The sequence below is a fragment of the Mycolicibacterium anyangense genome, from assembly GCF_010731855.1.
GTDB lineage: Bacteria > Actinomycetota > Actinomycetes > Mycobacteriales > Mycobacteriaceae > Mycobacterium > Mycobacterium anyangense.
In genome coordinates this window covers 2858584-2914634 of the sequence record NZ_AP022620.1, presented here as the reverse complement: position 1 = coordinate 2914634, position 56051 = coordinate 2858584, and the positions used below count along the sequence as shown (strand labels likewise).

59 protein-coding genes (2 of these 59 only partly in view) are annotated in these 56051 nt (G+C 68.2%); 33 read left to right on the top strand and 26 right to left on the bottom strand.

What is annotated here, in order from left to right; all coding sequences use genetic code 11:
• Positions 1-378: the end of a patatin-like phospholipase family protein gene (locus tag G6N35_RS13575; protein WP_246224304.1), read on the top strand. 486 nt of this gene lie to the left of the window's left edge; only the last 378 of its 864 coding nucleotides appear in the window; the start codon falls outside the window, past its left edge; the stop codon is at positions 376-378.
• Here the strand turns inward: G6N35_RS13575 and G6N35_RS13570 are convergent.
• Entirely contained in the window at positions 344-1315 is a 972-nt protein-coding gene (locus tag G6N35_RS13570) for a patatin-like phospholipase family protein (protein WP_163804727.1), read from the bottom strand. The two genes, G6N35_RS13575 and G6N35_RS13570, sit on opposite strands and share 35 nt — an antisense overlap.
• A gap of 79 nt (positions 1316-1394) precedes the next feature.
• Entirely contained in the window at positions 1395-1838 is a 444-nt protein-coding gene (lpqV, locus tag G6N35_RS13565; protein WP_163804726.1) for a lipoprotein LpqV, read from the bottom strand.
• A gap of 113 nt (positions 1839-1951) precedes the next feature.
• Between lpqV and G6N35_RS13560 the strand changes: the two genes are divergently transcribed.
• Together G6N35_RS13560 and G6N35_RS13555 are read left to right on the top strand one after the other, a co-directional pair.
• On the top strand, positions 1952-2512 hold the full coding sequence (locus G6N35_RS13560; protein ID WP_163804725.1) for a cysteine dioxygenase: 561 nt from the start codon (positions 1952-1954) through the stop codon (positions 2510-2512).
• Positions 2509-2889, top strand: coding sequence for a rhodanese-like domain-containing protein (locus G6N35_RS13555; protein WP_163804724.1), 381 nt, complete (start codon positions 2509-2511; stop codon positions 2887-2889). Before G6N35_RS13560 ends, G6N35_RS13555 begins: the two co-directional genes overlap by 4 nt.
• Here G6N35_RS13555 and G6N35_RS13550 read toward each other — a convergent pair.
• Genes G6N35_RS13550 through G6N35_RS13540 form a run of 3 tightly spaced genes read right to left on the bottom strand, consistent with a single transcriptional unit; the run spans position 2873 to position 6394 of the window.
• Positions 2873-4564, bottom strand: a complete 1692-nt coding sequence (locus tag G6N35_RS13550; protein ID WP_246224303.1) for an alpha/beta hydrolase — start codon at positions 4562-4564, stop codon at positions 2873-2875. The two genes, G6N35_RS13555 and G6N35_RS13550, sit on opposite strands and share 17 nt — an antisense overlap.
• A gap of 10 nt (positions 4565-4574) precedes the next feature.
• Complete coding sequence (locus G6N35_RS13545) at positions 4575-5348, bottom strand: enoyl-CoA hydratase (RefSeq protein WP_163804723.1); 774 nt, start codon at positions 5346-5348, stop codon at positions 4575-4577.
• A complete protein-coding gene (locus tag G6N35_RS13540; protein ID WP_163804722.1) occupies positions 5348-6394 on the bottom strand; it encodes an enoyl-CoA hydratase/isomerase family protein in 1047 nt (348 codons plus the stop codon). The genes G6N35_RS13545 and G6N35_RS13540 overlap by 1 nt, the downstream gene beginning before the upstream one ends.
• Positions 6395-6610: 216 nt before the next feature.
• On the opposite strand from G6N35_RS13540, the gene G6N35_RS13535 reads away from it, so the two are divergent.
• Together G6N35_RS13535 and G6N35_RS13530 are read left to right on the top strand one after the other, a co-directional pair.
• Complete coding sequence (locus G6N35_RS13535; protein ID WP_163804721.1) at positions 6611-7459, top strand: Bax inhibitor-1/YccA family protein; 849 nt, start codon at positions 6611-6613, stop codon at positions 7457-7459.
• A 103-nt stretch (positions 7460-7562) separates the two neighbouring features.
• Complete coding sequence (locus G6N35_RS13530) at positions 7563-8465, top strand: endonuclease domain-containing protein (RefSeq protein ID WP_163804720.1); 903 nt, start codon at positions 7563-7565, stop codon at positions 8463-8465.
• Here the strand turns inward: G6N35_RS13530 and G6N35_RS13525 are convergent.
• Together G6N35_RS13525 and G6N35_RS13520 are read right to left on the bottom strand one after the other, a co-directional pair.
• Positions 8462-9679, bottom strand: a complete 1218-nt coding sequence (locus tag G6N35_RS13525; protein WP_163804719.1) for an acetyl-CoA C-acetyltransferase — start codon at positions 9677-9679, stop codon at positions 8462-8464. The two genes, G6N35_RS13530 and G6N35_RS13525, sit on opposite strands and share 4 nt — an antisense overlap.
• A gap of 43 nt (positions 9680-9722) precedes the next feature.
• Positions 9723-10682, bottom strand: a complete 960-nt coding sequence (locus G6N35_RS13520) for an SGNH/GDSL hydrolase family protein (RefSeq protein WP_179967467.1) — start codon at positions 10680-10682, stop codon at positions 9723-9725.
• Between the two features lie 199 nt (positions 10683-10881).
• Here G6N35_RS13520 and G6N35_RS13515 point away from each other — a divergent pair, with 199 nt between their 5' ends.
• From G6N35_RS13515 to G6N35_RS13495, 5 genes are all read left to right on the top strand, one after another.
• Positions 10882-11913, top strand: a complete 1032-nt coding sequence (locus G6N35_RS13515) for an alpha/beta hydrolase (protein WP_163804717.1) — start codon at positions 10882-10884, stop codon at positions 11911-11913.
• A 34-nt stretch (positions 11914-11947) separates the two neighbouring features.
• The gene (locus G6N35_RS13510; RefSeq protein ID WP_163804716.1) at positions 11948-13342 is read left to right on the top strand and encodes a cystathionine beta-synthase; all 1395 of its coding nucleotides are present in this window, start codon (positions 11948-11950) and stop codon (positions 13340-13342) included.
• 112 nt (positions 13343-13454) lie between these two features.
• Positions 13455-14186 carry an Rv1078 family RDD domain-containing protein gene (locus G6N35_RS13505; protein ID WP_163804715.1) on the top strand — a complete coding sequence of 244 codons (732 nt, stop codon included), beginning with the start codon at positions 13455-13457 and terminating at the stop codon, positions 14184-14186.
• Between the two features lie 16 nt (positions 14187-14202).
• Positions 14203-14808, top strand: a complete 606-nt coding sequence (locus G6N35_RS13500) for an Rv1078 family RDD domain-containing protein (RefSeq protein ID WP_163804714.1) — start codon at positions 14203-14205, stop codon at positions 14806-14808.
• Between the two features lie 66 nt (positions 14809-14874).
• Positions 14875-16047 (top strand): cystathionine gamma-synthase, encoded by a 1173-nt coding sequence (locus G6N35_RS13495; protein ID WP_163804713.1) that lies wholly within the window; start codon positions 14875-14877, stop codon positions 16045-16047.
• Here the strand turns inward: G6N35_RS13495 and G6N35_RS13490 are convergent.
• From G6N35_RS13490 to G6N35_RS13480, 3 genes are all read right to left on the bottom strand, one after another.
• A complete protein-coding gene (locus G6N35_RS13490) occupies positions 16039-16698 on the bottom strand; it encodes a GOLPH3/VPS74 family protein (protein WP_163804712.1) in 660 nt (219 codons plus the stop codon). The genes G6N35_RS13495 and G6N35_RS13490 overlap by 9 nt on opposite strands.
• Positions 16699-16709: 11 nt before the next feature.
• The gene (gene greA / locus G6N35_RS13485; protein WP_163804711.1) at positions 16710-17204 is read right to left on the bottom strand and encodes a transcription elongation factor GreA; all 495 of its coding nucleotides are present in this window, start codon (positions 17202-17204) and stop codon (positions 16710-16712) included.
• Between the two features lie 257 nt (positions 17205-17461).
• A complete protein-coding gene (locus tag G6N35_RS13480; RefSeq protein WP_163804710.1) occupies positions 17462-17893 on the bottom strand; it encodes a DUF4307 domain-containing protein in 432 nt (143 codons plus the stop codon).
• 140 nt (positions 17894-18033) lie between these two features.
• On the opposite strand from G6N35_RS13480, the gene mca reads away from it, so the two are divergent.
• The 4 genes from mca to G6N35_RS13460 are packed head-to-tail and all read left to right on the top strand — an operon-like array spanning position 18034 to position 21520.
• On the top strand, positions 18034-18906 hold the full coding sequence (gene mca / locus G6N35_RS13475) for a mycothiol conjugate amidase Mca (protein ID WP_163804709.1): 873 nt from the start codon (positions 18034-18036) through the stop codon (positions 18904-18906).
• The gene (locus tag G6N35_RS13470) at positions 18903-19169 is read left to right on the top strand and encodes a hypothetical protein (RefSeq protein ID WP_163804708.1); all 267 of its coding nucleotides are present in this window, start codon (positions 18903-18905) and stop codon (positions 19167-19169) included. The genes mca and G6N35_RS13470 overlap by 4 nt, the downstream gene beginning before the upstream one ends.
• Positions 19153-21153, top strand: coding sequence for a thioredoxin domain-containing protein (locus tag G6N35_RS13465; protein ID WP_163804707.1), 2001 nt, complete (start codon positions 19153-19155; stop codon positions 21151-21153). Before G6N35_RS13470 ends, G6N35_RS13465 begins: the two co-directional genes overlap by 17 nt.
• A 10-nt stretch (positions 21154-21163) precedes the next feature.
• Complete coding sequence (locus G6N35_RS13460) at positions 21164-21520, top strand: SgcJ/EcaC family oxidoreductase (protein WP_163804706.1); 357 nt, start codon at positions 21164-21166, stop codon at positions 21518-21520.
• 5 nt (positions 21521-21525) lie between these two features.
• Here the strand turns inward: G6N35_RS13460 and trhA are convergent, their stop codons facing one another.
• Positions 21526-22260, bottom strand: coding sequence for a PAQR family membrane homeostasis protein TrhA (trhA, locus tag G6N35_RS13455; protein ID WP_163804705.1), 735 nt, complete (start codon positions 22258-22260; stop codon positions 21526-21528).
• A gap of 53 nt (positions 22261-22313) precedes the next feature.
• Between trhA and G6N35_RS13450 the strand changes: the two genes are divergently transcribed.
• Positions 22314-23108, top strand: a complete 795-nt coding sequence (locus G6N35_RS13450) for a (2Z,6E)-farnesyl diphosphate synthase (RefSeq protein ID WP_163804704.1) — start codon at positions 22314-22316, stop codon at positions 23106-23108.
• 2 nt (positions 23109-23110) lie between these two features.
• Here the strand turns inward: G6N35_RS13450 and G6N35_RS27615 are convergent, their stop codons facing one another.
• Complete coding sequence (locus G6N35_RS27615) at positions 23111-25558, bottom strand: hypothetical protein (RefSeq protein ID WP_163804703.1); 2448 nt, start codon at positions 25556-25558, stop codon at positions 23111-23113.
• 151 nt (positions 25559-25709) lie between these two features.
• Here G6N35_RS27615 and G6N35_RS13440 point away from each other — a divergent pair, with 151 nt between their 5' ends.
• The 4 genes from G6N35_RS13440 (at position 25710) to G6N35_RS13425 (ending at position 28515) form a co-directional block, all read left to right on the top strand.
• The gene (locus G6N35_RS13440) at positions 25710-27080 is read left to right on the top strand and encodes a hypothetical protein (protein ID WP_163804702.1); all 1371 of its coding nucleotides are present in this window, start codon (positions 25710-25712) and stop codon (positions 27078-27080) included.
• 68 nt (positions 27081-27148) lie between these two features.
• Positions 27149-27556: a hypothetical protein gene (locus G6N35_RS13435; RefSeq protein ID WP_163804701.1), complete on the top strand. Its 408-nt coding sequence runs from the start codon at positions 27149-27151 to the stop codon at positions 27554-27556.
• Positions 27557-27655: 99 nt separating this feature from the next.
• Complete coding sequence (locus G6N35_RS13430; protein ID WP_163804700.1) at positions 27656-28057, top strand: hypothetical protein; 402 nt, start codon at positions 27656-27658, stop codon at positions 28055-28057.
• A 41-nt stretch (positions 28058-28098) separates the two neighbouring features.
• Positions 28099-28515: a hypothetical protein gene (locus tag G6N35_RS13425; RefSeq protein ID WP_163804699.1), complete on the top strand. Its 417-nt coding sequence runs from the start codon at positions 28099-28101 to the stop codon at positions 28513-28515.
• Positions 28516-28704: 189 nt separating this feature from the next.
• Here G6N35_RS13425 and coaA read toward each other — a convergent pair whose 3' ends face one another.
• Positions 28705-29643 (bottom strand): type I pantothenate kinase, encoded by a 939-nt coding sequence (gene coaA, locus G6N35_RS13420; RefSeq protein WP_163804698.1) that lies wholly within the window; start codon positions 29641-29643, stop codon positions 28705-28707.
• A gap of 30 nt (positions 29644-29673) precedes the next feature.
• On the opposite strand from coaA, the gene G6N35_RS13415 reads away from it, so the two are divergent.
• The 6 genes from G6N35_RS13415 (at position 29674) to G6N35_RS13390 (ending at position 36966) form a co-directional block, all read left to right on the top strand.
• Positions 29674-30891, top strand: a complete 1218-nt coding sequence (locus tag G6N35_RS13415) for a DUF885 domain-containing protein (protein ID WP_163804697.1) — start codon at positions 29674-29676, stop codon at positions 30889-30891.
• Positions 30892-30922: 31 nt separating this feature from the next.
• Complete coding sequence (locus tag G6N35_RS13410) at positions 30923-32401, top strand: glycine hydroxymethyltransferase (RefSeq protein ID WP_163804696.1); 1479 nt, start codon at positions 30923-30925, stop codon at positions 32399-32401.
• A gap of 63 nt (positions 32402-32464) precedes the next feature.
• Positions 32465-33295, top strand: coding sequence for an acyl-ACP desaturase (locus G6N35_RS13405; protein ID WP_163804695.1), 831 nt, complete (start codon positions 32465-32467; stop codon positions 33293-33295).
• Positions 33296-33498: 203 nt separating this feature from the next.
• Positions 33499-34821, top strand: coding sequence for an RNA 5'-3' helicase PhoH2 (locus tag G6N35_RS13400; RefSeq protein WP_163804694.1), 1323 nt, complete (start codon positions 33499-33501; stop codon positions 34819-34821).
• A 46-nt stretch (positions 34822-34867) separates the two neighbouring features.
• Positions 34868-35749 (top strand): polysaccharide deacetylase family protein, encoded by an 882-nt coding sequence (locus tag G6N35_RS13395; RefSeq protein WP_163804693.1) that lies wholly within the window; start codon positions 34868-34870, stop codon positions 35747-35749.
• An 8-nt stretch (positions 35750-35757) separates the two neighbouring features.
• Positions 35758-36966 (top strand): cation:proton antiporter, encoded by a 1209-nt coding sequence (locus tag G6N35_RS13390; protein WP_163804692.1) that lies wholly within the window; start codon positions 35758-35760, stop codon positions 36964-36966.
• Here the strand turns inward: G6N35_RS13390 and G6N35_RS13385 are convergent.
• Positions 36933-37523 carry a carboxymuconolactone decarboxylase family protein gene (locus G6N35_RS13385; protein ID WP_163804691.1) on the bottom strand — a complete coding sequence of 197 codons (591 nt, stop codon included), beginning with the start codon at positions 37521-37523 and terminating at the stop codon, positions 36933-36935. The genes G6N35_RS13390 and G6N35_RS13385 overlap by 34 nt on opposite strands.
• A gap of 39 nt (positions 37524-37562) precedes the next feature.
• On the opposite strand from G6N35_RS13385, the gene G6N35_RS13380 reads away from it, so the two are divergent.
• Positions 37563-37898 (top strand): winged helix-turn-helix transcriptional regulator, encoded by a 336-nt coding sequence (locus tag G6N35_RS13380; RefSeq protein WP_163804690.1) that lies wholly within the window; start codon positions 37563-37565, stop codon positions 37896-37898.
• Here the strand turns inward: G6N35_RS13380 and G6N35_RS13375 are convergent.
• Both G6N35_RS13375 and glpX read right to left on the bottom strand, forming a co-directional pair.
• Entirely contained in the window at positions 37895-39322 is a 1428-nt protein-coding gene (locus G6N35_RS13375; protein ID WP_163804689.1) for a class II fumarate hydratase, read from the bottom strand. The genes G6N35_RS13380 and G6N35_RS13375 overlap by 4 nt on opposite strands.
• A 12-nt stretch (positions 39323-39334) precedes the next feature.
• On the bottom strand, positions 39335-40366 hold the full coding sequence (gene glpX, locus G6N35_RS13370; protein ID WP_163804688.1) for a class II fructose-bisphosphatase: 1032 nt from the start codon (positions 40364-40366) through the stop codon (positions 39335-39337).
• A gap of 55 nt (positions 40367-40421) precedes the next feature.
• On the opposite strand from glpX, the gene G6N35_RS13365 reads away from it, so the two are divergent.
• Both G6N35_RS13365 and G6N35_RS13360 read left to right on the top strand, forming a co-directional pair.
• Entirely contained in the window at positions 40422-41078 is a 657-nt protein-coding gene (locus G6N35_RS13365) for a DUF4245 domain-containing protein (protein ID WP_246224302.1), read from the top strand.
• 12 nt (positions 41079-41090) lie between these two features.
• Positions 41091-41888 carry a dienelactone hydrolase family protein gene (locus G6N35_RS13360; RefSeq protein WP_163804686.1) on the top strand — a complete coding sequence of 266 codons (798 nt, stop codon included), beginning with the start codon at positions 41091-41093 and terminating at the stop codon, positions 41886-41888.
• Here G6N35_RS13360 and G6N35_RS13355 read toward each other — a convergent pair.
• A complete protein-coding gene (locus tag G6N35_RS13355; RefSeq protein WP_246224592.1) occupies positions 41885-43510 on the bottom strand; it encodes a sensor domain-containing diguanylate cyclase in 1626 nt (541 codons plus the stop codon). The genes G6N35_RS13360 and G6N35_RS13355 overlap by 4 nt on opposite strands.
• A gap of 120 nt (positions 43511-43630) precedes the next feature.
• Between G6N35_RS13355 and G6N35_RS13350 the strand changes: the two genes are divergently transcribed.
• The 4 genes from G6N35_RS13350 to G6N35_RS13335 all read left to right on the top strand — a co-directional run bounded on the left by G6N35_RS13350 (position 43631) and on the right by G6N35_RS13335 (position 47798).
• Positions 43631-45031 carry a 13E12 repeat family protein gene (locus tag G6N35_RS13350; RefSeq protein ID WP_163804684.1) on the top strand — a complete coding sequence of 467 codons (1401 nt, stop codon included), beginning with the start codon at positions 43631-43633 and terminating at the stop codon, positions 45029-45031.
• A 159-nt stretch (positions 45032-45190) separates the two neighbouring features.
• Entirely contained in the window at positions 45191-46183 is a 993-nt protein-coding gene (locus G6N35_RS13345) for a methionine ABC transporter ATP-binding protein (protein WP_163804683.1), read from the top strand.
• Complete coding sequence (locus tag G6N35_RS13340) at positions 46180-46899, top strand: methionine ABC transporter permease (RefSeq protein ID WP_163804682.1); 720 nt, start codon at positions 46180-46182, stop codon at positions 46897-46899. The genes G6N35_RS13345 and G6N35_RS13340 overlap by 4 nt, the downstream gene beginning before the upstream one ends.
• On the top strand, positions 46896-47798 hold the full coding sequence (locus tag G6N35_RS13335; RefSeq protein WP_163804681.1) for a MetQ/NlpA family ABC transporter substrate-binding protein: 903 nt from the start codon (positions 46896-46898) through the stop codon (positions 47796-47798). Before G6N35_RS13340 ends, G6N35_RS13335 begins: the two co-directional genes overlap by 4 nt.
• On the opposite strand, the gene G6N35_RS13330 is transcribed toward G6N35_RS13335, so the two are convergent.
• The 5 genes from G6N35_RS13330 to G6N35_RS13310 form a co-directional block, all read right to left on the bottom strand.
• A complete protein-coding gene (locus tag G6N35_RS13330; RefSeq protein WP_163804680.1) occupies positions 47795-48652 on the bottom strand; it encodes a hypothetical protein in 858 nt (285 codons plus the stop codon). The two genes, G6N35_RS13335 and G6N35_RS13330, sit on opposite strands and share 4 nt — an antisense overlap.
• Positions 48653-48759: 107 nt before the next feature.
• Positions 48760-49905 (bottom strand): AI-2E family transporter, encoded by a 1146-nt coding sequence (locus G6N35_RS13325; RefSeq protein WP_163804679.1) that lies wholly within the window; start codon positions 49903-49905, stop codon positions 48760-48762.
• Positions 49906-49932: 27 nt separating this feature from the next.
• Positions 49933-50709 carry an SDR family NAD(P)-dependent oxidoreductase gene (locus tag G6N35_RS13320; RefSeq protein ID WP_163804678.1) on the bottom strand — a complete coding sequence of 259 codons (777 nt, stop codon included), beginning with the start codon at positions 50707-50709 and terminating at the stop codon, positions 49933-49935.
• Positions 50706-51767, bottom strand: a complete 1062-nt coding sequence (locus G6N35_RS13315; RefSeq protein WP_163804677.1) for an NAD-dependent epimerase/dehydratase family protein — start codon at positions 51765-51767, stop codon at positions 50706-50708. The genes G6N35_RS13320 and G6N35_RS13315 overlap by 4 nt, the downstream gene beginning before the upstream one ends.
• Positions 51768-51807: 40 nt before the next feature.
• On the bottom strand, positions 51808-52827 hold the full coding sequence (locus G6N35_RS13310; RefSeq protein ID WP_163804676.1) for a hypothetical protein: 1020 nt from the start codon (positions 52825-52827) through the stop codon (positions 51808-51810).
• A 57-nt stretch (positions 52828-52884) separates the two neighbouring features.
• On the opposite strand from G6N35_RS13310, the gene G6N35_RS13305 reads away from it, so the two are divergent.
• Complete coding sequence (locus tag G6N35_RS13305; RefSeq protein WP_163804675.1) at positions 52885-53316, top strand: hypothetical protein; 432 nt, start codon at positions 52885-52887, stop codon at positions 53314-53316.
• 1 nt (position 53317) lies between these two features.
• Here the strand turns inward: G6N35_RS13305 and G6N35_RS13300 are convergent, their stop codons facing one another.
• The 4 genes from G6N35_RS13300 to G6N35_RS13285 all read right to left on the bottom strand — a co-directional run.
• Complete coding sequence (locus tag G6N35_RS13300) at positions 53318-54403, bottom strand: 3-beta-hydroxysteroid dehydrogenase (RefSeq protein WP_163804674.1); 1086 nt, start codon at positions 54401-54403, stop codon at positions 53318-53320.
• 63 nt (positions 54404-54466) lie between these two features.
• Positions 54467-54700: an exodeoxyribonuclease VII small subunit gene (locus G6N35_RS13295; RefSeq protein ID WP_163804673.1), complete on the bottom strand. Its 234-nt coding sequence runs from the start codon at positions 54698-54700 to the stop codon at positions 54467-54469.
• The gene (gene xseA / locus G6N35_RS13290; protein ID WP_163804672.1) at positions 54697-55926 is read right to left on the bottom strand and encodes an exodeoxyribonuclease VII large subunit; all 1230 of its coding nucleotides are present in this window, start codon (positions 55924-55926) and stop codon (positions 54697-54699) included. The genes G6N35_RS13295 and xseA overlap by 4 nt, the downstream gene beginning before the upstream one ends.
• Positions 55923-56051, bottom strand: the 3' portion of a protein-coding gene (locus tag G6N35_RS13285) for a lipid droplet-associated protein (protein ID WP_163804671.1). The gene runs 444 nt beyond the window's last position; the window shows 129 of its 573 coding nt (coding positions 445-573); its start codon lies beyond the right edge, outside the window; its stop codon occupies positions 55923-55925. The genes xseA and G6N35_RS13285 overlap by 4 nt, the downstream gene beginning before the upstream one ends.

The following is a 56051-nucleotide window of genomic DNA, read 5'->3' as shown; positions in this document are numbered from 1 at the left end:
CTCGTCGATGCCGTCGCCGCCAGCTGTGCCGTGCCCGGCGCCTGGCCTCCGGTCACCATCGGCGGACGCCGCTACATGGACGGCGGGGTCAGCAGCTCGGTGCACACCGCGGTGGCCGCCGACTGCGATACCGCGGTGGTGCTGGTTCCGGCGGGGGAGTTCGCACCGGCCGCATTCGGGGCCGGCACCGCCTCCGAGATCGCCGACTTCAGCGCCCGCACCTTCGCGGTGTACGCCGACGAGGCGGCACTGGCCGCGTTCGGGCCCAACCCACTGGACCCGGTCTGTCGGGTGCCGTCCGCCACGGCCGGTCGCGAACAGGGCCGCCGGGTGGCGGCCGCCGTCACGGAGTTCCTTGGTCCAGCTTCCGGGCGGTGAGCTCCCGGCCGAGGTCGATCAGCTCGGCGGCGCGGTGGAAGTCCAGGCTCCGGCAAGCTGTCCGGGGCACCTCGATGAACAGGTCGGGCGGGTAGGTGGCCAGCTGATGGCGGGCCAGAGCGGACTGCGCGATGTCGATGGTGCGGTTCATCACCGAGAAGCTGCCGAGCTTGGGGAGCCCGGCATCCCGGGAACTGTCCACGAACTGCTCGGTTCCGTCGTCGGACTCGGCCGCCTCGGCGGAGTCGTCCGCGCTGCCGAACCGGTTGCGCACCGACTTCGCCGGCGCCGTCTCCAGGAGCGCCGACGTGCTGCGCAGCAGCCGGTTGAGCCACTCGGTGGTGGGCTTGGACTCGGCACTGCCGGCCGGCTCAGTGGCTGCGTCGGGGCCGCCGCCGAGACTGACCGCGATGGTCAGATCGGCCTTGACCGCGGCGATCGGCGCCATCGGTACCGGATCGAGGATGCCGCCGTCGGCCAGCAGCCGGCCATCGAGGACGTGCGGCGCGATCACCCCGGGGATGGCGATCGACGCCCGGATCGCGGCGTCGACCGGCCCGCGTTGCAACCACACCGACTTACCGGTGATCAGGTCGGTGGCCACCGCGGTATAGGGGATCGGAAGGTCCTCGATGCAGGCCTCACCCAGGATGTCGCGCACCGCGTCCAGGATCTTCTCCGCCCGCAGCACGCCGGCGGCGGTGATGGACGGGTCGAGTAGGCGCAATACCGCTCGCTGGGTCAAAGTCTTTGCCCAGTCCGCGAATTCGTCCAGCGAGCCGGCGGCGTGCAAACCGCCGACGAGGGCACCCATCGATGAACCTGCGACCCCGACGACCTCATAGCCGCGGTCCCGCAGTTCGTCGATCACGCCGATGTGCGCGTAACCCCGCGCACCTCCGCTGCCGAGTGCCAGCGCAACCTGTCCAGTCGCCATCACACCATTGTGCTGGTCGTGGGTACCCAGGGGTGCACAGCGACTTTTGCTAGCCGTGAATCTTTTCCGGCTGTGACCGTCAACACCCGCCCTGGCTGGCGGCGCGCACCGCGATGATCACCGCGGCCTGCTGTGGGGTGGACAGCTCGGTCCACGTCTTGTTGAACGTCTGCGGGCTGGGCTTGGCACTGGACTGCAGTTCCTTCAGCGCCGCCTCCACCAGCGTGGTGGGATCGCCGCCCCGCGATTCCATCCAGGCCTTGGTGGCCATGCAGGCCTGCGCGTACTGCTCTTCGGTGGATTCGGCTGGAACGTCGACCTTGGTGGTCACGCCGTCCGGCGACACCCCGATCGGCTCAGTGGGCGCGCCCTCCTGGGCGGTCGGTTCGGCCGGGCTGGCCGGTGCCGGGGCCTTGGAGGTGGCATTGCCGCCACCGCCGGACGAGCAGGCCATCAGGGCCGCGGTGAGGGCCGCCACGATCGTCGTGGCAGCGGTCAGCGAACGACATCGGTCACGGCGCATGCCATCAATCTATGCAACACTGGCGGCCATGTCGGAGCGTGCCGGTTCTCGGGAGTGTTGTCGGGTCTAGTACCCGCCCCCGAACCACCCCTGCCATTCCGGAGTCACCCCCCATGCCGTTCTCGAGCACCGCTCGTGCCGTCACCAATTTCCCGCCCGTCCTGCCCGCCGTCTCGGCGCCCACCCGGCTGCGGCTGCCCGACCTGTTGCACACCACCGATCTGTTCGCCGACGGCGTGCTGGGCGGCGAGTTCGACACCCTGCTGCCGGCCGGCGGCCCACCGTCCGACCAGCGCTGGTACACCCGTCTGCACGCCGACGACGAACTCGACGTCTGGCTGATCAGCTGGGTGCCCGGCCACACCACAGAACTGCACGACCACGGCGGATCGCTCGGCGCGTTGACGGTGATCTCCGGTGCCCTGCACGAATTCCGTTGGGACGGGCAAGATCTGCGCCGCCGACGGCTGGACGCGGGGGACCAGGCGGCCTTTCCGCTGGGTTGGGTGCACGACGTGGTGGGTGCGCCGGCCCTTGCCGAGCCCGAATCGATCACGTTGAGCGTGCACGCCTATTCGCCGCCGCTGACAGCGATGTCGTACTACGAAGTGACGCAGCGCAATACGTTGCGGCGCACCCGGACCGAGCTGACCGACGGACCCGAAGGCGGATGAGCCGCGTCGACGATCTGCTGGCGGCGGCCCGGGCCCGGCTACATCGCCTGCAGGCCGATGAGGTGCCCGCCGCGCTGGAGCGCGGGGCGATCCTGGTCGATATCCGGCCCGCCGCCCAGCGCGCCGCCGAAGGCGAGTTCCCTCGCGCGCTGCTGATCGAACGCAACGTGCTGGAGTGGCGCTGCGACCCGACCAGTGACGCCCGGCTGCCCGAGGCCGTCGACGACGACGTCGAGTGGGTGGTGCTCTGCCAGCAGGGCTACACCTCCAGCCTGGCGGCCGCCGCCCTGCAGGACCTCGGCCTGCACCGGGCCACCGACGTCGTCGGCGGATACGAGGCACTGGCCGCCCTCGGGCTGGCTACTCCGGCGCGTTGACGATCCCGCGCAGCTTCTCGGTCTTGCCCGGCGTCCAGCCCGGCGGCTGCAAGATGGCGGCCCACGCGTTGACCACGTCGCGCACATAGCGGTGCCCGTGCCCGTCGGGTACGTCGATGGCCACCGCCATGTCCGCCGACACCTGCAGGAACGTCACCACCGGAATCCAGTTCATATCGGGGGAGACGTCGTAACCGCGCGGTTCGCGCAGCCAATCCGGTTCGGCGAACAGCAGATCGGGGTTCCACCACGTGATCGGATCCGAGGCGTGTTGTAGGTAGACGATGCGGGGATCGCCCCACGGCTTGTCCGGTCGCGCCAGGTTGTCGGGGCGGGCGGCGAATCGGATGTTCGCCCCGTCGTCGAACGTCGGCAGCCACATCGGGGTGCCCTCGTCGCGGTTCTCGGTGACGTACTCCCACATCGTGTTGTTGAAAGTCGGACCGCTGAACAAGGCGCCGTCGGTGCGGGCAATGATGTTGTTGGGGCTCAGGAACGGTGCCTCGCCGCCGAAGGAGCCCAGGCTCTCGCCGAACACCACGATCTTGGGCCGCTGCGCCTCGGGGATGGCGCGCAGTCGCTCGTCGACCGCTTCGAACAGCGCCTGCCCCGCCTGGCGGGCGTTCTCCTTGTCCACCAGGAAGGACAGCCAGCTGGGCAGGAAGGAGTACTGCATCGACACGATCGCGGTGTCGCCGTTGTACATGTATTCCAGCGCGGAGGCCTCGGCCTCGTTGATCCAGCCGGTGCCCGTCGTCGTCGCCACCGCGATGACCTTGCGTGTGAACCCGCCGGTCCGCTCCAGTTCACGGGCCGCCAAATCGGCGGTGGCGCGGATGTCGGGGGCGGAGTTCTTCCCGGCGTAGGCCCGGATGGGTTCGACGGCCGGTGCGCCGTTGAACGTGGTGAGCTGTTCGACGCTGGGGCCGCCGGCCACGAACACGCGGCCCTGATGGCCGAGGCTGTCCCAGGTGACCAGCGAGCCGGGGCCGCCGGAACGCAGTGGGGTGGTCGGCGCCGGGTTGTCCGGATCCAGCTCGTCGTTGACCGAGGCGAATGTCTTGTTGAGGAACGCCATTGTCTGTTTGACGACGACGCCGTTGAGCAGTGAGATGCTCAGGCTGAGTAGCAGCGCCACCACCACGACGGCTGAAACCCGCGGCGGGGCAAAGCGATTGAGCTTGGATACCAGGAACCTGATGAGTTTGCCGATGAGCTGGCCGATTTCGACGAAGGCGAACAGCACGATCACCGCGATGATGGCGGCCTGCGGGTAGTTGAACCACTTCAGCCGTGGCACACCCATCAGGTCGCGGACCTCGTCCTGCCAGACGTGGAACCAGTAGACGGAGAACACCAGGCCGATGACGGCTGCCACCACCAGGATCGGCCACGCCCAGCGCGGCGCCCGCGGGCTGGCCGGGCGCGACAGCATGAACCGCACCAGCCAGACCCCGAACACCCCCAGGCCGTAACCGATGGCGCCGGCCGCGCCGCTGACCAGTCCCTGGAACAGCGGCCCGCGCGGGAGCAGCGACGGTGTCAGCGACAGCCACAGGAACACCATGCCGACAGCGGTACCGGTGAAGGTGTAGCGGCGCTGCCACCAATCCGGCTTGGGCTCTTCGGGGGTGGGCGGGGCAGGCTCTTCGGTTGCGACCTCGGCTTCGCTCACCCGGAGAACTTTATCGGTGCGTGAAGTTCGCAGGGCGCTTCTCGGTGAACGCGGCCATGCCCTCGGTCTGGTCCTCGGTGGCGAACGCGGAGTGGAACAGCCGGCGCTCGTAGAGAAGGCCCTCGGTGAGGGTGGACTCGAAGGACCGGTTGACGGCCTCCTTGGCCATCCGGGCCGCCGAGCGCGACATCTGCGAGATCGTCGTCGCCACCGCCTTGGCCTCGGTCAGGAGATCGGCAGCCGGAACCACCCGCGAGACCAGCCCACTGCGCTCGGCCTCGGCGGCGTCGATGGTGCGTCCGGTGAGGATCAGGTCCATCGCCTTGGCCTTGCCGATCGCGCGGGTCAGCCGCTGCGAGCCGCCCATGCCGGGCAGCACGCCGAGCTTGATCTCGGGCTGGCCGAACTTGGCGGAGTCGGCGGCGATCAGCAAGTCACACATCATGGCGAGCTCGCAACCGCCGCCGAGCGCATAGCCGGCAACCGCGGCAATCGTGGGGGTGCGAACAGCGGCCAGCTTGCCCCAGGCGGCGAAGAAGTCGGCGTCGAACACCTCGGAGAACGACAGCGTCGCCATCTCCTTGATGTCGGCGCCGGCGGCGAAGGCCTTCTCGCTGCCGGTGAGGATGATCGCGCCGATACCGGGATCGGCGTCGAATTCGGCTGCGGCCGTGGTCACTTCATTCATGACCTGGGTGTTGAGGGCATTGAGCGCCTGCGGGCGGTTCAGGGTGATGGTGCCGACTCGCTCGTCGCGGTCCACCAGGATGGTCTCGTAATTCACTAGTCCTCCTCGAAGGTCAGGTCGGGATCGGCCGGCGCGAAGTAGCCCTGCACATCCTCCTCGGTCACCGCGGCCAGTGACGAGGGGGACCACGTCGGGTTGCGATCCTTGTCGATGATCTGGGCGCGGATGCCCTCGACCAGGTCGTGCGAGCGGCTGGCCGCGCACGACACCCGGTACTCCTGCACCAGGACGTCTTCGAGGGTCGGCAGGTCCCCGGCACGCCTGATGGCTTCCAATGTGACCGAGGCGGCGATGGGGGAGCGGGAGGCGATCAGGTCAGCCGCCTCGTTGGCGGCGGGATCTCCGTGCCCGCGCAGGGCGTCGAGGATCCCGGCGAGAGTCGGTGCGGCGTAGCATTCGTCGACCCAGTGTCGTTGGGCCAGAAGATGACTCGGTGGCGGCTCGGTGGCGAAGCTCTCGATCGCGGCTTCGGTGCCGGCGCCGCCGACCGCGGCGGTGAACGCCGCCAGCTTCTCGTGCGGCACGTAGCGGTCGGCGAAGCCCAGCGCGATGGCGTCGGCCCCGGTGAAGGGCGCGCCGCTGAGTGCGGCGTGCAGTCCCAGCAGGCCCGGCGCCCGGGACAGGATGTAGGTGCCGCCGACGTCGGGGATCAGCCCGATGCCGACCTCGGGCATCCCGATCTTGGAGCGGTCGGTGACGACGCGGACGTTGCCGTGCGCCGAGACGCCCACGCCGCCGCCCATGACGATGCCGTCCATGATCGCGACGTAGGGCTTGGGGTAGCGGCCGATCCTGGCGTTGAGGCGGTACTCGTCCCACCAGAACCGGCGGACGTCCTCGCCTCCGGCCTTCGCGCTCTCATAGACGGCGACGACGTCACCGCCGGCGCACAGCCCGCGCTCGCCGGCGCCGTCGAGCACCACGGCGGTGATGGCGGGGTCGCCGGCCCATTCGGTGAGCACCCGGTCGAGGACGGTGACCATGTGGTGGGTCAGCGAGTTGATGGCCTTGGGCCGATTGAGTGTCACGCGGCCGACGTGGCCGTCGACCCGGGTGAGGATGTCGTCGGAATCAGCCGTCACGGCGTTGAGTTCCTTCTCTCGAAAGGTTGGATGTCCTAGTTTTACCACCCGGCCGATCTCGATCGAGACCCCACCACAGAGGTCTCACAGGTAAGGTCGGGCTTTGTACGGTCGGGGACAGCGGGAAGTTCAGGGAAGTTCGTGACTTTTCCGGGAACCCGGCCGCAGGACCGTTCGTTAGCGGTGTGTTGATCGACTTCCAGGAGAGGACCAACGGTGCGGGAGACCAGCAACCCCATATTTCGCTCGCTGCCCAAGCAGCAGGGTGGATATGCGCAGTTCGGCAGCGGCGTAGCCGGTGCACAGCAGGTGGCGTATCAGGCCGACCCTTACACCACGCAGTACCCGCCGCAGACCGGTGTCTCGCGGCCCATGACGATCGACGACGTCGTCACCAAGACCGGCATCACCCTCGGTGTGCTGTCGGTCGTCGCCGTCGTCTCCTACTTCTTGGTCTCGTCCAACCTGGCGCTGGCCATGCCGTTCACCCTGGTCGGATCGCTCGGCGGCCTGGCTCTGGTGCTGATCGCGACGTTCGGGCGTAAGCAGGACAACCCGGCCATCGTGCTGAGCTACGCCGCGCTCGAGGGGCTGTTCCTGGGCGCGATCTCGTTCGTGCTCGCCAATCTGGTGGTGTCCGGCGCCAACGCCGGTGCACTGATCGGGCAGGCGATCCTCGGCACCATCGGTGTGTTCATCGGCATGCTCGTGGTCTACAAGACCGGCGCCATCCGGGTCACCCCGAAGTTCACCCGCATGCTGGTCGCCGGCATGGTCGGTGTCCTGGTGCTGATGCTGGGCAACTTCCTGCTGTCGATGTTCGGCGTCGGCGGCGGTGCGGGCATGGGCCTGCGCTCCGGCGGCACCATCGCGATCGTCTTCTCCCTGGTCTGCATCGCGTTGGCAGCCTTCAGCTTCCTGATCGACTTCGACGCCGCCGACCAGATGATCCGCGCCGGCGCGCCGGAGAAGGCAGCCTGGGGCGTGGCACTCGGCCTGACCGTGACGCTGGTCTGGCTGTACATCGAGATCCTGCGACTGCTGAGCTACTTCCAGCAGCGGTAGTGAATCGCTTCGCAAAGCCCCGGCCCCTTTCGAGAGGCCGGGGCTTTGTCGTTGTCCACAGGGGTGACGTGCCCGAAGAGTCCGGCGGTGCGAACCTGCCGGCGTGCAGACATCCACTGGTCCCTTCATCGGCAGTGAGGCGCTTGCCAGCGGCCAACTGCGCCGCCATCAGCTACGTGCCGGCTTTCGGCCCGTGTTTCCCAACGTGTATGCCCCTAACAGCGTTTCGCTGACGCTGTACGACAAGGCGCTGGCCGCCTGGCTCTGGTCGCATCGGGGTGGCACGGTGATGGGCCTGACGGCTGCCGGTCTGCATGGTGCCAAGTGGCTCGACGACAACTCGCCCGTCGAACTGATCTGGTCCAATGCCCGGCCGCCTGCCGGGCTACGCACACATGACGTGAAGTTCTTTCCCGACGAGAGAACGACGTTCAGGCAGTTGCCCGTGACTACGCCGCAGCGGACCGCGTTCGATATCGGGCGTCGTCGGCCACTTCGGTTAACGGTGGCGCGGATGGACGCGTTGTTTCGCGCGACAGGAGTGAGCGCTGAGGACGTGCGAGCGATCGCCGCCCGGCACGCGGGATCTCCCGGTCTGCGTCGGCTGGAGACGGTTCTTGATCTCGTCGACGCGGGTGCGCAGTCGCCGAAAGAGAGCTGGCTGCGGGTGCTACTCGTCGAGGCTGGACTGCCGCGTCCGCGCACTCAGATTCCGGTACGCAGTCCCGACGGTTGGTCCACCTACTACCTCGACATGGGTTGGGAGGACGTCAAGGTCGCGGTCGAGTACGACGGCGATCACCACCGGACCGATCGCGTGCAATATGCCAAGGATGTCCACCGGCTCGAAGATCTGGCGCGACTGGGTTGGATTGTCATCCGCGTGATCGCGAGCGACACGCCCGCAGACATCCTTCGACGGGTCCGCGGCGCTATCGATTCTGCGGTGAGGGCTGGAAAACAGGGCAAAAGTGCGCCCTCACCGCAGAATCGATTGGGCGGCTAGCTGAGGCGCTCGACGACCATGGCCATGCCCTGGCCGCCGCCGACGCACATCGTCTCGATGCCGAACGTCTTGTCGTGGGTCTGCAGGTTGTTGAGCAGGGTCGCGGTGATGCGTGCGCCCGTCATACCGAACGGATGCCCGAGGGCGATCGCGCCGCCGGAGACGTTGAGCTTCTCCTCGTCCATCCCCAGCGCCCGGGCCGAGCCCAGCACCTGGACCGCGAACGCCTCGTTGATCTCGTACAGGTCGATATCGGAGATCGACAGCTTGGCGTTCGCCAGCGCCTTCTTGACCGCCTCGATCGGACCCAGGCCCATGATCTCCGGCGACAGGCCCGACACACCCGTCGACACGATGCGCGCCAGCGGGGTCAGGCCCAGCTCCTTGGCCTTGGTGTCAGAGACGATCACCAGCGCCGCTGCACCGTCGTTGAGCGGGCAGGCATTACCCGCGGTCACCGTGCCGTTTGGCCGGAATACCGGCTTGAGCTGGCTGAGCGCCTCGTAGGTGGTGCCGGCGCGCGGCCCGTCATCCTTGGAGACGACGGTGCCGTCGGGCAGCGTCACGGGCACGATCTCACGCTCGAAGAAACCGTTCTTGATGGCCTCCTCGGCACGGTTCTGCGAGCGCACACCCCAGTGGTCCTGGTCCTCGCGGCTGATCCCGGTGTACAGCGCCACGTTCTCGGCGGTCTGGCCCATCGCGATGTAGACATCGGGAAGCAGGCCGTCCTCGCGCGGATCGTGCCACTCCTCGGCACCGGCCGACGCGGCCGCCGACCGCTCACCGGCCTCCTTGTACAGCGGGTTGTGGGTGTCCGGCCAGCCGTCCGCGCTGCCCTTACTGAACTGCGACACGGTCTCCACCCCGGCCGAGATGAACGCGTGGCCTTCCCCGGCCTTGATCGCGTGGAACGCCATCCGGGTGGTCTGCAGCGACGACGAGCAGTACCGGTTCACCGTGGTACCGGGCAGGTAGTCGTAGCCCAGCTGTACCGCGACGGTGCGGCCGATGTTGAAACCGGACTCACCGCCCGGCTGGCCGCAGCCCATGATCAGGTCGTCGATCTCGCGGGGGTCCAGGCCGGGCACCTTGTCCAGGGCGGCCTTGACCATCTGAGCGGCCAGGTCGTCGGGGCGGATACTGACCAGCGACCCCTTGTAGGCGCGGCCGATCGGTGAGCGGGCAGTGGAAACGATGACGGCTTCAGCCATGAGAGGGACTCCTCGAGAAGATGTGCGGCAACTGCACACGAACCTAGCCCGCGGTCACCACGATCGGTGCGGGGACCCCGGTTGTCCGGCGGCGCAGCAGCCTGGTGATCGGCGCCAGCCGGGCCGAGACGTTCCAGCTCTGCGACGGAGTGAGCCACGGCAGATCCGGCACGGTGGCCCCGGTCCACTCACCCAGCGCATGGCACAGCGCGGGCAGCAACTGGTTGGCGGCCAGCGCATAGCCCGCGGCCGACGGGTGGTACTTGTCGTCGGAGAACATCAACTCCGGGGTCTCTTCGAAGTTCGGTGCCAGCAGATCCGCCAGCGGCACCGGTACCCCGCCCGCGGCTCTTACCGCGGCGGCCTGCACCCGGGCCAGGTGCAGCCCGCGGGAGCGGGCGGCATAGCGCAGCGGCTGCGGGATCGCGGTGATGACGCCGAAGTCGGGGCAGGTACCGACCACCACCACCGCACCGCTGGCCCGCAGGCGCTGCACCGCCGAACCCAGCCGATGGGCCGACGGCCCGATGCCGTTGAGCGCGGTGATGTCGTTGGCCCCGATCATGATGACCGCGGCGTCCGGCGGGGGACCGGCGACGAACATCGCGTCCACCTGACCGGACAGCCCTTTCGACGTCGCACCCACGATGGCCTTGGTCGAGAGCCGGATCCGTTTGCCGGACTCCTCGGCCAGCCCCCGGGCGATCACCACCCCGGGCACCTCGTCGGCGTCACGGCAGCCGTACCCGGTGGCCGTGGAGTCACCGAAGATCATCAGGTGCAGGTCATAGGGGACGCCGCGCTCCCAGCGCTGCACCGGCCCGCCGCCCGGGGCGTAGACACCGTCGGCGCGCGGCGGCACATCCCAGGACTTCGGGATGACCGTGCGGGCCTGTGCGGCCTGTTCGGAGAGCAGGGTGCGGGCACCCAACACCGCTGTGCCGGTGGAGGCGAGCACTCCCGCCACCCCCAGCACCACCGTCGAACGACGCGGCGCGCGCATGTCCACCCGGCCAGTTTAGGTCGCGCAACCCCGCGGAAGCGGTCGCGACAGTGGCCCCGCGATTACGGACAGGTATCACTTCAGGTAAGAAATCAGATCGTTAGTTGTTGTATCTAATGCAGCTGTCAAGCTAAGTTACCGGGGTTCGCTGGCGGGTCCCGGGGACACGTATCTACATCGGCGTAGGGAGTGTTTGACGATGACCGCACCCAGCAAGGTCCGGGCCTCTTCGCCCCATCACGGCCCGCGCCGATACCCGGTTTCCGATGGCGCACCCGTCGAGGTCGTCGAGGACGGCCCCAGCATCGCCGCCCGCCTGGTGTCCGTCGGCACCCGGGTGACCATGTGGCCCACCCTGGCCGTCCTGAGTCACGTGCCGCACTGGCCGTGGCCGTTCGGCCTCGTCGACTTCGTCGCGCGCGCGATCCTGCCCACCCCGGGCACCGTGCGCGCCACCGTCGGGCTGCCCAACGCCTCGGCGCAACTGGTTCGCGCCCCGGGTGTGCTACCCGCGGACGGTCGCCGTCGCATCGTGCTCTACATGCACGGCGGGGCGTTCCTGACATGTGGCGTCAATTCGCACAGCCGGATTTCAACTGCGCTGTCGAAGTTCGCCGATTCCCCGGTGCTGGTCGTCGACTACCGCCTGATCCCCAAGCACTCCATCGGCCAAGCCCTCGACGACTGCTACGACGCCTACCAGTGGCTCCGGCTGCGCGGTTACCAGCCCGACCAGATCGTGCTTGCCGGCGACTCCGCGGGCGGCTACCTGTCGCTCGCGCTGGCGCAGCGCCTGCAGGCCGAGGGGGAGGAGCCGGCCGCGCTGGTCGCCCTGTCTCCGCTGCTGCAACTCGACCACGGCCCCAAGCTCAACCACCCGAACATCCACACCGATGCGATGTTCCCGCCCAAGGCTTTTGACGCGCTCGTCGCGTTGGTGGCCCGGGCGGCGGCCAAGAACGTCGTCGACGGTGAACCCGAGGGCGCTTACGAACCGCTCGAACACATCGAGCCCGGGCTGCCCCGCACGCTCATCCACGTCTCGGGTTCGGAGGTGCTGCTGCACGACGCCCGGCTGGCGGCCCGCCGGCTGGCCGCGGCGGGGGTTCCGACCGAGGTGCGGGTGTGGCCGGGGCAGATCCACGACTTCCAGCTCGCCGCACCGCTGATCCCGGAGGCCACGCGCTCGCTGCGCCAGATCGGTGAGTACATCCGGGAGGCCACCGGCTGAGCGGACCCCGTTGGGCGCCTGAGAACATGTAGGCATGCGTATCGCGCCGCACATCAGCGAGCTGATCGGGAACACTCCGCTGGTTCGACTCAACTCGGTGGTTCCCGAGGGGTCGGGTTTGGTCGCGGCCAAGGTCGAATACCTCAATCCTGGAGCCAGCTCGAAGGACCGCATCGCGGTCAAGATGATCGACGCCGCCGAAGCCAGTGGAGCGCTCAAGCCCGGCGGGACCATCGTCGAACCCACCTCCGGCAACACCGGCGTGGGTCTGGCGCTGGTGGCCCAGCGGCGCGGATACAAGTGCGTATTTGTTTGCCCGGACAAGGTCAGCGAGGACAAGCGCAACGTCCTGCGGGCCTACGGTGCCGAGGTGGTCGTCTGCCCGACGGCGGTACCCCCGGAGCACCCCGACAGCTACTACAACGTCTCCGACCGGCTGGTCCGCGAGATCGACGGCGCCTGGAAGCCCGACCAGTACTCCAACCCCAACGGGCCGGCCAGCCACTACGAGACCACCGGCCCGGAGATCTGGGCCGACACCGAGGGCAAGATCACCCACTTCGTGGCCGGCGTGGGCACTGGCGGCACGATCACCGGCACCGGCCGCTACCTCAAGGAGGTCTCCGGCGGGCGGGTGAAGATCATCGGCGCCGACCCCGAGGGCTCGGTGTACTCCGGCGGTACCGGGCGGCCTTACCTGGTCGAAGGCGTTGGCGAGGATTTCTGGCCGTCGGCTTACGACCCGACGGTGCCCGACGAGATCATCGCCGTGTCCGACGCCGACTCCTTCGACATGACGCGGCGGCTGGCCCGCGAGGAGGCGCTGCTGGTCGGCGGCTCGTGCGGGATGGCGGTGGTGGCCGCACTGAGGGTGGCCAAGGATGCCGGTCCGGACGCGGTCGTGGTGGTGCTGTTGCCCGACGGTGGGCGCGGCTACCTGTCCAAGATCTTCAACGACGCGTGGATGTCGTCCTACGGATTCCTGCGGACACCACTGGACGAGACGGTTCCCGAGCCCGTCGTCGCCGACGTGCTGCGCGGGAAGTCCGGCGAACTACCCGATCTGGTGCACACCCACCCGTCGGAGACGGTGCGTGACGCGATCGGCATCCTGCGGGAGTACGGGGTGTCCCAGATGCCCGTCGTCGGCGCCGAACCGCCGGTGATGGCAGGCGAAGTCGCGGGCAGCGTGTCCGAGCGCGACCTGCTGTCCGCGGTGTTCGAGGGCCGCGCCAAACTGGCCGACGCGGTGGCCCTGCACATGGGGCCGCCGCTGCCGCTGATCGGCGGCGGTGAACTGGTCAGCGCGGCGGCGAAGTCGCTGCGCGACTCGGACGCGCTGATGGTCGTCGAAGAGGGCAAGCCGGTCGGCGTGATCACCCGCCACGACCTCCTGGGGTTCCTCTCGGAGGGCCCGCGGCGCCGCTGACACGGCCCGTGTATCGGGCAGGTGAACATTGCGCTTTGAACCGATACGCAGCAGGTTCTCAGGTAAATTGTGTGCCGCTTTACCTCAGCTCACTCCTCTGCTGGAAGGCGTCATGACCGAACAACCGCCTGGGCCGCCGCCCGGCAATTACCCGCCACCGTCGCCGCCACCGGGTGGATTCCCGCCGCCGCCCGGTGGCGGATTCCCGCCGCCGCAGGGTAGCTACCCGCCCCCGGGTGGTTACCCACCGCCGCCCCCGCCGGGTGGCGGCTACCCGCCGCCCCCGCCGCCGCAGGGTGGGTACGCGCCGCCGCCTCCCGGCGCCGGATTCGGTGCGCCGGCACTGCCGGGACAGCCCGTCGGCCAGCTGCCGCAGGCCGCCTACACGTCGTGGTTCACCCGCGTGGTGGCGTGGATCATCGACTACATCCCGTACTTCATCATCGTGGGCATCGGGTACGGCATCGAGGCTTCCACCACGGAGAGTGCGTGCATCACCGACAGCTCTGACTACGCGACCGGGTCGTACTGCACGGCCAGTACCTCCACGCTGGGCGTGGTGGCCGCGACCCTGAGCGTCTTGATCGGCCTGGCCTACCTGGTCTGGAACTACGGCTACAAGCAGGGCACCACCGGCTCGAGCATCGGCAAGTCGATCATGAAGTTCAAGGTCGTCAGCGAAAAGACCGGGCAGCCGATCGGATTCGGGCTGTCGATCGTGCGTCAGTTGGCGCACATCATCGACGGCATCATCTGCTACATCGGGTACCTGTTCCCGCTGTGGGACGCCAAGCGCCAGACGCTGGCCGACAAGATCATGACCACGGTCTGCCTACCCCTGTAAGAGAAGGATTGACACCATGACAGTTCCACCTCCTGGCGACTACCCGCCGCCCCCGCCGGGCAATTACCCGCCGCCCCCGCCGGGGAACTACCCCCCGCCGCCGCCCGGGAACTACCCGCCGCCGGGTGCCGGACCGCTGGGCGCGCTGCCCAAGGAGGCCTACACCTCCTGGATCACCCGGGTCCTGGCCTACATCATCGACGCCATCCCGGTTGCCATCCTGTCCGGCGTGGGCCAGGGCCTGATGTACGCGACGGGTGAGAACAACTGCGTCTCGACCAGCGGCGACAACAGCTACGGGGTGGCCTGCACGTCGGAGCCGTCGACGCTGGGGCTGGTGCTGTCGTTCGTGTTCGGTCTGGCCGCACTGGCATTCGTGATCTGGAACTACGGCTACCGGCAGGGCACCACCGGCTCGAGCATCGGCAAGTCGGTGCTCAAGTTCAAGGTGGTCAGCGAGAAGACCGGGCAGCCGATCGGATTCGGGTTGTCGATCGTGCGGCAGTTGGCGCACATCGTCGACGCGATCATCTGCTACATCGGGTACCTGTTCCCGCTGTGGGACGCCAAGCGTCAGACGCTGGCCGACAAGATCATGACCACGGTCTGCCTGCCGATCTGAGACTGGAGGGGAAAGGCGCTCACTCCGAGGGTGGGCGCCTTTTCTCATGCCGATAGGCTCGTCAGAATGAGTGAGCAGCGTAGCGCCGCCGACCGCCACCGGGCGCAGGGGTTCGCGACCAAGGCCATCCACGCCGGATACCGGCCCGACCCGGCGACCGGCGCGGTCAACGCGCCGATCTACGCCAGCAGCACCTTCGCCCAGGACGGCGTCGGCGGACTGCGCGGCGGCTTCGAATACGCCCGGACCGGCAACCCCACCCGCGCCGCACTGGAGGCCGTCCTGGCCGCCGTCGAGGACGGCACCTTCGGGCGGGCGTTCAGTTCCGGGATGGCCGCCACCGACTGTGCGCTACGCGCCGTACTGCGCCCCGGCGATCACCTGGTGATCCCCGACGACGCCTACGGCGGCACCTTCCGGCTGATCGACAAGGTGTTCAGCCAGTGGGGTGTGGAGCACACCCCGGTGCCGCTGTCGGACCTCGACGCGGTGCGCGCGGCGATCACCAGCCGGACCCGACTGATCTGGGTGGAGACCCCAACCAACCCGCTGTTGTCGATCGCCGACATCGCCGGTATCAGCCAGATTGCCGCTGCGGCTGGGGTGAAAGTGTTGGTGGACAACACCTTTGCTTCACCTGCCTTGCAGCAACCGCTGTCGCTGGGCGCCGATATCGTGCTGCACTCGACGACCAAGTACATCGGCGGGCACTCCGACGTGGTCGGCGGTGCGCTGGTGACCAACGACGAGGAGCTCGACGTCAAGTTCGCCTTCCTGCAGAACGGGTCCGGCGGTGTGCCTGGCCCGTTCGACGCCTACCTGACGATGCGTGGGCTGAAGACCCTGGAACTGCGGATGGGCCGGCACAGTGCGAACGCCGCGAAGGTGGCCGAGTTCCTCGACGGGCACGCGGCGGTGACCCAGGTGCTCTATCCGGGCCTGCCCAGCCATCCCGGCCACCAGGTGGCCGCCCGCCAGATGCGCGGGTTCGGCGGCATGGTGTCGGTGCGGATGCGCGGCGGTATCGAGGCGGCGCGCCGGTTGTGCTCGCGCACAGAGGTTTTCATCCTCGCCGAATCTCTCGGCGGGGTGGAGTCGCTGATCGAGCTGCCAGGCGCCATGACGCACGCGTCGACGGCCGGATCCCAGTTGGAGGTGCCGGCGGATCTGGTGCGCCTGTCCGTCGGTATCGAGGACCCGGCCGACCTGCTCGGCGACCTCGAGCAGGCCCTAGGCTAGGGCCGTTCGGATCGCCGCCGTCGTCACCGCGAGATTGACGTCGGCCATCTGTGCGTCGTCCACCCATGTGCCGCTGGCGATTTCGCTGGCCCGACCGGAAACCCATTGCCAGCCCCGCTCATTGAGTGAGAGCAGGACACCGAGCGCTTTGACGGTGTGCAGCAGCGTCACGATGGTTGCGGTCTGCGGGTCCGGTCGGTGGCCGTCGAACAGCGCTGCGAACAGCGCTGCGCGCACCCTGTCCACCCGAGCACGGTTGGCCATCGGCCAGGCATATTCGTTGCGGCGGAAGCGATGTGAGGACAGCTGCACCTGATGCAGCTGTCCAGTCCGCAGCAGTTGGTCGAGCACGTCGTCCTCGGCCCGTTTACGCAGCTTCGCGATCGCCGCGGCCGGTGTGATCGGAGCCTGCAGCAACAGCGCCAGCGCGGGACGGACCACCGGGTCCAGCGGTGGTGGACCGGCCAATGCCACGAGCCGGTCCGGCGGCACCGGTTCCTGCGGCAGCGCAGGCCGAACCCGGCACTCGTAGGCCAGATCCAACAGGACCGCGGCGGCCATCACGCGCTGCAGAACATCGCGTTCGACGGCAGGCTGGGCCGCCGCGTTGTCGAGCAGCAGGAGTAGAAGATCTTCGGCGATGCGTGCCACGCGTCGGCGGACTAGGCCTGGTAGGGCTCCGCGCTGACCAGCGACACCTTGACGACGTTGCCGTTGGGCACGGTGTAGGACCGCGTCTCGCCGACCTTAGCGTTGAGCAGGGCCGCACCCAGCGGGGAGTTGGGGGAGTAGACCTCGAGCTTGTCGTGGTCGATGCCCTCCTGGCGGGTGGCGATAAGGAAAGTCTCGGTGTCGGACTCGTCGCCGTCGTAGTAGACCGTCACGACCGAGCCGGGCAGCGCCACACCGGACACCTTGGGAGCCTCGCCGACCTTGGCGGTGGTCAGCAGCTCCTGCAGCTGGCGGATCCGCGCCTCTTCCTGGCCCTGCTGTTCACGGGCGGCGTGGTAGCCACCGTTCTCGCGCAGATCGCCTTCCTCGCGCCGGTCGTTGATCTCGGCGGCGATGACGGGACGATTGGCGATCAGCTGATCGAGCTCATCCTTGAGCCGGTCATAGGACTCCTGGGTCAGCCAGGTCACCTGGGTATCGGGCATCTCGTCGCGCTCCTCATGTGTTGGTTCCGCGGCGTCCGCGGTGCAGTCTGTCTGTCGCTGCCGGGAACATGCGGACGGTGCCGCGTGTATTGCCTCCGAAGAGCTGCGTATAAACGCGCTAATGAAGCAATACACGGCTCCCAGCAGGAACCGTGTATCCGCCGAGTCTACCACCGACGCGGCAAGCAGCCTTCACGATTTCGCAGTTCGACGTTCGTCCGCAGGCCATCGGTGCGACGCCCGCGGCATAGGCCCAGTTATGGTGTGACCAGGTACGACGGCACATCCATGCCGCATCCGTAGATATCACCGACGTAGGGCGGCTTGTAGGACTTGACAACGGCGGTGATCTGCACGGTCTTCTGCGTAGACGGCGGAACCAGGATCTCCCGGCGGCCGGTCTCGGAGCCGTCGCGCGACCGCACCCGCACGATGCAGTGCGCGGGCCTCGACGGGTCCTTTCGCTTCACGCTGATCGTGACCGACACCGTCTGGTCGTCGAGCACCTGATAAGCCGACATCGTGCCCTCGACGTCGTTGCCCTCAAAACGCTGGTAGGCGACGGCGGCGAGCACCACGCCCAGGATCAGCACCAGCACGCCGAGGGCGATCGCCACCCGCCGCCGGGTCGGCGCCGACAGGCCCGGCCGGCCATACCTCGACTCGAGCTTGGTGGGACTGTCGGTCATCGTGTTGAGTGCATCTCTCGTCAGCGGGCTTGATTACGGGTATGCAAGCCGCGGATGGAACTATTGGACTATAGGACGTGCTGCGAACGTTGCAGCACTACGCAGGGTGCAGCAGTAAGCAAGAGCAGATCGAGGGAGACGTGACCGAACTGCGGTTAATGGCCGTTCACGCCCACCCGGACGACGAGTCCAGCAAGGGTGCGGCCACCTTGGCGCGCTACGCGGCCGAAGGGCACCGGGTCCTGGTGGTCACGCTCACCGGCGGTGAACGGGGCGACATCCTCAACCCGGCGATGGATCTGCCGGAGGTGCACGGCCGCATCGCCGACATCCGGCGTGACGAGATGGCCAGGGCGGCGGAGATCCTGGGCGTCGAACACCGGTGGCTGGGGTTCGTCGACTCCGGGCTGCCCGAGGGCGACCCGCTACCGCCGCTGCCGGAAGGTTGCTTCGCCGAGGTGCCGCTGGAGCAGCCAGTGGCCGAACTGGTCAAGGTGATCCGTGAGTTCCGCCCGCACGTGATGACCACCTACGACGAGAACGGCGGCTATCCGCACCCGGATCACATTCGCTGCCACCAGGTTTCGGTGGCTGCCTACGAAGCGGCCGCTGATCACCGACTGCATCCCGACGCCGGGGATCCGTGGAGTGTCAGCAAGCTGTACTACAACCACGGCTTCCTGCGTGCGCGGCTGCAGCTGCTGCAGGACGAGTTCGCCAAGAACGGTCAGGAGGGACCGTTCGCCAAGTGGCTGGAGAACTGGGACCCCGAGATCGACGTGCATGCCGGCCGGATCACCACCCGGGTGCCATGCTCGGATTTCTTCGCAGTGCGCGACGAAGCGCTCAAGGCGCACGCCACCCAGATCGACCCCACCGGCTTCTTCTTTGCGACACCCATAGAGTGGCAGCAGCGGTTGTGGCCCACCGAGGAGTTCGAATTGGCTCGCTCTCGGGTACCTGCCGACCTGCCCGAAGATGACCTGTTCGCCGGAATCGAGATATTCGAGTGATTGACCTGTTGACCACCGCGGTGTCGGTGCTCGCCGACCCGCCCAAGAACTCCGGGCCGGACTTCGGCAAGGCCAGCCCGATCGGTCTGCTGGTCGTGGTGCTGCTGCTGATCGGCGTGTTCATCCTGGTGTGGTCGATGAACCGGCACCTCAAGAAGCTGCCCGAGAGTTTCGACGGCGAACCGGCCGAGCCGACGGACGCCCCCGCCGAGGAGTCGGCCGCCGCCGAGACCGGGAAGTCCGCGAGTGAGTCCAGCGGGTAACGCCCTGGCCGGGGCCACCAGCCCCTACCTGCGCCAGCACGCCGACAACCCGGTGCACTGGCAACAGTGGACGCAGGCCGCTCTGGACGAAGCCGCCCGCCGCGACGTGCCGATCCTGCTGTCGATCGGGTACGCCGCCTGCCACTGGTGTCACGTGATGGCCCATGAGTCCTTCGAGGACGATCAGGTGGCCGCGGCGTGCAACGCCGACTTCGTCTGCATCAAGGTCGACCGGGAAGAGCGCCCCGACATCGACGCGATCTACATGAATGCCACCGTCGCGATGACCGGCCAGGGTGGCTGGCCGATGACGTGTTTCCTGACGCCCGACGGCCGGCCCTTCTTCTGCGGCACGTATTACCCCAAGCCGCAGTTCCTGCAGCTGCTGGCGGCGGTCGCCGAGACGTGGCGCAACCAGCGCGATGAGGTCGAGCAGGCGTCCGACCAGGTTGCCGGTGAGCTGCGGCGGATGGCCTCGGGTCTGGCCGGTGGCGGTCCGGAGGTCACCGCCGCCCTGTGCGACCACGCCGTCGAGGCGATCCTGCGCGACGAAGACGTCGAGCGCGGTGGGTTCGGGCGGGCGCCGAAGTTCCCGCCGTCGGCACTGCTGGAGGCGCTGCTGCGCAGCCATGAGCGCACCGGCTCGCCGGCGCCGCTGGCCGCGGTGGCCCGGACATCCACGGCGATGGCGCGCGGCGGTATCTACGACCAGCTGGCCGGCGGCTTCGCGCGCTACAGCGTGGACGCCGACTGGGTGGTGCCGCACTTCGAGAAGATGCTCTACGACAATGCGCTGCTGCTGCGTTCGTATGCGCATTGGGCGCGGCGCACCGGTGATCCGCTGGCCCGCCGGGTGGCCGCCGGGACGGCGGCCTTTCTGATCAACGACCTCGCCGAGGGCGACATGTTCACGTCGTCGCTGGATGCCGACGCCGCGGGTTCGGAAGGTTCGACCTACGTGTGGACCCACGCACAGCTGCACGAGGTGCTGGGCGATGATGACGGTGTTTGGGCGGCAAAGGTTTTCAACGTCACCACGGGAGGGACCTTCGAGCACGGCAGCTCGGTGCTGCAGCTGCTGGCCGATCCCGATGACACCGAGCGCTTCGAGCGGGTGCGTGCGGCACTGCTGGCTGCCCGCGCCGAGCGGGTGCAGCCGCCGCGCGACGACAAGATCGTCACCGCATGGAACGGGCTGGCGATCACCGCACTGGCCGAAGCCTCGGTGGCCCTTGACGATTCGACTCTTCTGGATGCCGCGGTGCGCTGCGCCGAGCGCATTGTGGACCTGCACATCGTCGACGGCCGGCTGCGCCGGGCCAGCTTGGGCGGCACGGTCGGTGAGAGCGCCGCGATCCTCGAAGACCATGCCGCTCTGGCGACGGGTCTGTTGACGCTCTATCAGCTGACGGGTGACCAGTCGTGGCTGTCGACGGCCGCGGAACTGGTCAGCCTTGCGCTGCGGCATTTCGCCGATCCGGACCGCCCGGGCCGCTGGTTCGACAGCGCCGACGACGCCGAGGCCCTGATGGTTCGGCCCGCCGATCCGCTCGATGGCGCCACCCCGTCAGGGGCAGCGTTGATCGCCGAGGCGCTGCTCACCATCGGGCACACCGTCGACGGGCAGTGGGCGGCCCGCTACGGCGAAGCCGCCGCCGAGACGCTCCTGGCGCATTCGCCGCTGCTGGCCAGGGCGCCGCGTTCGGCGGGACACTGGCTGGCCGTGGCCGAGTCGGCCGTGCGTGGCCCGTTGCAGATCGCGGTGTCGTCCCCGGACCCGGCGTCGGAGCTGCTGGCCGTGGCGCGGCGTATCGCCCCCGGCGGGGCGATCGTGGTCGGCGGCGCGATGGATTCCTCGCCGCTGCTGGCCGGGCGGGATCAGGTGCGCGGATTGGATGCGGCGTACGTGTGCCGCGGCCGGACGTGCGATCTTCCGGTGACCACTGAGAGGGATCTGGCCGGCGCGCTCGGTGTGTCCGTGTAGCGTTCCGGCCATGCCGAGTGCCGAGCAGATCACCCAGACCGTCACCCAGTATCTCGAGTCCGTCGCCAAGGGCGACGCTGACCACATCGCGACGCTCTACGCCGCCGACGCGACCGTCGAGGATCCGGTGGGAGGCGAGGTGCACATCGGCCGCCAGGCCATCCGCGCCTTCTACACCGCGGTCGAAAATGCCAACGGCCACACCGAAGTCGAGACGCTTCGGGTGCTCGGCCACGAGGCGGCGTTCTACTGGACGCTGGCCATCCACGGCATGAAGATCAGCATCATCAGCGTGATGACGTTCGACGGCGACGCCAAGATCGCCTCGATGAAGGCCTACTGGGGCCCGGAGAACATCACGACCTAGCGGCGTCAGAACACCGCGAACCACATCGCGATGTAGTGGCAGATCGCCGCTACCGCGGTGCAGGCGTGGAAGAACTCGTGATGGCCGAACGTCGTCGGCCACGGGTTGGGCCACTTCAGTCCGTAGAGCACGCCGCCGATGCTGTACAGCGCGCCGCCGACGATCAGCAGCACCATGGCCGCCACGCCCGCGCCGTTCATGATCGGCACGATGAACCACACCGCGACCCAGCCCAGCAGCAGATAGAGCGGAACCCCGACCCAGCGCGGGGCCGACGGCCAGAAGCACTTCAACAGCACACCGGCCAGGGCGCCGCTCCACACGATGGTGAGCAGGATGGCACCGCTTCGCTCGGGCAGCGCCAGCATGGCGAACGGCGTGTAGCTGCCGGCGATGAAGATGAAGATCATCGAATGATCCAGGCGCTTCATCCACTTGCGCGCCGACGGTGAGGTCCAGTGCACCCGGTGATAGGTGCCGCTGACAGTGAACATCGCCACGATCGTCAGCGTGTAGATCAGGGTCGCGATGCCGGCGCGGGTGGAGCCCACCGACCACGACACCGAGACCAGGGCGGCACCGGCAATCGCCGCGATCACCGCGGAGTAGACGTGAATCCAGCCGCGTAGCCGGGGTTTTCCGAGAAACTCGACGGCCGCGTCGACGACGGCTTCGGGGAAATCCTCAGCGTCTGACGATTGGGAGCGGCGGGGATCGGCGGTGTCGACTCCGGTGGTCATGTCACCTCCATTGCGCACGGGGGTACGTGATGCCCACAGTAGTCTGGTCTGTCGTGGAGATCATCCCGCCTCGCCTCAAAGAACCGGCTTACCGGCTCTACGAGATGCGGCTACGCCAAGAGCTCGGACGCTCGAAGTCCGAGCTACCGCGGCATATCGCCGTCCTGTGTGACGGCAACCGGCGCTGGGCTCGTGACGCTGGTCACGACGACGTCAGCTACGGCTACCGGATGGGCGCCAAGAAGATCGCCGAGATGCTGCGCTGGTGCGCCGATGCCGGCATCGAGATGGCCACGGTGTACCTGCTGTCCACCGAGAACCTGCAGCGTGACCCCGACGAGCTCGCCGCTCTGATCGAGATCATCACCGATGTCGTCGAGGAGATCTGCGCGCCGACGAACAGGTGGAGCGCCCGCACAGTCGGGGATCTCGAGCTGCTGGGGGAGGAGCCGGCCCGCCGGGTCCGCGAGGCCGTCGACAGCACCGCCGGGTTACCCCCGGCGTCGTTTCACGTCAACGTCGCCGTCGGCTACGGCGGGCGCCAGGAGATCGTCGACGCGGTGCGTTCGCTGCTGAGCAAGGAGCTGGCCAACGGGGCCACCGCCGAACAGCTTATCGAGGCCGTCACCATCGACGGCATCTCGGAGAACCTGTACACCTCGGGACAGCCTGATCCCGATTTGGTGATCCGGACCTCCGGCGAGCAGCGACTGTCCGGATTCCTGTTGTGGCAGAGCGCCTATTCGGAGATGTGGTTCACCGAGGCGCACTGGCCGGCGTTCCGGCGGGTGGACTTCCTGCGCGCGCTGCGCGATTACAGCCGCCGGCACCGCCGCTTCGGGCAGTAGTTCTACGGGCTGCCCGGCTGGCCGGGCAGCCCGTCCACACCCGGTGTTATGCCGGTTCCAGGCGCTCCGCCCATGCCACCGACGAGGGTCCCGCCGCCGAAGATGGCATCCGCGTTGCCGCCGTCGCCCCCGTTTCCGCCGTTGCCTCCCGCAACGGTGGCGTTACCACCGTCGCCGCCATTTCCGCCGGTGGCGGTACCGCCCTGATCGACTTGACCAACGCCGCCCTCGCCACCGCTGCCCCCGGACGTGCCGGCGCCGCCGACACCGCCCCGGCCGCCCGTGGCGCTGCCCGGCACGTTCGACGACAGTCCGAAGCCGCCTTGCCCACCAGCGCCGCCGGTGCTGGTTGCGCTGGTCCCGCCCGCGCCGCCGATACCGCCAGTGGCAGCACCGCCGCCCAAGGTCTGGGCCTCGCCGCCGGTACCACCGGTGCCTCCGGTGATGCCACCGGTCCCGCCTGCGCCGCCGATGCCACCGACAGCTGGACCGGGGCCGAAATTGACGGCGATTCCCCCGTTGCCACCGACGCCTGCGATCGGTCCGGCTCCGCCCGCACCGCCGGTACCGCCGAACGCATCTCCGGTCGGCGACAAAGGGGCGCCGCCGGGGAATTGCGATGCCTGTCCCATCGATCCCGTGCCGCCGGTGCCGCCGGTGCCGCCCTGGCCGCCGTTGCCGCCAGCCCCGCCGCTGCCTCCGCTGGCCGTTCCGCCTGCGATATTCAGGGCTGTCCCGCCGTTGCCTCCGCTGCCGCCCTGCTGGCTGCCCGCACCGCCTGCGCCCCCGACTCCGCCTTTGACATCGCGGATGCCGAGGGTGGCGGTGGAGTTGCCGCCGCCTCCGCCTACACCGCCATTTCCATCGGCCGCGCTACCTCCGCTGCCCCCGGTACCGCCGTCGCCCTCGCTGCCGCCATTGCCGCCGTTGCCGCCGTTACCGCCATTAGTTCCGGATGTGGTTGCATCCCATCCCTTTCCGCCGTTGCCGCCCTTGCCGGTTCCAGCGGCGAGGCTGCCAGCGGAGCCGCTGAGGCCGGCGATACCTCCTGTTCCGCCGGTGCCCGCGCTTCCACCGACTCCGCCAAGCCCGGCAGCGCCGGGGTTGCCGCCGTTGCCGCCGTTGCCGCCATTCGGCGTGGACGCGTCGCCGTCACCACCAGTGCCGCCAGCCCCGGCTGTTCCGGCACCGCCTCCGGTGCCGCCGGCGCCACCGGTTCCGTTACCGCCGGCCTTGCCAGCGAGAATCGAGCCACGCCCGGCGCTCCCGCCGTTCCCACCAGCGCCGCCCTGGCCGCCGTTGCCGCCGTTGCCGCCGTTGCCACCGTTCTGAGCCGCACCACCACTGGCGCCGTTGGCTCCGCTTCCGCCGCCACCTCCCGCACCGCCTGCTCCACCGCCTCCGCCGGTGCCGCCATTGCTGAACAGCGCGAGAAGTCCGGCGCTACCGCCTGAACCGCCCCAACCGCCTGCCCCGCCGGAACCGCCTGCTCCACCGGCTCCGCCTGTCGCACCAGCTCCGCCGGAGGTGCCTGGCTGACCGGCACCGCCTGGTGCACCCTGGCCGCCGGCGCCGCCATCGCCCGCTGCGCTGGCAATGGCCAGAAAGCCGGTGTTGCCGCCACTTCCGCCGGCGCCGCCCGCGCCGCTATTGGTGCCGGTAACTCCGTTGGCGCCCTGGCCGCCTTGGCCGCCGTCGCCGTGCAGGAGGCCGCCGTTGCCGCCGTTGCCGCCCGCACCGTTGGACACGGTGATGATGCCGGCGCCGCCGTTACCGCCGTTGCCGAACAGTCCGGCCGAGCCGCCGGTGCCACCGTTGTATCCGGTGCCGCCGTTGCCGGTGAGTAGTCCGCCGCGGCCGCCGTTACAGGCCAGGCCGCTGGTGCAGGTGGCCGCGGTGTAGCTGAAGCCGTTGCCGATCAGCAGGCCGGCGTCGGGGTGGGTGGCGGTGCCGTCGCTGATGAAGATCGCGATGAAGTCGGTGATGGGGTTGGCGGTGATCGACGCGCTAACCGCCGCAGTCGGTGTTGTGGTGCGGCCGAGTTCGCGGCGGGTGTAGGCGACCGCGGCCCAATCCAGCGGAGAGGCCTGCGGGGCAGTCGGCGTGGTGCCGGTGCGCGACGAGGATGGCGGCGCCGGGGCGGCGGTCAAGGTTTGAGTGACCGAGTGCCGAGACCGCGCGGTGGACGTGTTGGCGGCCGAAGGTGCTTGGGAGACTTGCGTTTCGGCGCTGGCGGCAGCGGGGCGCGCGGTGGTGCGCGTGGACCCCTGGCTGCTCTTGGCGGTGCTGGAGTGTTGGCGCGCTGAGCCGCCGGTCGCACTGCCGGCACCGTCGTCGGCGTGCGCAGTCGCTGGCAATGCGGCAATGGCCATCCCCACACCGAAGGCCACGGCAAGGCCACCGACGCGCCCGACGTCGCGGACGCGGGAAGTGGTCGCAGAGATACTCATCGGGGTCCTCAGGTCGGTGCTGTACGAACACGGCGCTCGAAGGCGACCCCACACACCTCGGACCCGACCCCGAGGGAACAACTTAACGGCCAGGATTTGCTGAAGGCAATACTTGCCTAACCGCCAATTTCGCCCGTGCGACACTGGAACCATGGCTGCGCTGTCGGCGGTGGTCTTCACGCTGAGCTGGTGGCTGGGCCTGTACCTGCTGGCGCGTGACCCGCGAAAACCGGTACTGGCGCTGGCCGCCATCGGGCTGTGCGGTTTCGGGGCGGTGGTCGCGCTGGACGCCGTGCGGTTGGTGAGCGTCGCGCACGCCGAGCTGCTGGGACAGATCGAGATCTATCTGGTCGCCATTCCCGGGGTGGCGTGGTTCGCGGTCGTGCTCGAGCTGGCCCGGCCGTGTGACACCTGGCGCAGCCGCGCCACCGAACTGAGTCTGATCGCGGTCGTCGCCGCACTGGCATTTATTGGTGCCGCCATGGCAGGCAGTGTCGAAGGGCCGCTGCGGGTGGGCCATTGGGTGATGTTCGCGGTGATCTCGATATCGACCCTCGGCGCGATGGTGGCCGCGGTGCGCAGACCGTCGCAGCCGGTGCGGGTGGCCGGCGTGGTGGTGGTCGCGACGCTGTTCTTTGCGCTGGGTAACGCGATCCTGGTGATCCCGCTGGGCCTGTTGCCGAGTTGGCTTGCCTTGGCGTCCACCGGGTTTGACGTTCTGCTGCTGGGCGTGGCGGTCGCGTTGTGGGATGCCTTCGACGAAGGACAGGCCCTGCGCGCCGACATGCTGCGGTCGTTCGCCGGAACCATGGTGGTGGCCGTGCTGTTCGGCGGGCAGGCGCTGATCGGGATGGCCGTCCTGGGCGGTGGGGGACCGGGTCGCACCGCGCTGACAGTGCTGCTGTTCACCAGCCTGGCCATCGCGATCGCGATCACGGTGCTGGCCGACCCGCTGGCCGGCCTGCTGGACCGGATGGCGTTCTCCCGCTCGCCGCGGCTGTCCGCCGAGCGCGCGGCACTGCGCAGCACCGAGGCGGCCCTTCCGTTGGTGGCGCCCAACCCGCTCGATGGTGTGGACGAGGAGACGTTCGCGCGGCTGACCCGCCGCGCCCTCGGCCATTACGGGGATCTGTCCAAACTCGTCGCCAGCCCGCTGACGGGGCTTGCCGTGATCGACGACCGACTGGCCGCCCGCGGGGCACCGGACCAGCCGCTGGAACGGGCCAACGAACTGCGCGCGCTGCTGGCCGAACACATCGCCCGGCTCAAACCGCGTGACGGCGGTGAGTTCGGCACCACCGAACACTGGCGCTACTACAACTCGCTCTACTTCCCCTATGTGGTCGGCGTGCGAGCCTATGCCCAGAACGCGACGGCGGCCGGTCTCGACCCGGTGGCCCGGCAGGCCTGGCAGTGGTTCGTCACCGAGGTGCCGCAGCGTTCGCTGCACAACTGGCAGAACGCGGCAGCCCGGTTGATCGCCACGGACCTGCGCGCCCAGGTGGCTGTCGCGGGCTCCTGAGCTGCTCCTGGCAGTAACTGGCAGTGCCGGGCGTCGATCTGGCAGTGCCCTCTGAGCAACCTCGAAGCATGACCGCCATCGCCACCCGACCACTGTCGGACTCCACGGATTCATTGCTTCGCTTTGCCCTGCGGCTCGATGCCACGCTGACGGGATTCCTCGGATTGGTCGTCGCGACGATGGCCGACCCGATGGCCCGACTGACCGGACTCACCGCCGTTCAGGAGTACGCCATCGGTGCCGTCTTCGTGCTGTACGGCCTCGGCGTCTACGCCCTGGCCGCTATGCCCGACATCCGCCGGGTCGGCATCGCACTGGTGGCGGTGAACACCGTCAACACGGTCGCTCTCGTGACGGTCGCGGCCGCCGGGCTGGCGCCGCTCACCTCCGCAGGCGTGGCCGTGACGCTGGCGTGCTCGGCCTACACCGCTGCGTTCGCCGCCCTGCAGTACCTCGGAGTGCGCCGTCTGGCGTGACTCCCGCCCCGCCGGTGTGGGGCAGCGCCGTGGAGGTTTCGGCGCCCTGCCCCGCACCGGCTTTCATTCGCTGAATCACCCACCGAGAAGGGACGTTCCATGACCGCTCTGACCACCAAGACCCAGTCCGAGGCGCTGCTACGGATGGCCATGCGCGTCGACGCGGTGCTGTCCGGCGTCTGCGGCCTCACTGTGATCGTCGCGGCCGGCCCCATCTCCAGGCTTACCGGCATACCGACCGCCGCCGAATACGCCATCGGCGCTGCCTTCCTCGGCTACGCCACCGCGGTGGTCCTGGCCGCCGGCCTCGAGCGGGTACGCACTGCCGGCATTGTCACCGCGATCGCCAACCTGATGTTCACCGTCGCGGCCCTCGTCGTCGTACTAGCCCGGCCGGTCGAGCTGACCACCGCAGGTGTGGTCGCCGTGCTCGCCAGCGGGGTGTACACCCTGGTGTTCGCTGACCTGCAGTACCTCGGGGTGCGGCGTATCAAGACCTGAACGTTCGCCCCGTACACCCGGCCCCGCTAGGGTTTGCCGTCATGCAGATCGACGCATTCGCGGCATCCCGTAGGGCAGTCCTGGAAGAGGCCGGTGGCGTATCCGCTGAAGGCTTTCCGATGACCAGCTGTCTGGTCGAGAGCTTCCCCACCCAGATCACCATCCCGCTGGTGCTGGCGGTGCACACCTCCGGTGGTACCGATTACGAGATGCGGCGGTTCATCATCGCCACATCGCCAGCGGGGGAGCGGATAGGGCTGCTCGACTTCGCCTGGCAGTGGCCGGATAACCCGGGCAGCCCGGTGAAGTTCCGGGTCTTCGCGCACTACTTGTCGATCTCGGTGTACAGCCCCGGCGTCTACACCATCGGCCTATACGAGGATCCCGACGGCGAGGCCGAGGTGGCCTTCCCATTGCCCGTGCTGCGGCTCAACCCATTGACCGGCGCGGCCAACTAGGCCCGATTGTCGGACTCCTCAACGCGGCTCGTGCCTCGCCGCTTGATCGTCGTCCAACCAGGCCCGACTGTCGGACTCCTCAACGCGGCTCGTGCCTCGCCGCTTGATCGTCGTCCAACTAGGCCCGATTGTCGGACTCCTCAACGCGGCTCGTGCCTCGCCGCTTGATCGTCGTCCAACCAGGCCCGACTAGAGCTTGCGCAGTCGCAGCCGGTTGATCGAATGGTCGGCGTCCTTGCGCAGCACCAGTGTCGCGCGCGGGCGGGTCGGCAGGATGTTCTCGATCAGGTTGGGGCGGTTGATCGAACTCCAGATATCCCGGGCGGCCGCCACGGCTCGACTGTCCGAGAGTCCGGCGTAGTGGTGAAAGTGCGAGGCCGGGTCGGCGAAGGCGCCGCTGCGCAGGGCCAGGAACCGCTCGATGTACCAGTGCTCGATGTCCTCGATGCGGGCATCGACGTAGACCGAGAAGTCGAACAGGTCCGAGACCATCAACGTCGGGCCGGTCTGCAGGACGTTGAGCCCCTCCAGGATCAGGATGTCGGGATGGGTGACGACGTGTTTCTCGCCGGGCACGATGTCGTAGATCAGGTGTGAGTACACCGGCGCGTACGCCTGGTCGGCGCCCGACTTCACCGACGTGACGAACCGCATCAGGGAGCGCCGGTTGTAGCTCTCCGGAAAACCCTTGCGGTGCATCAGGTTTCGACGGCTCAGCTCGGCGTTGGGGTAGAGGAAGCCGTCGGTGGTCACCAGGTCTACCCGGGAGTGGTCCTCCCACCGGGCCAGCAGCGCCTGCAGCACGCGCGCGGTGGTGGACTTGCCCACGGCCACGCTGCCCGCCACGCCGATGACGAACGGCACCGGACGGTTCGGGCTCTGTTGCGATTCGCCGAGGAATTCCGCGGTCGCTGCGAACAGTCGCTGGCGCGCCGCCACCTGCAGGTGGATCAACCGGGCCAGCGGCAGGTAGACCTCTTCGACCTCCAGGAGGTCGATCTGCTCTCCCATGCCGCGCAGGCCTGTCAGTTCCTCCGCGGTGAGCTTCAACGGGGTCGACATGCGCAGGCTGCGCCACTCAGTCCGGTTGAACTCCACGTAGGGGCTGGGTTCGCTCAGCCGCGCCATGGGCACAGTCTTGCAGCTAGCGTTGTGGGTATGCAGCCCGGCACCCTCATCCGCGACTACCTCATGCTCGGCTTGCGTTTCGACCGCATCGAGGAGGGCTACGTCGACTCCTTTACCGGCGACCCCGCGCTGCGTCGCGCGGTGGCCGACGAACCGGCGCCGGAGCCCGCCGAGCTGGCCCGTCAGGCCGACCGGCTGCTGGCCGACCTCCCGCAGGTTCCCCGAACCGGCGGCTTCACCGACCAGCGTGCCGATTTCATCGGCGCCCACCTGCGGGCGCTGGCCTGCGCGGCCCGCAAGTTCGCCGGTGAACCGGTGGGCTTCGTCGATGAGGTCCAGGCGTATTTCGATGTCCGGATCAGCCGTGGCGACGAGGACCGTTACCGCGCCGCGCACGCTCGTATCGACGAGGTGCTGGGGGGCAGCGGCCCGCTGGCCGACCGGATGGCCGCCCACCGCAGCGCCGAGGAGATCCCGCCGAAGCGCCTGGAAGAGTGCATCCACGCCTTCTCCAGTGCGTTGCGCGACACCGTGCGCGCCAGCTACCCGCTGCCGGACGCCGAAACCATCGTCTACGAGGTCGTCACCGACAAGCCCTGGTCGGGGTTCAACTACTACGAGGGCAACTATCGTTCGACGGTCGCGGTCAATGCCGACGTCAAGCAGCAGATGGCCAACCTGCCCCGGCTGGTGGCCCACGAGTCCTACCCGGGTCACCACACCGAGCACTGCCGCAAGGAGGCCGGCCTGGTCGCCGGCCACGATCAGCAGGAGCAGACGATCTTCCTGGTCAACACTCCGCAGTGTCTGATGGCTGAGGGCCTGGCTGACCTGGCGCTGTACGCCGCGGTGGGGCCTGGCTGGGGGAGTTGGGCCGCCGGCATCTACGCCGATCTCGGGTTGCGATTCGACGGTGAGCGCGCCGAGGCGCTGTCCGAGGCGTCGGCGGCGCTGGCTGATGTGCGCCAGGACGCGGCGCTGATGCTGCACGACGAGCACCGCGACGTCGACGACGTCGTCGCCTTCCTGCAGCGCTGGCTTCTCCTCGACGACGCCCGGGCCCGCCAGTCGCTGCGGTTCCTGTCCGACCCGTTGTGGCGGGCCTATACGAGCACCTATGTCGAGGGTTACCGGCTGCTGCGGTCCTGGCTCGACGCACGTCCCGCGGAGGTGGGGTTGACCGAGCGGTTCGGCCGGCTGCTGGACGAGCCGCTGATCCCGTCGTCGTTGCGGGCCGAGGTGGCGTAACACACCGCGCGCGGGCCGATAGGCTTGGGTCATGACCGCAGACTCGACGCTTTCCGCTTCGGCCGCCGCCCCCGGCGCTGACTACGCCGCCACCGCCAGCGAGGCTTACCGCGCCGCTCTGTCGGTCATCGAGTCTGTCGAACCGCGGATCGCGGCGGCGACTCGTCAAGAGCTCGCCGATCAGCGAGGTTCACTCAAGCTCATCGCCAGCGAGAACTACGCCTCGCCGGCAGTGCTGCTGACCATGGGCACCTGGCTGTCCGACAAGTACGCCGAGGGCACGGTCGGGCACCGCTTCTACGCCGGCTGCCAGAACGTCGACGAGGTGGAGAGCATCGCCGCCGAGCACGCCCGTGAACTGTTCGGCGCGCCCTACGCCTACGTTCAGCCGCACTCCGGCATCGACGCAAACCTGGTGGCGTTCTGGGCGATCCTGGCCACCAAGATCGAGGCCCCCGCGCTGGCAGACCTGGGCGTCAAGAACGTCAACGATCTGTCCGAGGCGGAGTGGGAGCGGCTGCGCGCCAAGCTCGGCAGCCAGCGCCTGCTGGGCATGTCGCTGGACGCCGGCGGCCACCTGACCCACGGCTTCCGGCCCAACATCTCCGGCAAGATGTTCCACCAGCGCAGCTACGGCACCAACCCGCAGACCGGTCTGATCGACTACGACGCCGTCGCCGCCACCGCCCGGGAGTTCAAGCCGCTGATCCTGGTCGCCGGGTACTCGGCCTACCCGCGGCGGGTCAACTTCGCCAAGATGCGCGAGATCGCCGACGAGGTCGGCGCCACCCTGATGGTCGACATGGCGCACTTCGCCGGCCTGGTGGCGGGCAAGGTGTTCACCGGCGACGAGGACCCGGTGCCGCACGCCCACGTCACCACGACGACGACGCACAAGTCGCTGCGCGGGCCCCGTGGCGGCCTGGTGCTGGCGACCAAGGAGTACTCCGACGCCGTCGACAAGGGCTGCCCGATGGTGCTGGGCGGCCCGCTGTCGCACGTGATGGCGGCCAAGGCCGTCGCGCTGGCCGAGGCGCGTCAGCCGTCCTTCCAGGCGTACGCCCAGCGGGTCGCCGACAACGCGCAGGCTTTCGCCGAGGGGCTGCTCAAGCGCGGCGCCCGGCTGGTCACCGGTGGTACCGACAACCACCTGGTGCTGCTCGACGTGCAGAGCTTCGGGCTCACCGGCCGGCAGGCCGAGTCCGCGCTGCTCGATTCCGGCGTGGTGACCAACCGCAACGCCATCCCGGCCGACCCGAACGGCGCCTGGTACACCTCCGGCATCCGGTTCGGCACGCCCGCCCTCACCACGCGCGGTTTCGGCCCGGCCGAGTTCGACCGGGTGGCCGAGCTGGTGGTCGAGGTGCTGTCCAACACCGAAGCCGCCGCGGCCAGCTCAGGACCGTCGAAGGCCAAGTACACGCTGGCCGACGGCACGGCCGACCGGGTGCAGGCCGCGGCAGCGGAGATGCTGGACGCCAACCCGCTGTACCCCGGCCTGACCCTCTGAGAAGGCGAAACGCCGTCGGGGCCAGATTTTCCGACAGACGTGTCTTTGGGTTACAGTAACCGCATGGCACAGAAACCTGTCGCGAATGCGTTGACGCTCGAACTTGAGCCGGTTGTCGCCGACAATCTGGCCCGTTTCCTGGACACCGCCGAGGAGTGGTACGCCCACGACTACGTGCCGTTCGACCAGGGCGAGAACTTTGCCTTCCTGGGCGGTAAGGACTGGGATCCGGCCCAGGTCACGCTGCCCCAGGACGTGGTCGACGCCTGCGAGATCATGCTGATCACCAAGGACAACCTCGCCGGGTACCACCGCGAGCTCGTCGAGCACTTCATCCTCGAGGACAAGTGGGGCCGCTGGCTGGGCCGCTGGACCGCTGAGGAGAACCTGCACGCCATCGCGCTGCGGGAGTACTTCGTAGTGACCCGCAACTTCGACCCGGCCGCCGACGAGCAGGTGCGCGTGGCCCACGTCATGCGTGGCTACCGCGGTGACAAGTTCACCCAGATCGAGACGCTGGTCGTGATGGCCTTCCTGGAGGCCGCCTACGCGGTGTATCTGCGCAACCTGGAAGCCAGGATCGACGAGCCGGTGCTGCGGGGTCTGATCGGCAAGATCGCCAAGGACGAGGAACGGCACACCGAGTTCTTCCGCAACCTGGTCAACTACTGCCTCGAAGAGGTCGATCGCGACTCCACGATCAATTCGATCGCCCGCCGGGCCGGCGCGTTCGGCGTCGTCGGTGGCGACATCATCGAGTACCAGGACAAGCTCGCCAACGTGGCCAAGGCCGGGATTTTCGACCTCGCCGCGGCGCGCACCGTGGTCTCCGACAGCATCAAGCACTGGGGCCTCGGTGACGAAGCGGTGCTGCGCAAATTCGTTCTCGCGTAACAGCCATATGACGCGGCGCGTCCACACGGCGCGTCGGCTCACACCGGAGTAGCGTCGCCGTTGATGGCTAGCGACATGCTCTGCTGTCCGGGCGGTACCGATCGTTTCGGCGAAAGGACCGGCTCCGGTCCTGGTGCTGCTGTGTCCCTCGGAAGGTCTGTGTGGGGCCGCACGGGCCGGCTGTTTGCTCAAAGGAGCGCCCAGTGACCCAATCGCCGTCGCCCGAACGCCGGACTTATGTGCTCGACACCTCTGTCTTGCTGTCCGATCCGTGGGCGTGCAACCGGTTCGCCGAACACGAGGTAGTGGTACCGCTCGTGGTCATCAGTGAATTGGAGGCCAAGCGCCATCACCACGAGTTGGGCTGGTTCGCCAGACAGGCGCTTCGATTGTTCGACGACCTGCGCCTCGAACACGGCCGGCTTGATGAGCCGATTCCCGTTGGGACACAGGGCGGTACGTTGCAGGTCGAGCTGAACCACAGCGACCCGACCGTGCTGCCGCTGGGCTTCCGTACCGACACCAATGACGCCCGCATCCTCACCTGCGCGGCCAACCTGGCTGCCGAGGGCAAGCGGGTCACGTTGGTGTCCAAGGACATTCCGCTTCGCGTCAAGGCCGGTGCGGTGGGCCTGCCCGCCGACGAGTACCACGCCCAGGACGTCATCACCTCCGGTTGGACCGGGATGACCGAGCTCGACGTGGTGGCCGAGGATATCGACGCGCTGTTCGCCGAGGGTGAGATCGACCTCGTCGATGCGCGAAACCTGCCCTGCCACACCGGTGTTCGGCTGCTCGGTGGCAGCTCGCATGCCCTGGGCCGGGTGAACGCCGACAAGAAGGTGCAGCTGGTTCGTGGTGATCGTGAAGTGTTCGGCCTCCGGGGAAGGTCAGCCGAACAGCGCGTCGCCCTCGATCTGCTGCTCGACGAGTCGGTAGGCATCGTCTCCCTCGGCGGCAAGGCCGGTACCGGCAAGTCGGCCCTGGCGCTGTGCGCGGGCCTGGAGGCGGTGCTGGAGCGGCGCACCCAGCGCAAGGTCGTGGTATTCCGCCCGCTCTACGCCGTCGGCGGCCAGGAACTGGGCTATCTGCCGGGCAGCGAGAGCGACAAGATGGGCCCGTGGGCGCAGGCCGTGTTCGACACCCTCGAAGGCCTGGCGTCGCCGGCGGTGCTCGAGGAGGTGCTCTCGCGCGGCATGCTCGAGGTGCTGCCGCTGACCCACATCCGTGGCCGTTCGCTGCACGACTCGTTCGTGATCGTCGACGAGGCACAGTCACTGGAGCGCAACGTGCTGCTGACGGTGCTCTCGCGGTTGGGTGCGGGTTCGCGGGTGGTGCTCACCCACGACGTGGCCCAGCGCGACAACCTGCGCGTCGGCCGGCATGACGGGGTGGCCGCGGTCATCGAGAAGCTCAAGGGCCATCCGCTGTTCGCCCACATCACCCTGATGCGCAGCGAACGTTCGCCGATCGCCGCGCTGGTCACCGAGATGCTCGAGGAGATCAGCCCCGGCGCCCTGCCCTGAGCCGTGTGACAGGGACCGCCCAGACGGGCCCGGTAAACTTTGCCCGGTGCGACGCCGACCCGACAGCCCATCCTGGTCCTACCTCAGGACCGTGATCGGGGTCTGTGCCGGAGTGGCCGTCGTCGTCATCGGCGGGTTTACCGGGCACGTCAAGGTTGCCAAGGCCGACGCGGTGGACTGCTCGGTGGTCAAGTGCGTGGCGTTGACCTTCGATGACGGGCCCACGCCCTATACCGACCGATTGCTGAAGATCCTGATCGACGCTGATGCCAAGGCCACCTTCTTCGAGATCGGCAACAAGGTCGCCGCCAACCCCGAGGGCGCCAAGCGGGTGGTCGAGGCCGGGATGGAGCTCGGCAGTCATACCTGGGAGCACCCGAACATGACGGCGATCCCGATCGAGGATGTGCCCGCCCAGTTCAGCAAGGCCAATGACGCCATCAAGGCGGCGACCGGCCAGACCCCTACGCTGTGGCGTCCGGCCGGCGGCCTGACCAACGACGCGGTCAACAAGATCGCCGCCCAGTACGGGGTGGCCGCCATCCTGTGGGACGTCATCCCGTTCGACTGGATCAACGATTCCAACACCGCGGCCACCCGCTACATGCTGATGAGCCAGATCAAGCCGGGCTCGGTGGTGCTGTTCCACGACACCTACTCCTCGACGGTGGACCTGGTCCAGCAGTTCATCCCGGTGCTCAAGGCCAACGGGTATCACCTGGTGACGGTGAGCGAGATGCTGGGGCCGCGTGCGCCGGGCAGCGTCTACGGGTCGCGTGACAACGGGCCGCCGGTCAACGTGCTGCAGGACATTCCGGCCTCCGAGATCCCGACGCTGCCGGCCACCCCGTCGCCCAAACCGATGCCGAACATCCCGATCACCGACATCCCCGGGGCCAACTCCGGCGGAGTCAACAACGGCGCCTAGCCGCACACGTGCACAGCAACACCGCGCTCGTCCTGACCCTGCTCGTCCTCGGCTATGCCGTGGTGTCGGCGCTGGTCAATCGCTGGTACGTCGCCCCCGCGCTGATCTTCATCGCGATGGGGATGCTGCTGGGCCCGTCCGGTCTGCAGGTGATCGACGCCAGTCCGGAGGCCGGCAGCTTCACCGTGCTGGCCCAGCTGGCGCTGACGGTGATCCTGTTCAACCAGGCGGCCCGGCTCGATATCCGGTCGGTGGTGAGCCGCGGGCACGTGTCGTTCCGCCTGCTCGTGGTCGGCATTCCGCTGACGCTGGGGCTGGGTGCGCTGACTGCGGTGCTGCTCCTGCCGATCCTGCCGTGGTGGGAGGCGGTGTGCCTGGCGGCGATCGTTGCGCCGACCGAGGTGGCGCTGATCGACGCGCTGCTCGAGGACGAACGTATCCCGCAGCGGGTGCGGCACACGCTGTCGGTGGAGAGCGGGTTCTACGACGGCTTCGCACTGGCCGCACTGCTGGCGGCGGTGGCACTGGCGTCGGCGAGCAACGACGCACATCCGGTCCGCTGGGCGTGGTTCGCCTTTCGCACCGAGGTGGTGTCGCTGGTGGCCGGTGCGGTGATCGGCCTGGCCGGCGGCTGGGCGATCGCGGTGTCCTGGAAGCGCGGCTGGATGAGCGACACCTGGGCTCAGCTGGCGACCGTCGCGGTGGCGCTGCTGTGCTTCGAGGCCGGCGAGTGGCTGCACGGCAGCGGGTTCGTGGCGGCGTTCGCCGGTGGCCTGGTGTCGGCGATGGTGGCCCGCCGGCATGCCGAGCGGGTGCCCACTCAGGTGTCCGACGCGGCCGGTCAGCTTCTGGAGCTGTTGGTGTTCGCCCTGTTCGGTGCGTTCGCGGTTCGTGAAGGCTGGCAGGGTGCGAGCTGGCAGGTGGTGGTGTTCGCGGTGCTCGCGGTGTTCGGGGTGCGCCTGGTCGCGGTGCTGGTGGCATTGATCCGCAGTGACCTGCCGATGTACAGCCGGGTCTTCATCGGGTGGTTCGGCCCGCGCGGCATCGGCACGGTGGTGCTGGGCCTGATCGTGGTGGAGCGCGGGCAGATCGAGGAGTCCGCGCTGATCACCCAGGTCGTGGTGGTGGCGGTGACGGTCAGCCTGCTGCTGCACAGCCTGACCGCCCCGCTCGGGATCCGGCGTTATGCGGTGCACCCGGCGGTATCGCCGGAATAGTCCGCGAACGACGCCGCACCTGGCTCAGTCGGCAAGCGAAGTGATCGCACCAGGTAGCTCACGGTGCGGTAGTTGCCCGCGAGCATCAGCAGCTCCAGGATCGCCTCCGGCGTGAAGGTCGTGGCGAGTTGATCCCAAAGCTGTTCGGGGACATCGCAATCGGCGTGCAGTGAATCGCACAACCGGATCAGCAGGCGCTCGGAGTCGGTCCAGCAGGTGTCGTCGGGGGTGCCGGAGGTCAGTGACCGTATCTGTTCACCGGACAGCCGGGCCGCCTCGGCGAAGGTTGCCACGTGAACGCCCCATTCATATTCGGCACCGCATTGCGCGGTGATCCGGTCGATGACGATCTCACGCTGCCGGATCGTGAGGTTGCCCCGGTCGAGCAGGCCGGCCGCGAAGAACTTGAAGAACAGCCGCGGGTCGCGCGCCAATGTCGTGAACAGCACCAACGGGGGATTGCCGCGCATGATTGCGTCGAGCGCCTGCTGGATATCGTCGGGGAACGGCGCGGAGCGAGGCACGATCCGGCCGCTATAATTTTCATAGCGTGACATGACGCCGACTCTAGCCGCCGATGCTACAAAATGTGAAGCATGACTTCTGAGCCACGACTGGGGTCGGCTGTCCGGGGTTCGACGTCCGGCCGCCCGATCATGGTCGCCCTCGACGTGTTGGGACGCCGCGGCGCACTGCGGGTGCTGTGGGAATTGCGCGGCGAGTCACTCACGTTCCGGGCACTCCAGGACGCCAGTGAGATGAACCCGGCTTCGCTGAATACGCGACTCAAAGAACTGCGGGCGCTGTCGATCGTCGAGCACACCGTGTCCGGCTATGCCCTGACCGAACACGGCGCAGCGTTGATGGCAGCGCTGGCGCCACTGCAGCAGTGGGCCGACAGGTGGGCGCCAGCGCTCGGGGCGACCAGCTAGTCGCCGTCCTTGACCTTCGCCATCGCCAGCACGTCGAGGCGCTTGTCCAGCTCGGCTTCCGACAGCTTGTCGCCGATCAGACCGCGGTCGATCACCGTCTGCCGGATGGTCTTCTTCTCCTTGAGCGCCTGCTTGGCCACCTTGGCGGCCTCCTCGTAACCGATCGCGGAGTTCAGCGGCGTCACGATCGACGGGGAGCTCTCGGCCAGCTCGCGCAGGTGTGCCTCGTTGGCGATCAGACCGTCAATGCACTTGGCGGCGAACAACTTCGACACGTTGGCCAGCAGCGTGAACGACTCGAGCAGGTTGCGCGCCATCATCGGGATGTAGACGTTCAGCTCGAAGGCGCCGGACAGGCCGCCGACGGTGATGGCGGCGTCGTTGCCGATGACCTGGGCGGCCACCTGGGTGACCGCCTCGGGGATGACGGGGTTGACCTTGCCCGGCATGATCGAGCTGCCCGGCTGCAGGTCCGGCAGCTGCAGTTCGCCGAGGCCGGTCAGCGGGCCGGAGCCCATCCAGCGGATGTCATTGGCGATCTTGGTCAGCGAGGCGGCGATGGTCTTGAGCGCACCAGACGCCTCGACCAGCCCGTCGCGGGCGGCCTGGGCCTCGAAAGAGTTCTTCGCCGTGCGCAATTCGGCCAGGCCGGTCTGCGCGACGAGCACCTCGACCACCTTGGCGCCGAAGCCCTCGGGGGCGTTGAGGCCGGTGCCGACGGCGGTGCCGCCGATGGCCAGCTCACCGAGGCGGGGCAGGGTGGCCTTCACGCGTTCGATGCCGGCCTCGATCTGGCGGGCGTAGCCGCCGAACTCCTGGCCCAGGGTCACCGGCACCGCGTCCATCAGGTGGGTGCGGCCGGACTTCACCACCGTGCGCCACTGCCGGGCCTTGTTCGCCAGCGACTCGTGCAGCACCTCGAGCGCCGGAATCAGCTGGCGCACAGCGGCTTCGGTGGCCGCGATGTGGGTGGAGGTGGGGAAGGTGTCATTGGAGCTCTGCGACATGTTGACGTCGTCGTTGGGGTGCACCGTCACGCCGTTGCGGGCGGCGATCGAGGCGATCACCTCGTTGGCGTTCATGTTGGAGCTGGTGCCCGAACCGGTCTGGAACACGTCGATCGGGAAGTGCTCGTCGTGCAGCCCCTCGGCGATCTCGCCGGCGGCCGCGATGATGGCGTCGGCCTTCTCGGCGGACAGCAGGCCGAGGTCCTTGTTGACCTGGGCGCAGGCGCCCTTCAGCAGTGCCATGGCGCGGATCTGGTTGCGGTCCAGACCGCGGAACGAGATCGGGAAGTTCTCGACGGCCCGCTGGGTCTGGGCCCGCCACAGGGCCTTGGCCGGAACCCGGACCTCGCCCATGGTGTCGTGCTCGATGCGGTATTCGCCCTCACCGGCTGTGTTTTCGACGGCACTGTCGGTCATGAAACGCCTTTCTTAGGGAAGCGGGTAGGCCGCGGACGTATCCCCGGTGAAGTCCACCGCGGAGTATTCGTTGAGCTTGGCCAGCCGGTGGTAGGCGTCGATCATCCGGACGGTGCCGGACTTCGATCGCATCACGATCGACTGGGTGGTACAGCCGCCACCGAAGTAGCGAACACCCTTGAGCAGGTCACCGTCGGTGACGCCGGTCGCGCAGAAGAAGACGTTCTCCCCGGACACCAGGTCCTTGGTCGTCAGCACCCGGTCCAGGTCGTGGCCGCGGTCGATCGCCTTCTGCCGTTCCTCGTCGTCCTTGGGGGCCAGCGTGGCCTGGATCTCGCCGCCCATGCAGCGGATCGCGGCGGCGGCGATGATGCCCTCGGGGGTGCCGCCGATTCCGATCAGCAGGTCGGTGCCGGAGTCCGGACGGCAGGCCGAGATGGCGCCCGCGACGTCACCGTCGGAGATCAGCCGGATCCGCGCACCCGCCAACCGCACCTCTTCCATGATCTTGGCGTGCCGAGGCCGGTCCAGGATGCACACCGTGACATCGGAGACCGAAGCCTTGCGCACCTTCGCGATGCGCTGGATGTTGGCCGCGATGGGCGAGGTGATGTCGATGAAGTCGGCAACGTCGGGTCCGCCCGCGATCTTGTTCATGTAGAACACCGCCGACGGGTCGAACATCGCGCCGCGCTCGGCCACCGCGAGCACCGAGATGGCATTGGGCATGCCCTTGCTCATCAGGGTGGTGCCGTCCACCGGGTCGACGGCGAAGTCGCAGTCCGGACCGTCGCCGTTGCCCACTTCTTCGCCGTTGTAGAGCATCGGGGCGTTGTCCTTCTCGCCCTCGCCGATCACCACGATGCCGCGCATCGACACCGAGTTCACCAGCTCGCGCATGGCGTCGACGGCGGCGCCGTCACCGCCCTCCTTGTCGCCCCGGCCGACCCACCGGCCGGCCGCCATGGCACCGGCCTCGGTGACTCGGACCAGCTCCAGGGCGAGGTTGCGGTCGGGTGCTTCGCGGCGGCGGGCTTCAGGCATGGCTGAGATTGTCCCAGAAGCGGGTGAGCGGTTGGGACCTGGGATACTGGCAGACGTGACAGAACCCGATGTCGCCGGCGCTGCGGCTCCGCCGCCGCCGAAGGAAGCAAAGCCGCGCCTGCTCCAGGACGGTCGCGACATGTTCTGGTCGCTGGCTCCGCTGGTGGTCGCCTGCATCGTTCTGGCGGGTCTGGTGGGCATGTGTTCGTTCCGCCCCAACGGACCCGAGGACGGCGCTGTCCCGCCGTATGACGCCGCCGCCGCGTTGCAGGCCGACGCCGATGCGCTGGGCATTCCGATCCGGCTGCCCAAACTGCCCGCCGGCTGGCAGGCCAACTCCGGCGCGCGCGCCGGTATCGACGCCGGCCGTACTGACCCGAAGACCGGCCTAACCGCCCGGGCGGTCACCTCGAAGGTGGGTTACATCGCGCCGTCGAAGATGTTCGTCAGCCTGACCCAGAGCAACGCCGACGAGGCCGCGCTGGTGTCGTCGATCCACCGGTCGATGGTGCCCACCGGCGTGCAGGACGTCGACGGGGTGAAGTGGGTGGTCTACGAAGGCGGGGAGGGCACCGAGCCGGTGTGGACCACGCGGCTGGAGAGCCCCCGCGGTCCGGCTCAACTTGCCATCACGGGTGCCGGAAGTGCCGACGACTTCCGTACGCTGGCGGTCGCGACTCAGACTCAGCAGCCCATCGTTCCCAAAACCTAGAGGGAGATGCCCATGCCCGGACCCGAAGCAGATCTGACCGGCTGGGCGTGTGCGCCGTTCAGTGCGGCGGGCTTCACCCATGACGTGTATCGCAAGGGGCAGGGTCCCGGTGTGGTGCTCATCCCGGAGATGCCCGGGGCCCACCCCGGTGTGCTGGCCCTCGGAAACTATCTGGTGGACAACGGGTTCACCGTCGCCATTCCCTCGCTCTACGGCACCCCGGGTGCCCCGTCGATGCGGCCGGGCATGGTGCCGGTGATGGTGCGCGGCTGCGTCACCAAGGAGTTCGCGGCGTTCGCGACGAACAAGGAGCGCCCCGTCTCGCACTACCTGCGGGCGTTGGCGCGCGACCTCAAGGAGAAGACCGGCGGCAAGGGTGTCGGGGTGATCGGGCAGTGCTTCTCGGGTGGTTTCGCGCTGGCGGCCGCGGTCGACGACAGCGTGCTCGCGCCGGTACTCAGCCAGCCGTCGGTGCCGATCGGTGTGACCGCCGCGCAGAAGCGTGACCCGGGGTTGTCCGAGAGCGAGCTGAAGGTGATCGAGAAGCGCGCCGCGGAGGAGGGACTGTGCGCGCTGGGGCTGCGGTTCAGCGGCGACGCGATGGCCCCCCGCGAGCGGTTCCAGACGCTCAAGGATCGCCTCGGTGACGCGTTCGAGGTGATCGAACTCGACTCGTCGCCCGGCAACGCCGGCGGCTTCGGCCGGATGGCGCATTCGGTGCTGACGCTGGAGGTCCGCGAGGAAGAGGGCCACCAGGCCTACGAGGCGCGCAAGCGGGTGGTGGAGTTCCTCAAAGAGCGTCTGACCTAGATCCGCACCACCATGTTGCGGCGGGCCTGCTTGGCCTGATACATCGCCTCGTCGGCACGCGCCGTCACCGAGCTGGCCGATTCGCCGGGAGTGGACACCGTCGCCCCGATGCTGAGGGTGGGGCAGATCGTCTGGCCCTCGTACTCGATGGGTTCGGCTGCGCGGCAACGGATTTTCTCGGCGATCTCGCCTGCCTCGTCGGCACTGTGGACACCGGGAAGTAGCACCACCATTTCGTCGCCACCCATCCGGCCGACGGTGTCACCGACGCGGATGGTGTCGCTGATGCGGGTAGCAAGGGTGGCCAGCACCACGTCGCCGACGGCATGGCCGAATGTGTCGTTGATGGTCTTGAAATGGTCGACATCGCAGAACAGGATGCCCAATTGGGAACCGGGGGAGCGGTTCTGAGCCAGTTCGGACTCCAGGCGCGCGATGAATTCGGCGCGGTTCGGCAGCCCGGTGAGGGTATCGAAGCGGGCCAGCCGGTCGAGCCGGCGCTCGGCCTCCACCTGCGCGTCGACGATCCGCAGCGCCGCGATCATGCCGTCGGTGGCGCCGTCTTCGTCCAGGTAGGGCTTGGCGTTGCCGTCGACCCAGTGGTAGCCGCCGTCTGAGGCGCCAACCCGGAAACGCGCGGAACCCACTGTGCCGCTGCGCATCTCGTTGACCGCTGCGGTGACGGCCGGTAGGTCTTCTGGCGCGATACGGTCGCGGAGATCCGAGCCGATCCACTGCGCCGGGGGTTCTCCGAAGGCGGCCTCCACCGACGGCGACACCCAGGTCACCCGGGCGCCGTGCAGGTGGAAGATCACGTCGACGGCGTTGTCGGCCAGGATGCGGTAGCGCCGCTCGGCGTTGGCTCGTTCGATCAGAAGGTGCTGTTCGCGCTGGCTGAAGTAGAACGCGATGACACCGACGATGCTGGTGGAGATGGTCGTGGCCAGGATCCACGCCGCCTCGCTGCCCAGGTCCAATGCCAGGAACGGCAGTCGCGCCAGGCTCACCACCAGCGGCAGTCCGGCCAGCACACCGATGAGCCGCAGCAGCGCCCAGCGGTCTCGGCGGGCCAGCAGCCAGGCCACCGGGTTGCGGTCCGGGCGGCCCAGCACGGTTGCCGAGGCAAGCAGCAGCACACCGACGGCGGTGGCGATGCCCTGACCGGTCGACTCCGTGAGGTGCACGCGTGAGATGACCCGGAACAGGTGACCCATCACGGTGATGGTGGGTGCGGTGCTGGCGCCCAGCAGGAAGATTCCCCACAGCACACTGGCCGGCCGCCGGTCGACGCGCATCAGCCCGACGGCCACCGCGAGGTACAGGATCGACGCGGCGGTGCGGGGGCTCGGGCCGAACGGATGACCGTTGAGGTGCTCGACGAGCATGATGCTGGCGTGTACACCGGTCGCGGCTGCCAGCGTGCGCGCCACCCGGACCTGCCAGTGCGGTGGCGCTCCGGTCTGCAGTGCGACCGCTGCCGCCAGCCCGGTCAACCACAGCGGGGTCCACGACTTGAGGTCGTCGATGCTGCTCACCCAGCCGGACAGGTCGAGCATCACGACCACCAGCACCGCGGCTATCGCAGACAGCGCCCACCATCTCAGTCGGGCTTCCGGGGTCATCACAGTGCGAAGTTAGCAACGACTAGTGCGTTAGCGCGCAGTATCCACGCTGGTCCGGTACGGAGCCGTGCCAGCACGTAATAGCCGAATCTTGTCGGGGGTCGAATGTATGTTCGAAGGATGAATCTGGGGTGCACCGCCGACGCGGGTGTGCCGGGTGCGTGTGGTGACCTGCTCGAGGCGTTGTCCGGGTTGTCGGCCTGTGATGTGGGGGCTCTGAGCCCGCGCGAGATGGTGGCGGCGCTGGAGTCGCTGCAGCGGGTGCGTAATGCGCTGCCGGCTGTCGAGCATCGGCTGCTGGCCGCGTTGCAGCGCCAGAGCACCCCTGCTGAGCTGGGTGACGCCCCGACCTGGGCGGTGTGGTTGCGCGATCTGCTGCTGTTGTCCTCGGCGGAGGCGCGCCGCCGGGTGGATCACGCCACGGCACTCGGTCCACGGACCTCGCTGACCGGACAACCACTCGGACCCGAACTGCCGGCCACGGCCGCCGCCCAGGCTGACGGGCTGATCACCGAAGCGCATGTCGCGGTGATGGCCGACTTCGCCGCCCGGATCCCCGACGGCGTCGACCCGCAGGAGGTCGCCGAGGCCGAAGCCAACCTCGCCGAGCTGGCCGCGGCGTTCACGCCCGAAGAACTACGCACCCTGGTCGCCAAACAGCTCTACTGCTGGAACCAAGATGGTCAGTTCAGCGACGCCGACCGCGCCACGAAACGCGGCATCGTCATCGGCAGGCAAGGCGCGGACGGCATGAGCCGGCTCGCGGGCTGGCTGACCCCGGCAATGCGGGCGACCTGGGAAGCGGCCCTGAAGAAAGAGGCCGCCCCGGGCCACAACCTTCCCGAGAACCCCACCGCCGTGGGCTCGGAGACCACCGAGGACCAGATCACCGCCGACAAGCGCACGCCCGCCCAACGCCACCATGACGGGCTGCAGGCCTTGCTCTCCGCGTTCCTGGCCTCTGACGTCCTCGGCACTCACCGCGGGCTACCGGTGAAACTCATCATCCGCGCCGACGTGGCTGACCTCGAAGCCCGCGCCGGCCACGCGTTGACCTCCAGCGGGTCGATGCTGCCCATCTGCGATGTCATCGCACTGCTCGACGCCAAGCAGGCCCAACCCTATCTGGCCATCTTCCACGGCGCAAAGTCGTTGCAGCTCAACGAAGGCCGGTCCAAGCGGATCGCGACTGCCGCCCAGCGTCTGATGCTGTTCGCCCGTGACGGCGGCAGCACGCGGCCGGGATCGACAACCCCGTTCGACCATTGCGAGGTCAACCACAACATCAAGTGGGCCGCACCCCACAACGGGCCGACTGACATCGACAAGCTGTCACTGATGTCCGGACCGGACAACCGCCTCCTCGACAAGGGCGGATACACGGTCACCCTCGGCACCAGAGGAATCGAATGGCGGCCCAGCCGGCGAAACACCCGCCGCCGACCACCCCGCAACTACTACTTCAACCCCCACCACATCCTCAAGCGAACCGACGCCGCAGACGACACCGACCCGCCATGATCGCCAAGCTAGCGTGACTATTGGTCGCTACATCTGCCGAAGGATGCTGTGACCTACGACTCAGCTTTGGTCGTCAATAACTTTGATCCACCGCCCTTCTGACTCAGGGTGAGCGTAAGGGTGACGTGCGGTGCCGGCTGTTGGCACTGTTGCGTCCCTATGATCGAACTGACTGAGCTGACCAAGGTGTACGGCCATGGCTCGCACCGCAGTGTCGTGCTGGACGGCATCAGCTTCCGTGTCGAGGCGGGCGAAATCCTCGCCGTCGTCGGCCCGAGCGGGGCGGGCAAGAGCACGCTGGCCGAATGTATCAACCTGTTGACCCCGCCGACCTCCGGTTCGGTGGTGGTCAACGGCGAGGACCTGACCACGCTGTCCGCCGGCAAGCTGCGCGTGGCCCGTCGGCGCATCGGCACCATCTTCCAGTCCGCGGGCCTGTTGGAACGCCGCACCGCAGCCGAAAATGTCGCTCTCCCATTGGAATACCTGGGGGTCACTGCTGAGGAATCACGCAAGCGGGTCGCCGAGCTCCTCGACCGGGTGGGACTGTCCGCCCGCGCGAACCACTATCCCTTCCAGCTCTCCGGAGGTCAGAAGCAGCGCGTCGGCATTGCCCGTGCACTGGCGCTGCGCCCTTCGGTCCTGCTCTCCGATGAAGCGACTGCGGGGCTCGACCCGGACACCACCGCATCGGTTGTCGGCCTGTTGCGCGAACTGCGTGACGACCTGGACCTGTCCATCGTGTTCATCACCCACGAAATGGACACCGTGCTCGAGATCGCCGATTCCGTCGCCCGCCTCGATCACGGGACCATCGTCGAATCCGGCAGGCTGGTAGACCTTTTGACCAATCCCGACTCCGATCTCGGCGCCGCGCTGCGGCCCCAGGGCCAGGCGCGGGCAGCCACCTCCGGCCAGCAGGTCTGGCAGGTGATCTATGAATCCGACGTGCCGGCCGACTGGATCGCCCGCGCATCCGACGAACTCGGTGCGCCCATCGCCGTCCTCGGCGCGTTCGTCCAAGAGGTGCACGGTGTCACCGTCGGCTCGGCGACCCTGGGCATCCCGCCGGAGGCGTCCGGCCGCGCCGCCGACGTGCTCGCCCGCTACGGCCTGGCCACCGGCGAACAGCGACTGCGGGGTGCCGCGTGACCGAAACCCTGCTCGCCAACGCCAAAGTCCCCGTCAACGAGTTGCCCGGTCTGCTGATCCCCGCCCTGCTCGACACGCTGACCATGGTCGGCATCGTCATGACCATCGTGGTGCTCGTCGGCGTGCCCCTCGGTGCGCTCATCCATAACCTCGCACCCGGCGGTCTCTTCGAAAACCCCACGCTGCATACCATTCTCAGCTGGATCATCAGCATCGGCCGCTCGCTGCCGTTCCTGATCCTGATGGCCGCCATCATGCCGTTCACCCGCTTCATCACCGGGACCAACATCGGCATCGCCGCCGCAGTGGTGCCCATGTCGCTGGCCGGCATCGCCTTCTTCACCCGGATCGTCGAGAATTCCCTGCGCTCGGTACCGCCGTCGGTGGTCAAGGTGGCCCGGGCGTCGGGGGCCTCGCGTCTGCAGATCATCCGCACCGCGCAGCTCAATGAGGCCGTGCCCGCCATCCTGGGTGGGCTGACCATCAACATCATCGCGATGATCGAATACTCCGCCATCGCCGGCACCATCGGCGCGGGCGGGATCGGTTATGTCGCAGTCACATACGGCTACCAGCGCTTCGACCAGGGCGTCATGCTGGCCACCATCGTCATCCTGGTCGCCACCGTCGCCGCGGTCCAGTTCATCGGCGACGTCCTTGTCCGCTTCACCACGCCCCACGCACGTACCCGCCTGAAAGGAACCGTCAACGCATGACCACCACCGGAGTCGAGGTCGAAAGCCCCGACAACCACGGGTTCGAGATCAAGAAGCGGCGCCGATGGGTGTGGATCGCCGCGGGGCTGGTGGTTGTCGTCGTGGCGGTCGTCGCCGGACGGCTGTTGTTCTTCTCAGACACCAAGTCCGCCAACGAGATTCCCGGCGCCACACTGGTGGTCGCCACCAATGAGGGCAATGCCGCCGAGCAGTCGCTGATCGAGTACATCAGCCGTGAGGTGGCCCCGAAGCACGGCATCAAGGTGGCCTTCCGGGGCCTGTCCGACAGCAACACCATCAACCGGGCGGTCAGCGACGGCGAGGTAGCCGGCACCATCTACCAGCACAAGCTCTGGCTCGGCCAGGTACTGGAAGCCAACCCCGATTTCCGCGAAGAGGCCGCCACTCCGGTGTTCCGGTGGGGCTTCGGCATCTGGTCGGACAAATACACCGACGTTTCACAGCTGCCCGACGGCGCCAACGTCTCGCTGTACTCCGATCCTGCCAACGAGGCGCAGGGCCTGTGGCTGCTGGAGCGGGCCGGTCTGATCACACTCAACCCGACCGTCGACAAGTGGACCGCCACCCACAAGGACATCGTCGCGAACCCGAAGAACCTGAAGTTCACCCTGCTCGACTTCGCCGCCCAGTCCCGCTCGCTGCCCGACCTGGACGCCGCCGTCGGCTACACCGAGTACTACCTGGCCGCCAAGATCCCGCTCGACAAGCAGATCTTCGCCCCGCCGGCTCCCGACGAGTTCGCCGGACAGCTCACCATTGGCAGCAAGTGGGCCGGCACCGACAACATCAAGAAGCTGGTCGAGACCTTCAAAGACCCAGCGGTGCAACAGTTCCTGGCCACCGATCCCAGCGTCAAGGGCATCCTCCTGCCGCTCTAGGCGGCAGGCCGCTTCGACCCGCCGTGCGTGGTGGCGGCGGTCTTGGCAGGGGCGGACGCGGCTGCGGCCGGGTGCGTCGACGACGCCGAGGCCGCCGCTGCGCGGGCGCTGCGAGGTGACGGCACGGCTTGGGCGGCGCGGGCCGAATGCCCGGCCGTGGGCTTGGCCGCTTCCCGCGCCGTCACCGCCACCGACGGCGGGTCGGCGGCAGCGGCCTTCGCCGCGGCCGCGGCCGGCACGCCCAGCTGGGACTTGATGTAGTTGGAGACACCGGCGAGCCCGTAGTCCCCGCCGTAACCGTTGAACCAGGCGCCGGCCAGCAGACCACCGCCGATCTGCACCGGCCCGAGGTAGAACTTCGGGATGACGCCCGTCACTCCCATGACGACCGTCTTGACCAGGTTCTGCAACGACAGACCGTTCGCGATCTGGTTGAAGACGTAGGCCAGCACCCCGGCCCCGCCGGTCGGCGAACCGTTGTCACCGAAGTAATAGGCATTGGCCAAGTGGCCGCCTCCGATGGCTACCGGACCGATCATCAGTATCGGAATGTTCGCCGCGAAGGCCAGAACTGCTGCCTGGTTGGCGTTCAGATAGTCCGCACCCATCTGGCGCAGCCCGCCGAGGATCCCGCCGAACCCCGCGAAGAGGCCGCCCCAATCACCGTAGGCGAGTTCGCGCTGGGGACCGTGGTCCTCTGATTCCGATACCAGCAGCTGATAGCTGGTGGTCACCGGTGACGCGACGGGTGCGTCGGGATGGCTGGCCGCGACGGTGGGAGTCGTCACGGCCAGGGTGACTGCGGTGGCCAACGTCGCTGCAGACAGCGTCATGGGACGCGAAAAAGACGTCATGGATCCCCCCGATCTCCGTGTCAGACGCCCCCCGCGCCTGAACTCATGACAATCCGTACGATCCTCGTACCGGCGCCGTTTGTCCAGCCAAGCGAGATCTCAGTGACCTAAGTCCCAACCCGGGGCCTTTTCGAGCGCCGAAACACGCTGCGCCGCTTCTCGTGCCGTTTCTCAACGGGCTCGTCCACCGTCATCTCCACGCCTTTGAACACCGCCAGGTACACCGAGATGGTCGTGACGATGATGATCATCAGCACCGGCCCCAGCACGATGCCCCAGAATCCGAACATCGCGATACCCGAGAACACCGCAAGCAGCATCAGCGCCGGATCCAGCCGGGCCTCCCGCGGAACGAGGATCGGGCGCAGGAAGTTGTCGATGTTGGTGATCGCCAGCACGTGGAACAGCACCACGAACACACCGCCGACGACGTTGCCGAACAGGACCATCCCGATCCCGAACGGGATGGTGACGATTCCGCTGCCGAGCGGGATCACCGACAGCGCGGTGAGGAAGATCGCGAAGATGAAGAATCCGTTGTGGAAGCCGCCGATGTAGATCGACGCCGCGCCCAGCACACCTTGCACCGAGGCGATGATGAACTGGCCCTTGACGGTTCCCTTCACCATCGCACCCATCTTGGCCAGGTACAGATCGGTGGCTTCTTCGCCGAGCGGGTTGAGCCGGCGGATCAGGGTGATCAGTTCCCGCTGGTTGGTCAGCAGCGAAATCAGCACATACAGAAAGATGATCGCTGAGGTGACCATCCCGATCACCCCGCCGGCCGCACCGCTCAGCGAGTGCAGCAGCCATTGGCCGAGATTCTGCGAGACCCGGATCATCGTGTCGCGCAACGATTCCGCACTGACGGTGAAGTGGCCGAACGGGAGCTTGGTCAGCAGGGTGTTCACGGACGTGAGGGCGCGGTCACCGAGGGTGGACAGATCGGCCGTCTCGACCCACTCCGCGACGTGCACCACCATGTGCGAAACCTGCAACACCGCAAGCGTTATCAGCGCCCCCACCGGGATGATCACCGTGGCCAGCGCGGCCAGCACCGTCAGTGTCGCCGACAGGCCGGTGCTGAAACGCCGCCGGCAGCGGTTGTAGAGCGGGGTGAACAGGTAGGCGACGATCGCCGCGATCACCACCAGGATGAAGTAGTGCCGCAGGAAGTACGCACCGAACAGCAGCGCGAGCACGGTGACGACCGCCAGCGCGCGCTTCTGGGTCGGCGTGAATTCAGTGTTCACCGAAGTGAACACTAGCCCGTCGGGGAGCTATTGATTCATCAGACGCAGCAAGTGCGCGTTGATGTCCGGGTAACGCTTGAGGTGCGCTCCGCCGTTGAGGTCCAGGATCTCACCGGTCATCCACGACGACTGCGGGGAGCACAGCCACACCACCGCCTCGGCGATGTCCTCCGGGGTCCCGGGCCGGCCCAGCGCCGTGTTCTCGACGTACTCCTCGACCACGCCGGGCACGGCCGCGGCGCCCTCGGTCAGCGGGGTGTGCACGAACCCGGGTGCCACGGCGTTGACCCGGATGCCGCGCGGCCCCAGTTCGAGCGCAGCCACCTGGGTGAGCATCGACAACCCCGCTTTCGCCGAGCAGTACGCGCTCATCCCGATCGCGGGCTGGCGGGCATTCAGCGAGGTCAGCGACACCAGTGTGCCGCCGTCGCCGAGGTGGCGGCCGGCGTGCTTGATGACCAGGAATGCACCGTTGAGGCAGACGTCGATGACGGAGCGGAAGTCGGCGGCGTCCAGCTCGGTGATCACCCCGAAGCCGCTGAACCCGGCGCAGTTGACCACCGCGTCCAGGCCGCCGTCGCGGGTGACCACCTCATCGAAGAGGGCGGCCACCGTCGCCTCGTCGGTGACCTCCACCGCCGCCCACGTGTGCGGTGCGCCCAGTTCTTCGGCGCGTTCGGCCGCCAGTTCGGCGTTGCGGTCGGCGATCGTCACCCGGGCGCCGTCGGCGGCCAGCTTCCTGGCCGTCGCCCAGCCGATGCCGGATGCACCGCCGATGATGACTGCTACTGGTTGTGTACTCATGACGTGTCCGCCTCGAATCGACCCCACTTGTTCTTCACGGTCCCCCACGGATCGGCGTAGACGCCGGGCGCCCGGTAATACGGCGACTGGCGTTTGAGGTACTCATGAGCCAGCGGCGCGGCCAACCGGAACAGCGGGCGTTTCCAGCCGGCCCGGTTGGCGGTCTCGGTCAGCATGTCCGGCCACGAATGGTGCTGAAAGCCCAGCAGCTGTTGGGCTTTCGACGAGTCCATCCAGTCGGTGGCGAACCAGCCGTCATCATCCTCGGGATTTCCCTTGCGGCCCTTGGCTGTTGCGCCCACAAGCCCCATTGCGGCGGTGATCGACGAGGAGACCTCGCCCTGGTGCAGGCGGTGGCTGTCGTCCCCGCCGATCAGCAGGGTCTGGCCGATCGCGTCGGCGGTGGTGGCGGCGGCGAAGGCGTGTGCGACGTCCCGGACGTCGACGGTCTGCAGTCGGCCGTCGATGGGTAGCAGACCCTCGAAATACACCATGTCCGGGTCCATCCCGAGGTCGAACTCAGGACTGATCACGCCGCCCAGCCGCAGGATCACCCAGTCCAGGGCCGACCCGCGGACCAGCTCCTCGGCCTCGACCTTGTGGCCGCCGTAGAGGTCGAACGGCCGCACCGGGGTCTGCGGGGTCAGCAGGTCGCTGGTGTGGTGCGGGTTGCGAGGTCCGTAGACGGCGATCGATGAGGCCTGCACGAATCGCGGCGGCGTGGGTTCGGCGGCAGCGGCGGCGATCAGGGTACCGGTGGCCTCGACGTTCACCCGGCGGGCCAGCCAGGGATTGGCGTAGCAGACCGGCGGGATGATGGCGGCCAGGTGGATCACCGACGCCGGTGCGACGCTGCTGATCAGGGTCCCGACGGCGGTGGCGTCGGTCAGATCGGTCCACTGCACCGTGACGCCGGCGGGCAGCGCGGCAGCGGCCGTGCGGTTGGCGGGGGTATCGAGATCGGTGGCCACGACGTGGCGGCCGGCGGCGGCCAGGTGCGTGACGGTGGCGCTGCCGACCAGGCCGAAGGCTCCGGTCACGAGCACGGCGTCGGGCATCGATTCCCTCTCGGCTAGAACGTGTTCTAGAACCGTACTCTCAGGCCGCGCACGTCTCATACCGCTTGATCAACTGCCGCTCCTCGGGTATCGGCAGGTACACCAGCGGATCGTGTGGGGTGCAGCCGCCGATGGTGACCGCCACCGGACCGCGGGCGAATCCCCGGCCGCCGATGTGTCCGGACAGCTCGTCGCTGGCGGTGTAGAGCACCGGCGCCGGCAGCCCGGCGGCCACCGGCAGATGGGCCCGAGCCAGCTGCAGTGCCACCGTCACATCCCGTGACTGGGTCGTCTGCTCGGCGAACCACACCGGCGCAGCGATCGGGCTGTTGATGCGCAGCCTGTCGATGTGGGGGATCGTCTGGTCGGCATTGAGCCGGGTGAACACCGCCAACTCGGCGGCCGAGGGAAATCGTCGCGACGACTTGATCTCGGCGGGATGCTCCTTGGCGGCGTTGATCGTCCAATCCAGCTGGGCCAGCCAGGGGAACCGCTCGCTCAGGGTGCGCGCCGCCGCGGCGACGGCGGTGTAGTCAGTGCCGGTGGCAAGGTCGAGCGTGGCGACGTTGGAATGTCCGGTGTCGCGGTCGGGCGTCTGCCCGCCCGGGTGGGTGATGGTGGCGCGCACCCGGACCGTCGCACCCGGGAACTGATCTCGCAGCGCGATCCAGTCCTTGGATTGGGACAGGACCTGGTCGGGATTGGTGATCGGCAATTGGCCGCTGTCCACCGCGAACAGGTTCCAGCCCTGCCGCAGATCCAGCTCCAGCCGGTAGCCGGGGTATCTGCTGGCGTCGACGTTGCGCAGGTATGCCCCGGTGATCCGGTCGACCTGGTCGGCGGTGATGTTCGCCGCGACGTCGACGGCGATGCGGAAGAACACCATGCCCTGGGCCTCGTTGTGCGCCACATCGTCCTGGGCGGCCAGCACGCCGGGCAGCGCTCGCAATGAGGCTGTGAACGAGTGGGCTTGTGCGGAGCGGTCGGCGACGGTGCTCGCGCAGCCCACCAACGCCAGGGCGAGCACGCTCAGGGCAGCGGTGATGCGGCCGATCAGCATGACCAGCAAGTGTGGTCGGCAAGCCTGGTAACCGGCTGTGTGCACTAGGCTTTCGGGATGCGGACGAGACACCGACCCCTCGCCGCGGCTGTGCTGCCCGTCATCCTGCTGGCTGCGGGGTTGACCGGCTGCGGCGACAAGCAGACTGTCCCCACGCCGACCAGCGCCACCCAGGGCGCCGCGGGCCCGCTCAACGGTGTGTCGGTGGCCGAGGTACTCGCTGCCATCGACGCCGCGCATCTGCCGGCGCTCAACCCGCATGACGTGACGGCGTCGGTGTGCCCGGCCGCCGGGTGCACCGAGGCCCGGGCCACCGACACGGTGTCGATCCTGAAATTCCCCAGCACCGGGCGTGCCGAGATCTATGCCGCGGCGATCCGCGACATGGTCCAGGTCGAGGACGTCGTCCTGGTCTTCGACTCCGCGGTGGGGGACTCGCAGAAACAGGCCTACAGCCAGGCGGTCAAGAGGGCTGTCGCCCACGGCTGAGTCAGGCGTGCACCGGCTGCTTGTCGGCGTTCTTCATCTGCTCGAACAGCTCGGTGTAGTACGGCAGGCAGTGCGCCAGCGCCTGCTCGGTGGTGTACAGCGGCTGGTAGCCGAGATCGCGGCGGGCCTTATCGATGCTGAAGTAGTTGTCCAGGTAAAGCCGTTCCACCGCAAGGGGTTCCAGCGGCGGCTCGGGAAAGCCGAACTTGAAGTGCAACCACTGCCACCCGGTCATCACGGCGTGGACGAATCGGCCGGAGATGCGGAAGGTCGGGTAGCTTTCGCCGCACGCCTCGACCACCGGACGGGAGAACTCGAACATGTTGATCGGCTCGCCGTCGTTGATGAAGTACGCCTGGCCCGGTGCGCTGCCACCGTCGACCAAATGCTCTGCGGCAAGGACGAATCCGTGCACCAGGTTGTGCACGTAGGAGTTGTCCAGCTTGATGTGTTTGCCGCCGACGAGCACCTTGACGTGGCCGGCCAGCACCCGCTGGAACAACATCCGGAACATGGTCTGATCGCCGCGGCCCCAGATTCCGCTGGGCCGGATCGAACACGTCAGCAGGCCACCGACACCGTTCTGACTCAACACGAACTTCTCGGCCACCACCTTGGTCTCGGTGTAGAGATCGTTGAACCGGGTGGTGTAGGGCAGCGTCTCGTCGCCGCCGGCGATCCGCTGTCCGCCCATCACCACACTGTTGGACGCGGTGTAGACGAATCGGCTGACACCGGCGGCCTGCGCGGCGTGCACCAGGTTCTTGGTGCCGCCGACGTTGACGTCGAAACTGCGCTTGCGGTAGGCCTCGGTGACCGAGCCGCCGCCCATCAGGTCGATGATCGCCGCGGTGTGGAAGATGGTGTCCACTCCGGCGACGGCGGCGGCCACCGTGTCGGTGTCGCAGATGTCGCCCTGGAGGATCTCGAGCCGTTCGTGCGGTGGCAGGGGCGACGGCGAGCGGTCGAAGGCCCGCACCTGGTAGCCCCGGTCCAGTAGCTCGCGCACCAGGTTGGCTCCGACGAAACCGGCGCCGCCGGTCACCAGCACGCGGCCGAGCTCGGTTGTCAGCGTGGCATCACCCATGGCGGGGAGCTTAACTGAAACACGTTCTAGTTAGCCAGTGTCCCAGGTCAGGCGGTCCGCGGGTCAGCCGTCGGTGACTTCGCGGGAGCCCAGCGCGTCCTCGATGCGCTTGCGGGCCCCGGCTAAGTGTTCTTCACAGCGTCGTGCCAGCTGTTCGCCGCGTTCCCACAGTTTCAGCGACGCGTCGAGATCCAGGCCGCCCTGTTCGAGCGTCCGGACCACCTCGATCAGTTCGTCCCGGCACTCTTCGTAGCCCAGTGAACTAATGGGATTCGTTTCCTGGTCGCCTTTGCTCATGCGGCTCCATCCGTCGGGCCGGTACTGGTGGCGCCCACTGCGCCGTCGGCGACCCGGATCCGCAGCCGGGCACCCGCCGGTGCGTCGGCCACGGTCCGCAGGATCTCGCCGTCATCCACGGTCTGCACCACGGCGTAGCCGCGGGCCAGCGTCGCCGCCGGGCCGAGCGTGGCCAATCGGGCGCTCAGATGGCCGATCCGGTCGGTCTCGGCGGCCACCAGGCGGTTGATGTCGCGGCGCACTGCCGCGCGGGCCCGGTCGATCTCCTCGCCGCGCTGGGTCAGGCCACGCAGCGGGTCGGCCAGCACCGGGCGGCTGCGCAGCTGGGCCACCGTGCGCTGCTCGCGGCCCACCCAGCTGCGCAGCGCCTGCGCACTGCGCTGGCGCAGGTCGCCGACCAGGGCCAGTTCGGCCACCGCGTCGGGGACCACCTTCTTGGCGGCATCGGTGGGGGTGGCCGCGCGCAGGTCGGCCACCAGATCGCACAACGGGTTGTCGGGCTCGTGGCCGATCGCGCTGACCACCGGTGTGGTGCAGGCGGCGATGGCCCGGCACAGCGTCTCGTCGGAGAACGGCAGCAGCTCTTCGACGCCACCGCCGCCGCGGGCGATCACGATCACGTCCACCTCGGGGTGCGCGTCGAGTTCGCGCAGGGCCTCGACGATCTGGGCCACCGCATTGGCGCCCTGCACCGCGGTGTTGCGGATCTCGAAGCGCACCGCCGGCCAGCGCTGGCCGGCCACCGTGGTGACGTCGTGTTCGGCGGCGCTGGCCCGTCCGGTGATCAATCCGATGGTCGAGGGCAGGAACGGCAGCGGGCGTTTGAGGCGGGGATCGAACAGTCCCTCGGCTTCCAGCAGGCGGCGCAGCCGCTCGATGCGGGCCAGCAGCTCGCCAACGCCGACCGCGCGAATTGCATTGACGCGCAACGAGAATGAGCCACGTACGGTGTAGAAGCTGGGCTTGCCGCGCACCACCACCTGGGTGCCCTCGGTGAGCTTCACGGGCGCGGCGGCCACCAGGTCACGAGGGCAGCTGATGTCCAGTGACATGTTGGCGGCCGGATCGCGCAGCACCATGTAGGCCGTCGAGCTGCGCAGGTTGATCTGGGTCAGCTGGCCCTCGACCCACACCGTGCCGAGCTTGTCGATCCACGCCGCGACCCGGGTGGCCACCGCCCGGACCGGGAAAGGGTTCTCCGCCGAGCCGCCCTGCTCGCTGGTCACTTGGCGGTCGCGCGGGTGATCCTGTTGGCCAGCAGCGTCTGGAACGGGGCGCGGGACTTGGAGGCTTCCTCGTAGGCCAGCAGCGCCTCGAGGTCGGCCACGCTCAGCGACTGCAGCCGCGCCCG

Coding starts and splice junctions, on each gene's coding strand:
- G6N35_RS13385 (WP_163804691.1), bottom strand. CDS start 37,523: ATGTCACGCTATGAAAATTATAGCGGCCGGATCGTGCCTCGCTCCGCG.
- G6N35_RS13570 (WP_163804727.1), bottom strand. CDS start 1,315: ATGGCGACTGGACAGGTTGCGCTGGCACTCGGCAGCGGAGGTGCGCGG.
- G6N35_RS13460 (WP_163804706.1), top strand. CDS start 21,164: ATGCCGAGTGCCGAGCAGATCACCCAGACCGTCACCCAGTATCTCGAG.
- G6N35_RS13515 (WP_163804717.1), top strand. CDS start 10,882: ATGACCGCACCCAGCAAGGTCCGGGCCTCTTCGCCCCATCACGGCCCG.
- G6N35_RS13520 (WP_179967467.1), bottom strand. CDS start 10,682: ATGCGCGCGCCGCGTCGTTCGACGGTGGTGCTGGGGGTGGCGGGAGTG.
- G6N35_RS13345 (WP_163804683.1), top strand. CDS start 45,191: ATGATCGAACTGACTGAGCTGACCAAGGTGTACGGCCATGGCTCGCAC.
- G6N35_RS13435 (WP_163804701.1), top strand. CDS start 27,149: ATGACCGCCATCGCCACCCGACCACTGTCGGACTCCACGGATTCATTG.
- G6N35_RS13315 (WP_163804677.1), bottom strand. CDS start 51,767: ATGCCCGACGCCGTGCTCGTGACCGGAGCCTTCGGCCTGGTCGGCAGC.
- G6N35_RS13295 (WP_163804673.1), bottom strand. CDS start 54,700: ATGAGCAAAGGCGACCAGGAAACGAATCCCATTAGTTCACTGGGCTAC.
- G6N35_RS13350 (WP_163804684.1), top strand. CDS start 43,631: ATGAATCTGGGGTGCACCGCCGACGCGGGTGTGCCGGGTGCGTGTGGT.
- G6N35_RS13430 (WP_163804700.1), top strand. CDS start 27,656: ATGACCGCTCTGACCACCAAGACCCAGTCCGAGGCGCTGCTACGGATG.
- G6N35_RS13310 (WP_163804676.1), bottom strand. CDS start 52,827: ATGCTGATCGGCCGCATCACCGCTGCCCTGAGCGTGCTCGCCCTGGCG.
- trhA (WP_163804705.1), bottom strand. CDS start 22,260: ATGACCACCGGAGTCGACACCGCCGATCCCCGCCGCTCCCAATCGTCA.
- G6N35_RS13500 (WP_163804714.1), top strand. CDS start 14,203: ATGACAGTTCCACCTCCTGGCGACTACCCGCCGCCCCCGCCGGGCAAT.
- G6N35_RS13335 (WP_163804681.1), top strand. CDS start 46,896: ATGACCACCACCGGAGTCGAGGTCGAAAGCCCCGACAACCACGGGTTC.
- G6N35_RS13425 (WP_163804699.1), top strand. CDS start 28,099: ATGCAGATCGACGCATTCGCGGCATCCCGTAGGGCAGTCCTGGAAGAG.
- G6N35_RS13555 (WP_163804724.1), top strand. CDS start 2,509: ATGAGCCGCGTCGACGATCTGCTGGCGGCGGCCCGGGCCCGGCTACAT.
- G6N35_RS13525 (WP_163804719.1), bottom strand. CDS start 9,679: ATGGCTGAAGCCGTCATCGTTTCCACTGCCCGCTCACCGATCGGCCGC.
- G6N35_RS13305 (WP_163804675.1), top strand. CDS start 52,885: ATGCGGACGAGACACCGACCCCTCGCCGCGGCTGTGCTGCCCGTCATC.
- G6N35_RS13375 (WP_163804689.1), bottom strand. CDS start 39,322: ATGACCGACAGTGCCGTCGAAAACACAGCCGGTGAGGGCGAATACCGC.
- G6N35_RS27615 (WP_163804703.1), bottom strand. CDS start 25,558: ATGAGTATCTCTGCGACCACTTCCCGCGTCCGCGACGTCGGGCGCGTC.
- glpX (WP_163804688.1), bottom strand. CDS start 40,366: ATGCCTGAAGCCCGCCGCCGCGAAGCACCCGACCGCAACCTCGCCCTG.
- G6N35_RS13410 (WP_163804696.1), top strand. CDS start 30,923: ATGACCGCAGACTCGACGCTTTCCGCTTCGGCCGCCGCCCCCGGCGCT.
- G6N35_RS13505 (WP_163804715.1), top strand. CDS start 13,455: ATGACCGAACAACCGCCTGGGCCGCCGCCCGGCAATTACCCGCCACCG.
- G6N35_RS13320 (WP_163804678.1), bottom strand. CDS start 50,709: ATGAGTACACAACCAGTAGCAGTCATCATCGGCGGTGCATCCGGCATC.
- G6N35_RS13360 (WP_163804686.1), top strand. CDS start 41,091: ATGCCCGGACCCGAAGCAGATCTGACCGGCTGGGCGTGTGCGCCGTTC.
- G6N35_RS13380 (WP_163804690.1), top strand. CDS start 37,563: ATGACTTCTGAGCCACGACTGGGGTCGGCTGTCCGGGGTTCGACGTCC.
- G6N35_RS13330 (WP_163804680.1), bottom strand. CDS start 48,652: ATGACGTCTTTTTCGCGTCCCATGACGCTGTCTGCAGCGACGTTGGCC.
- G6N35_RS13495 (WP_163804713.1), top strand. CDS start 14,875: ATGAGTGAGCAGCGTAGCGCCGCCGACCGCCACCGGGCGCAGGGGTTC.
- coaA (WP_163804698.1), bottom strand. CDS start 29,643: ATGGCGCGGCTGAGCGAACCCAGCCCCTACGTGGAGTTCAACCGGACT.
- G6N35_RS13415 (WP_163804697.1), top strand. CDS start 29,674: ATGCAGCCCGGCACCCTCATCCGCGACTACCTCATGCTCGGCTTGCGT.
- G6N35_RS13510 (WP_163804716.1), top strand. CDS start 11,948: ATGCGTATCGCGCCGCACATCAGCGAGCTGATCGGGAACACTCCGCTG.
- lpqV (WP_163804726.1), bottom strand. CDS start 1,838: ATGCGCCGTGACCGATGTCGTTCGCTGACCGCTGCCACGACGATCGTG.
- G6N35_RS13480 (WP_163804710.1), bottom strand. CDS start 17,893: ATGACCGACAGTCCCACCAAGCTCGAGTCGAGGTATGGCCGGCCGGGC.
- G6N35_RS13405 (WP_163804695.1), top strand. CDS start 32,465: ATGGCACAGAAACCTGTCGCGAATGCGTTGACGCTCGAACTTGAGCCG.
- G6N35_RS13560 (WP_163804725.1), top strand. CDS start 1,952: ATGCCGTTCTCGAGCACCGCTCGTGCCGTCACCAATTTCCCGCCCGTC.
- G6N35_RS13300 (WP_163804674.1), bottom strand. CDS start 54,403: ATGGGTGATGCCACGCTGACAACCGAGCTCGGCCGCGTGCTGGTGACC.
- G6N35_RS13355 (WP_246224592.1), bottom strand. CDS start 43,510: ATGACCCCGGAAGCCCGACTGAGATGGTGGGCGCTGTCTGCGATAGCC.
- greA (WP_163804711.1), bottom strand. CDS start 17,204: ATGCCCGATACCCAGGTGACCTGGCTGACCCAGGAGTCCTATGACCGG.
- G6N35_RS13440 (WP_163804702.1), top strand. CDS start 25,710: ATGGCTGCGCTGTCGGCGGTGGTCTTCACGCTGAGCTGGTGGCTGGGC.